Source organism: Bradyrhizobium sp. WSM1417 (genome assembly GCF_000515415.1).
GTDB lineage: Bacteria > Pseudomonadota > Alphaproteobacteria > Rhizobiales > Xanthobacteraceae > Bradyrhizobium.
Window position 1 is genome coordinate 3,896,826 of the sequence record NZ_KI911783.1, and the last position, 57,671, is coordinate 3,954,496.

Consider the following 57,671-nt stretch of genomic DNA (forward strand, 5'->3'; position numbering starts at 1 on the left):
CGCCGGCATCGGCGGCAGCGTCGGCATCGGCGCAACCGTCGGCGTCATCATCGTCGGCACCAACACCGCCGATCCGGATACGCAGGGCGAGCAGACCGGCCAGCTCAACCAGGGCAACAACGGCACCCTCGCGTCGGTGAACGCGGGCACCAATTCCTTGCACGGCAGCGACGCGGTCGCGAGCGGCACCTCGGGCAATCCGGGCAACGCCAACGCAACCTCGACCTACGACGTCAGCACCGTGCTGACCGGCGGCAATGACGGTGTCACCGCCCAGATCGCGGGCGGCAATGTCACCGGAACGCAGGTCAACGTCGCTGCGACCAGCGCCAACGCGACCAAGATGTTCCTGCTCGGCGCCGGCTTTGCCAAGAATGTCGGTATCGGTGCCGGCATCGGCTACACCAGTGTCAACAGCAGCGTGCTCGCCAATCTGAGCGCGATCGTCGCGGCGCCTTCCGTGACGGTTGCGGCGCGGGTCAAGGACGCCGACACCGGACCTTATTCGGGCAAGACCGTCGACAGCGAGGCGATCGCCGGCGGTGCAGCGCTCTATTTCGGCGCGGATGCGGCTGTGGCGGTCGGCAACGTCGCAAACACGGTCACGGCGCAGCTCGGCGGCTCCGTCACCGGCACGGGCGGCACCGGCGTCGCAGTCATGGCGATGGACAGCTCGACCCAGAGCGTGACCGCGGGCGGCGGCACCGGCGGCCTCGCGGCCATTGGGGTGTCGATCGCGACCACGGGACGGTCCAGTTCGGTCGCGGCAAAGGTGCTGTCGAACGCGACGGTGAACAGCTCGACCCTTGCGATTGGCGCAGGCGAGGCCGGCGCAATGTCGGCGTCCGCGACCGCGGTCGCGGGCGGCATCGTCGCCGGTGACGGGGCAGTCGCCACGGCAAAGGAAAACTCGACTGTTCTGGCCGAGATCGGTTCCAGCGCATCGATCACCACGTCCGCGACCGGCGCCGGCACGCTGGTGTCGGCGTCGATCACCCCGAACGTTTCGAGCAAGGCGATCGGTGTCGCGGTCGGCGGCGGCGCCATCGGCGTGTCCGTCGCGGAATCCATGGTGACGGCCACCGTCACCGCCGATGTCGGCGACAACACCACCTTCTCGGGCGGGGCGCTCGGCGTGACCGCCATGGCGCTGGTGCCGACGGGCGGCACGACGACTTACGCCTGGTCACTTGCGGGCGGCGGCGGCTCGTTGATCGGCGCCCAGGGCAGCTACGCCAGGGCCTCCGAGAACGCGACCGTCAGGGCCTATGGCGGGACCGGGATCCATCTTCCCAATGCCGACGTGGTCATTGCCGCAGAGAACGACAGCAGCCAGTACGCCGAGTCGACCGGTCTCTCGACCGGGTTCCTCGCCATTGGCGCGACCGTCGCACAGGTCTCCTCGAGCGCCCACACCTACGCCTATCTCGGGGCCGGCGCGGTCACCGCCGCGTCCAACACGGGCGTTCTCCAGATCACCGCCACGGGCACCGATACCAACGTCGCCAGCGCGATCGTCGGTGCGGGCGGCACTTATGCCGGCGCCGCAGCGGTCGCGACGACGGCCACCACTGCGGTCACCGACGCCATGCTCTATGGCGAGGCGACGGACAATACGCTTTATTTCGGCGGCCTCAACATCAAGGCCAAGCATACGACGAATTATGCCGGCAGCGGTGATGCCTACCAAGCCTCCGCGGCGGGCGCCTCCGGCGGCAGCGCGCAGAACGATATCACGTCGACGACCACGGCTGAAATCGGCACGCATCTGATCGTCAACTCGGCCGGCGGCGACATAGTTGTGATCGCCAACGACGTGGTCAACCAGGCTGGTGGTGGGGCGCGGTCTGGTTCCGGCGGCGTGTTTGCCGGCGCGGCCGCGCTCAGCAAGTCCAGGGTCACGCAGACCGTCACGACCAACATCGACGCCGGTACGATCCTGAGCCTCAATGCCGATCCGAGAACGACGACGGGCGCGATCAACATCGAGGCCTACAACACGTTGAGCACGACCGACACGGTCAATTTGAGCGCCGCGGGCCTGTTCGCCGGCGGCGGCGCCGAATCCGACATGACGGCAAACGCCACGCTCTCGGTCAACATCCAGGCCAGAGAGCTGTTCAGCGCCGGCAACATCTATATTGGCTCGGCGTCGCGGATGGCGGCGAACAATTACGCCAACGCCAGCCTTTATGGTGCGGTCGGCGGAGTCGGCGCCAGCACAAACGCATGGGTGCATGCAACACAGAACGTTAATGTCGGCAGCAACTCGACAGTGGAGGCCTGGGGCAAGATCAACATCGCCGCAGGCCTGGCGGGCGACGGCAGTATCTACAGCAGCGTGGCCGCGAACGCGACGACGGTGGTCTACAACAACACGGTCGTTCCCATCTCGGGCCTCTATCGCGGCACCGCCAACGCCGACGACGACACCAGCCTGACGCTTGCCATCGGTTCGAAGGTGCTCGGCGCCAACGACATTTCGCTCACCGCGACGCCGGGCCAGGTCACGGCCTCCGGTCTCGGCAGCAACTACAATCCCTACCTAGAGATCTTCAGCGCCAAGAACAGCGACAACCACAGCAACGACAACAGCGGCGGGACCGGCAATGTCGCGCTCAACGGCCTCGTGGTGGCCGGCATCCACAATGACGAGACGATCACGATCGCGCTTGGCGCGAGCACGCCGACCCTGTCCACGACGAGCCCCTACGATCCGCTCTCGCTCGAATACGTCTCCGGCGTCGATCATTTCAATCGGGTGATGAGCTGGAACCACCAGACGATCCAGTACACCATCGTTGGCGGCTTCAATCCTTACCAGACGATTGTCGCTCAACTCGCATCTCTGAGTGGCCTGACGTCGACGCAGGTCCAGACGGCGCTTTCCGCCGCGCAGCCCTCGATCACCTTTGGCGGCACCGATCCGACCGGCGACATCCAGCGCCAGATCAACACCCTGATTCAGCAGGCGCCGTTCGCCGCCAATGCATCCGGCAACGCCTTCGCCTTCGGCGATATACTGGTGTCGGCCGGCAACGTTTCGATCCTGGCGCAGAGCCTGTCCGGGGCAGGTGGTGCGGGTAACGTCGCGCCGTCGGTGATCGCGCGCTCGTCGCCCATGATCAAGATTGAAAATCAGGGCCTCGATTTCGTCGCACTGTCGAACCTCACGATCACCAATGTGACGGGCGGGTTGGTCACGCACCCGCAGGTCGACCCGGGGTCGTCGTCGAACGTGACCTTCACGTCGAACAACAGCGCGACGCCGATCATCGATATCTCGGCGGTCTATAACCGCAAGGATCCCAACACGGGTCTCGGTGTCGACCAGAACGGCAACACGTTGACGCGCACGCCCGACATCTACTTCGACGGCGTCGTCACCAACGAGAACGGCCTGCTCAAGATCACCAACAATCTCGGCAACGTCGTCGCATCTCAGACGTTCGATGCCGCGACAATCCAGATGGTGGTGCCGAACGGCTCCTTCACCTTCAACGGCGGCGTCGGCAGCATCTTCAACTCCAACCATGACGTGGCCTCGCAATGGGCCAATACCGAGTACAAGCCGGCCGACAACGACACGCTGACGGCGGTGATGGCGGCGGCGACCTATCTCGGTGCCTATGGCGCCTACGACAGCGGCGTGCATATCGCTTCCGGCGGCAATCACCCGTATTCCTATTATTGCTGCGCCTCCGGCAGTGCGGGCGTCGCCGGTACGGCGAGCAACAGCACCGTCTTCACGGCCCGGCTGCTGGATCTGTATTACGACGGCGTTTCGCTCTATTCGGCGATCTTCCTGCCGATGGGTTCGGGTGCGCCGGGCAACGGCAACCCAAATGCCGGCAGCACTCCCAGCGCATCCACACTCGCGACGATCGAGGGGCCGACCACGCAGACCATCAGCACCGCCCCATGGGAGCGACACACTTACGACGGCCAGGGCGTCTATAGCGGCTCCAGCCCGTTCAACTGCGCGGGTTGCTCCGCCTACTTCCAGGTCATCAACATCCAGCCCGATGTGATCACGCCGAAGACGGCGAACACGGCGACCAACCCGCCGGCGAATGCGCCCTTCATCATCGGCAAAGCGATCATCCTGTCGGCATCGGTTCTCAACATCAACGGCACCATCCAAAGCGGCTCGAGCAGCAACTATTCGGTCAATATTGGCACCGGCGCGCTGAATGCCATCAACGCGCTGAAGGCCGACAGCTCGGCCCTTGCCCAGGCCCAGACCAACGCGCAGCACGGCAGCTATGTGGATTTGACGCAGTATCTGTCGAAGGTGAGCGGCAGCGACGTCCAGGTCGGCGCGAGGTACAATGCGGCCACCGACCAGATCCTCCTGAATGGCGTGGTGCAGGGGTCCGGCGGCTACGTCTACCTGAACGGCAAGATCATCTCGACCTCGACCGACGGCACGCCGCAGGGCAACATTATCGTCAACGGGGGCGCCGGCACGATCACGGTGAACAACTCCACCGGACTGCAACTCGTCACCAACACCATCAATACCGGCGTCAGCGCAGCCAGCGTGATCGAGATCGTCGATCAGCTCAAGGCGCAGACGACGTGGTACGTCTACAATCCTGCCGCGCCGGGCGGCCAGCAGGTGTCGACGTATCGAACCAACAGCGTCAATGCGAGCCAATATGACGGCTCGATGCTTGCCGCAACCAGCGGCACGGCCGGCCTGCAATACGCGCCGCAGGCCAACATGTACTACCAGTGGGTCGACACCGCGACGCTGGATCGTTCGACGACGAGCACGCAGTTCGACTATGGCTGGCAATACACCTCGCGGGATCCCAACAGCCGTAGCTCTTTCGTCCGCACCACCAGCCTCGTCTCAGACGTACAGCAGGTCGCCAACGGCGCCACCACGGGGCAATTGCAGAGCACGAATTACCAGGAGGTCGTCACCGCGACCGGTTCGGCTCACGGCGGCGGCGGCAACACCCATTCCGACAAGTGCTGCGGCGCGGATGGACAGTACAATTGGTACCAGGAGATCTTCGATCACCTCACGCTGACGCTGACCAACACCGTCAAGGCATCGAACCCGATCAACATCCAGTTCAACGGCGGCGGCGCCAGCACGGTCGCGGTCACCTCGAACTCCGGCATCGTCATCAACGGCCCCATCAACAACCTTCAAGGTACGACCTCGGTCGTGGCCACCGGCGCCAGTTCGGCCATCACGGTCGGCGCGAACGCCAACAATCCGGTGATATCGGGCACCAGTGTGTCGCTGTCGGCGGCGGGCGGCATCGGCAGCATCGGTGCCGGTGGGGCGCCGGTCTCCGTGCAGGTCTATGGCGGCAGCCTAACGGCCGGTTCGATCGACCACGATATCGCGATCGCGGCCATCGGCTCGCTTTCGATCAACCAGGTGAAGGTGAATTCGGCGGGCAGCACGCCGCAGGGCAGCGTCTTCATCTCGGCGACCGGCGACATCAACTCGGCGTCCGCCTACAGCGTCGGCAACCCCGTCGTCGTCGGCAAGAACATCGAGATCAGGTCCACCGGCGGTGCGATTGGCGCGGTGACCGGCGTCAGCAACGGCGCGACCGTGCTTACCAGCATCAATCCGCTGGTGATCCAGGCGACCGGCACGACGCTGGTCGACGGCAGCGTGGACGGAGGCATACTCAACAGCTATTCGACGACCGGAACCTACATCGTGCAGTCCAAGGGCGATCTGCGGCTCGGCACGGTCGAGTCGAAGAGCGGCCCGGTGTTCCTCGAGGCCGCGGCCTCCGACGGGGCGCAAGCCAGGATATTGAACGGCCTGTCGTCCGGCGGCCTCACCGCCCAGCAGAGCGCGCATCTGGCGGATGTCTGGACCAGCCTGGACCTCCTCAGCGGCAACGGCGCGACCGCAGCCGTCAACAGTTACCAGACCATGGTCACCGCAGCCTATAACGACTACTTCCAGCTCAAGAACGTCGCCTTCGCGAACGGCAACACCTATAGCCCGACCTCGGTGGGCCTGACCGTGCTGCGGGCGCAGGTGGCCGCCAAGCTTGGGATCGATCCTTCCGCGGTCTCGACGACGGACATGCAGAATGAGGCCACGACGCGCTTGCTGAAGGACCAGTTCCTGCTCGGCATGATCGACACGGTCCAGGTCAAGGCCTCGCTGACGGCATTGCTCGGCACCGCGCCCGCGGACCCGCTGGCGACGCTGTTCGGCAGCACGCTCTCGTCGAACCTGTTCACCAGATTATTCGACGGCGTGCCAACTGGCCATCAGCTCATGCCGACCAATACGGCCCTGCAGACGGCGCTTGCGACCTACAGCTCGAATTATGCCTATACGCTCGCGCCGACCGAGAAGCTCTACGGGATGATCACAGCGGGCTCGCAATGGACCCAGAGCCAGCTCGCCTACACCGTCTCTTCCTCAGCCGTCGGAGCACCGCCACCGCCGATCAGCGAGGACGTCGCGGCCAACATCAAGGCCAGCCAGGTCATGCTGTACACGCCGAACGGTTCGGTCGGCCAGCTCGCGGCGCCTCAGACGTTCACGTTCACGAGTGTCAATGCCTCGTCGCTGACGTCCGCCCAGAAGGGACTGCTCGCCTCGGCCGGTCCCGGACAGCTCGTCGTCAACTCCTCGACCGACCCGACCACCGGCGTCGTGACCTACAACGTCACGCTGTCGCAACAGAGCCTCGTCATTCTGGACGCTCCGGCCGCGGTCACCGCCAAGGCGCTGTCGGAGGTCTATCTCGGCAGCAAGAACAGCCTCGTGCTCGGCGGCATTGCTGCCGCGACCTACGGTCCGATCGCGGCCGCGCAGGCCGACGGCATCCAGGTGACCGGCAGGGGCGACGTCAAGCTCGATGCGGTGAGCGGCATCTCAGCGGGCGTGAGCGGCGTTCCCGTGATCTCCGGCGACATTCCCAACCTCTCCCTGATCGCCGAGCACGGCAACATCGGCGGCGCTGGACCGGCCGGAGCCGACCCGGCGACTAACGCGAACGTGATCCAGATCGCCTTCGCCAGCCCGACCACCGATCATCTTGATCAGGTGTCGTCCGGACTGGGCGTCTATGTGAAGCAGACCACCGGCGACCTCGTCCTCGGCAACGTCTCTGCGCCCGGCGCCATCCAGTTGGCCGCAACAGGCAGCATCTATGCCGAGGCTGGAACCAACTTCGCTGATCGCACGGCGGTGCACATCGTCGGCACGGATCTCGATCTGCGCGCCGGCGGCGATATCAGCTTCAACGGGTCGGTGTTCCAGCCGCTGCAGGTGCAGCTCTCCGGCGCGCTCACAGGCTCCGCGGTCGGCGACCTCAGCATCCTGGTCGTGGCACACGATCTCGCGGTCGGTGCGACCGGTACCTACGGCACGCTGACTGCAGGCGGGACACTGACGCTGAACGTGCCGCACGGCGCGATCAGCATCAATGCCGATGTCACCAGCGTTGCCCTGATGCAGCTGCTTGCAAACGGTGCTGTGACTTTCGCCGATGGCACCAGCGCGGCGCCGGTGGTGGCCGGCAGCTCCTCGGGCGGGGTGACGCTGGCTTCCGCCTCACTGTCGATGGGCGCTTACTCGGCCATCAACGCGGCCGGCGTGATCTCCGTGACCACAACCGGCGACGCGTCCATCGGCCAGCTCAACTCGTCGCTGTCCTACGCCGCGGCCTCGAACGGGCCTTCGATCGTCGTCACCGCTGGTGGCGTTGCCTCGCTCGGAGCGATCGTCGACAATGGCGACGGTCAAACGAAGATCTTCGCGTCCAGCTCCGGCGCCGAAGTTTCGCTGAGCGCATCCAACGGCATCGGCAACGCGACGAGCCGGTTCATCCTCAGTGCCGCGCGGCTGTCCGCAAACACGAGTGCTGGCGGTATCTATCTGAAGTCTCTGACCGACACCGAGGCGAGCCTGTTGTCCGCAGTGAAGGGTAGCGTGGACATCCTCGGCAGCGGTGGCCTGACGCTCGACCAGGTGCTGGCGGGCACGGCCACGGGTGCGAGCGGTTCCTTCAGCGCCGTCGCGAACAATGGCAGCATCGTCATCGGCACGGCCGACAGCAGCGGGTCGCAGACGGTCCACGCCGGCCAGAACGTGACGTTCAAGTCGCTGGTTACGACCGGCAATGGTGGTGACGTCGGCAACATCAACGTCACGGCCGACAACGGCTTCATCCTGGCGCAGGCGGTGATGTCGGGCGGCGTGACGACGCTCGGCTCGGTTTCGGCTCATGGCGGGGCGACGCTGCGTGCCGCCTCGACTATCACCGGCAACACGCTCGCCGCCACCACCGGAGCGGGCCTGCTGACCGCCGGCGGGCCGATCAACTGGAACGTCCTCAACGTCGGCACGACGCTCGGCGCGACCGCGGGCCAGGGAAGCATCGGCTTCAAGACCGCGCAGAGCGGCGGCACACAGACCATCCACGCCCACGACAACGTTAGCTTCAACGCGCTCACGTCCACCGGTATCAACGGGGATGTCGGCAACATCACTGTCACGGCTGATAGCGGCTTCATCCTGGCGCAGGTGGTGATGTCGGGCGGCGTGACGACGCTGGGCTCGGTGTCGGCTAACGGCTCGGCGACGCTACGTGCCGCCACGACGATCACGGGCAACAGGTTCGCCACCACAACCGGCTCCGGCCAGCTGACCGCCGGCGGCCCGATCGACTGGAACGTCCTCAACGTCGCGACGACGCTGGGCGCGAGTGCGGGCCAGGGCAGCATCACCTTCCAGACCGCGCAGAGCGGCGGCACGCAGACCGTGCACGCCCATGACAATGTCACGTTCCACGCGCTGACGGCGACGGGCATGAACGGTGACGCCGGCAGCATCAACGTCGCCGCCGACAACGGCTTCATCCTGGCACAGACGGTGACTTCGGGTGGCGCGACGACGCTCGGCTCAGTCTCCGCCAACGGCTCCGCGCGGCTGATCGCTGCGGGGACCAACACCGGTCATAATCTCACGGCCACGACCGGCAACGCTGTGCTGCAGGGCACCGTCGTCAAGTGGGACAATCTCACAGCCGGCGGCTCGCTCGGCGTCACCGCGACTGCCGGAGGGATCACCCTCGGCACCGCCATCAGCGGTGGCACACAGACCCTGCATGCTGTCAACGACATCGTCTTCAGCCAGCTCACCACGACGGGTATCCCGGGTGATGCCGGCGATATCGACCTGCGCTCCGACGCCGGTTCGATCCGGGGCGGATCGATCTCCGCCAACGGCGATACGCACTTTGCTTCGGCGGGGGCGATCTCGCTCGACCGGATCAGGGGCAACACGGTCAAGCTGTCGTCGCCGGGTGACTTGACGATCGGCTTCGTCAGCGTGGTGAGGGAGCTCGACCTCGCCGCCGATACGATCAACGTCAACGGCGAGCAGATCCGCTCGACGCCGCAGATCCCGCTGATCATGAACGTGACGGGCTACAACGGCGGCACCGCGACCTCGGCGAAGGTCTCGATCGACCCTGATAGCATTATCATCAACCAGTTCAGGGTGGTGGATGCCAACTTCTGGACCGACGCGCGGGCCGTCGCGATCCTGAACGGCTATGTGCCGGGTCAGCTCATGCTGACCACGGCAACCCAGCAGGTGCTGCTCGACAACCGTACGCCGGCGCCGTCCAACTGGCCGTCGCTGCAGCTCTACCAGCCAGGTGGCGTGTTCACGATGAGCCAGGTCGGGAATGCCAATGTCAGCAACGCCTATGTGGTGTTCTACACCGGCGACGTCTCCGCGACCGTCACCAATTACGGGCCGACCCACACCTGCTGCAACGACTTCACCGGCGCCAGCATGATCCGCAACATCTCCGTCGACGGCGAGGGCACCGAGAACATCGAGACCTGGCTCGCGAAGAAGGACGGGGGGACGTTCTACCTGCTCGGTCTCTCCGGCAAGGCGCGGCTCGATGCGCTGCTGACACCGCTGCCGGTCGAAACCGTCGGCTCTGGTCCCGCGGTCAACATCGAGGGACTGAGCGACATGCGCAAGCTGCGCCGGCAGGGCCAGCGCGTGGGACGCGTCGGCTGGAAGGACGCGGCGATCGAGGCGGCGAAGCCGGCCATCGGCCGTCTCGCACAGGCATGGTAACGGGACCAGGGATGCGGATTTGGGGGGCAGCGCTAGGGGTTGGGTTGGCAGCGTCGTGCATCGCCTCCGCGCGGGCGCAGATTCCGTCGATCAATCCCGGCGTGATCCAGAACGACGTCGACCGGCAACGCCGGCAGCTCGAACAACAGAGCGCGCCGCCCAAGCTCAACGGGCCGGCGGTGATTGGCGGCGAGCGGGAGAAGTCCCAGCTCCTGAAGCCGGGCGGGCCGAAATTCCGCCTGCGCAAGGTCGAGTTCGACGCCTCCAAATTCATTACGCCGGCTGAGCTCGACGAGATCGCGAAGAAGTATGTCGGCAAGAACGTCGACATCGCCTCGCTGCTGCAGCTCGTCGCCGATATCAACGCCATCTATACCGAGCGCGGCATCGTCACGGGCATCGCGACGCTGCCCGAGCAGGATGCCAAGGGCGGCATCGTCCGCGTCAAGCTGACCGAAGGCCGGCTGCAGAAGACGACCATCGAGGGCAACAAGCAAACCCGCACCGAGTACATCCTTCAGCGCGTGAAGGAGCCCGAAGGCGAGGTCCTCGACGTTCCAAAACTCAATCGCGACGTGATCTGGTTCAACCGAACCAACGACGTGCAGATCAAGGCGCTGCTGCAGCCCGGCACGAGCTTCGGCCTGACCGATCTCCAGTTCGCCGTGATCGAGCCGCCGGTCGACACGTTGCAGCTCTTCACCGACAACCAGGGCGCGGAAAACACCGGGCGTTGGGAGGGTGGGGCCTTCTACAAGCGCCACGGCCTGTTCGGCGTCGACGACCGCTTGACCTTCTACGGCGTCCGTTCCGACGGCAACCTCAACGGCAATGTCGCCTACAGCATCCCGGTCAATCCCTGGGGCGGCCGCGCCGGTGTCAGCTATACCGAAGGCAAGATCAAGATCATCCAGGGACCGTTCGTCGCGCTCGACGTGACCGGACGCTCGAGCCAGGCCGCGGTCAATTTCAGCCAACCGGTCTGGGTGACGCAGAACTGGCTGGTGCTGCTCAACGCCGCGGAGACCGAGGGCAAGACGGTCAGCCGCTTCGCCACGGTCGCCGTGACCCAGGATCATTACGACAAAGCGACGGCCGGCCTCTCGGTGACCAATTCCGGCAACACCTATTCGATCACGGTCTCGCCGGCGGTGAACTACATCACGTGGCAAGCCCACGTGCTCGGCAATAATCGCACGTTCAACACCTATACCGGCTCGATGTTCGCCACCAGCGCCGCAGGGCCTGCAAATTTCAGCACCAATGTGCTGGCGAGCTGGCAGTACACGCAGGAAAAGCTGCTGCCGGGCGACCAGATCTTCTCGATCGGCGGTCCGACCACCGTGCGCGGTTATCCCTCCAACTCGGCGTCCGGCGACAGCGGCTATTATTTCAACGCCGAGCTGCACTACAATTGGTCGCAATGGCTCAGGGGTTTCGACACCTACATCTTCACCGACTGGGGTGCGGTGTATTCGACGTTTCCCGGGATCACCGAGCTGGGCTCGGTCGGCGTCGGCTTCTCCTGGACCTACGCCTCGTTCCTGACGTTCGAGGCGAATTACGCGACGCCGTTGAAGATGGCTGTCTCGACCCAGAACCATTACGAGGCCTATGGCCGTGTCATTTTCCGGCCGTTGTTGATGTTCCAGAAGCAGGAAAGCCCCACGCCTGTGGCGGCGGTTGCCGGCAGGAGCAAGTCGTAGCTGAAGCTCTCTCCGTCGTCTTTGCGAGGAGCTCTTGCGACGAAGCAATCCAGACTGCTTCGGCGGCAAGATTCTGGATTGCTTCGCTTCCGCCTTCGCTCTTCGAGCTACGGCGGACAAGCCGCTCGCAATGACAGGCGATGGACTGCAATGCGGGTCTGATTAACGCCGCAGCGTGAACTCATCCGCGCCGCGGCGCTGCTCCCATTTCGCCTGTTCCAGCTCGGGCCGGTCGCATTCGATCTCGGGATAGCCGATGCAGAGGTAGGCGATGAATTTCCAGGTGTCGGGCACGTCGAGACTGGCGTGGATGCGATCCGGATGGAGGATCGAGACCCAGCCAAGCCCGATGCCGTCGGCGCGCGCGGCCAGCCACATCGCGGTGATCGCCGCGACCACGGAATATTCCGTCGTCTCCGGCATTGTCGCGCGGCCGAGGCCGTGACCAACGTCGCTGGCCTTGTCCGCGAACACGGCGAGGTGGCTCGGGGCCTGTTCGAGACCCGACAGTTTCAGCGTGGCATAGCGCGCTGCGCGCTCACCGGCATAGGCATTCAGCGCGTCGGCGTTGCACGCTTTGAAGTCGTCGATCACGGCGCGACGCCGTGCGTCGTCGTCGACGATGACGAAGCGCCAGGGCTGGCTGAGGCCGACCGAAGGCGAGAGACAGGCCGTCTCGATCAGGCGATCGACGGCGCCGTCAGGCAACGGATCGGCGCGAAAGCGGCGCACGTCGCGGCGCCACACGAACAGCTCGCGCAAGTGCTGGCGGAAGGTGTCGTCGAACTCGACCATCGCGTCACCCTCCGATCTGGACAGCTGCGGCAACCAGCAGGATCAGAATCTCGCCAGTCTGCTCGAACGCGCCGAGGATGTCGCCGGTCTGCCCGCCAATCTGGCGGATGGCAAGTCGCGCCAGCATCAGGCCGGCGAGGGAGAGCAGGATCAGGCTCACCAGCGCCTTGCCTGGCCCAAGCGCGAGCGTGAGCGCGAGGATTCCAACAGCGAAGGCGATCGCGATGCTGCGGCCCGGCGGTGATCCCGCACTCGCCGACAGGCCGTCAGGTCGCGCAGGCGCGACCTGCGACATGAAGGCCGGCAAGCCCGCGCGGGCCGCAGTATGCGCAGCGCACAGTGCGAGCGCGACTGCCCACGGATTGGCGATCGCCGCGAGCGCGCTCCAGCGCAGGCCGAACGACAGGATCAGCGCGCAGACGCCATAGGTGCCGATCCGGCTGTCGCGCATGATCTCGAGCTTGCGTTCGCGCGTGCGGCCGCCGCCGAGCCCGTCGGCAGTATCGGTAAGGCCGTCCTCGTGCAGCGCGCCGGTGACGAGGGCGGTCGCGGACAGTGCGAGCAGGGCGGCAAGGTTCGGTGTCAGTCCGAACCGGCTGGAAATCGCATAAACCAAAGCGCCGGTAAGCCCGACCGCCAGCCCCGCAACGGGAAGCGCCCAGGCCGCGCGCGCGATGGCCCCGTCGCCGGCTGGCTTCGATGAGGCGACGGGAAGGATCGTCACGAACGATGCCGCGATCCTGAGATCGGCGATGACGTCTCGCAAGAATTGGTCGCGCGGCATCATTTCAGTTTCATCGGCAGGCCGGCGACGATGAATTCGACTTCGTCGGCGACTTCAGCGATGACCTGGTTCATGATCCCGGCAACGTCCCGAAAGCTGCGCGCCAGCGCATTGTCAGGCACTATGCCAAGGCCGACCTCGTTGGTCACGAAGACGACGGGACTCTTAAGGCGGGGCATGGCGCCGGCAAGCTCCTCGATCTCGCGTTCCCAGTCGCGCTCCGCATACATCAGGTTGGAGAGCCACAGCGTCAGGCAATCGACGAGCCGCGCGCCGCCGCCGTCGGTGGCGAGCAGCGCGGGCACGAGATCGAGCGGCACTTCGCGTTCGATCCAGTCGGTTCCGCGGCGCGCGCGATGTCTGGCGATACGCGCCTCCATTTCGGCATCGAGAGCCTCGGCCGTCGCGAGATAGACCGGCTGCCCGGGAAAGGCGCGCGTGCGCATTTCCGCGCGCTTGCTCTTGCCCGAACGTGCTCCGCCGGTGATCAAAATGACGGCCATGAAGTCTCCTGTCGGCCTGCACTAATCACCAAACGCGGCCAAAAACAAAGCCGAAATCCGCCAATGAGGGGCTTGCGCTCCGGCCACCCTTTGCGCAACAGGGGCAGGACAGGAGGCGGGCGTGGGTTTTGCGGGCGCGATGGCGGTGGCGATGGTGGTGGATGCCCTGTTGGGCTGGCCGCCGTGGTTGTTCGCGCGGATCGGCCATCCCGTCACCTGGTTGGGGCGGCTGATTTCTGCCATCGACACTGCCTGGAATCGACCGTCTGATCCGCCGGCATTTCGCCGTGCCGCTGGTCTCGCCGGAGCGCTCACGGTGATCGGGCTCTCGGTCGCGCTCGGCTGGGCGCTACAGTCCCTGCTTCCCTTGGGGTGGGTCCAGATCGTGCTGGTCGGTGTGCTGGCCTGGCCGCTGGTCGCCTTGCGCTCCTTGCACGACCACGTTGCTGCCGTCGCAAATCCGATGCGAGCGGGTGACATCGCCGCCGCCCGAGACGCGGTCTCGCGCATCGTCGGCCGCGATCCCGCCGCGCTCGATGAGGCCGGGATCGCGCGCGCGGCGATCGAGAGCCTCGCCGAGAATGCGTCCGACGGCATCGTCGCACCGGTGTTCTGGGGCGCGCTGTTCGGTCTGCCCGGCATTTTGGGCTACAAGGCGATCAACACGCTGGACTCCATGATCGGCCATCGCTCCGAACGCCACGAAGCCTTCGGCTGGGCCGCGGCGCGCATCGACGATGTCGCCAATTTCATTCCGGCGCGGCTGACCGGATTTCTGTTCGTGCTGCTGGCGCCCCAGCGATCAGAGGCGCTGTCGTGCATGACGCGGGACGCACGCCGACATCGATCGCCCAATGCCGGCTGGCCGGAAGCGGCTATGGCCGGCGCGCTTGGCGTGCGGCTCAGCGGTCCGCGGATCTATCACGGCAGCACCACCAACGAGCCCTGGCTGAATGAAGGGGCGCGCGATCCGCTTGCCGCCGACATCGATCGGGGATTGACGGTTTACCGCCGCGCCATGCTGCTGCTCGCCGCTGTCCTTGCGATCCTGGCCTTCGCGTGAAAGAACAGCGCATGCGCGAGCACGGTGGAAATCTCGATCAGGCCCAGCAGCGTTTCGGCGGTCGCGCGGAGGACTGGATCGATCTGTCGACCGGGATCAACCGCCTGCCTTATCCCGTGGGCGAGGTGAGCTCGCGCGCGTGGAGCGCGTTGCCGTCGCGCGCCGAGATCGAGGCTCTGCATCAGGCGGCGCGGCACGCTTACCGCACGAGCGCGGCGGTCGTTGCGCTTGGCGGCGCACAGGCCGCAATTCAATTGCTGCCGCAACTCGCACCACCCCGCCGCGCGCGCATCCTCGCGCCGACCTACAACGAATATGCCGCGGTCCTCTCGGCCGCGGGCTGGGAGGTCCAGGAGGTCGGGGAGCTCGACGCGCTGGTCGGCGCCGAGCTCGCCGTCGTCGTCAATCCCAACAATCCCGATGGCCGATGTCATACGCCAAAGGATTTGCTGGCGCTGCTGCCGCTCGTCGGCCGTCTCGTCGTCGACGAAAGTTTTGCCGATGTGGCCCCGCAGCTATCGCTTGCATCCGAGGATCGGCCGGGGCTGCTGATTTTGCGCTCCTTCGGAAAGTTCTACGGCCTTGCCGGCCTGCGGCTCGGCTTCGCGCTCGGCAATTCGTCCGACATCGCCAGGATCGCATCGATGTCGGGGCCTTGGCCGGTCTCGGGAGCGGCAATCGCGATCGGTTGCCGCGCTCTGCATGACGATGCCTGGGCCGAAGCAACGTCCGCACGGCTCGCGCGAGACTGCGGTCGCCTCGACGGCATGGTGCAGTCGCAAGGCTGGACGGTCATTGGCGGGACGCAGCTGTTTCGCCTCTACGCGACGCCTGACGCGCTCGCCGCACAGGAGAAGCTGGCGAGTCGCCACATCTGGTCGCGCGTGTTCGCGCGAGAGCCGACATGGCTGCGCCTCGGGCTTCCGGGCGGCGACTCCGAATGGACGCGCCTGACTGAGGTTCTAGCGCGCTAGCGCGAGCAGGCCTTCGACGTCGAGATGGGCTTCGATGTGATCGGCGAGCGCATCGAGCGCGCTCTCGACCCTGGCGGAATAGGGCTCGTCGCCGGCGGGAATGTCGAGCTTCGCCAAAAACGCCTTGCGGAAAACATCCGACGTGAACAGGCCGTGCAGATAACTGCCCTGCACGCGTCCGTCGCGCGAGATCGCGCCTTCCGGTTCGCCGTTCAGCCTTGCGAATGGCCGCGCGCGATCCGGACCATCGGTGCGGCCGATGTGGATTTCATAAGCCTCGATCGGCTGATCCGTCGCGGCATGCACGGCCGCGACACGCGTCAGCGTCTTCTGCGGGCTCATCACCGTCTCGACGTCCAGAAGTCCGAGACCCGGTGTGTCGCCGGCGGGGCCTTCGATCCCATCGGGATCCGTGACGCTGCGTCCGAGCATCTGATAGCCGCCGCAGAGGCCGAGCACATGGCCGCCTCTGCGGTGATGCGCCAGGAGATCGATGTCCCAGCCTTGCGCGCGCAGGAAGGCGAGATCGCCGCAAGTGGATTTCGAGCCGGGGATGATGACGAGCCTGACGTCGCCGGGAATGGCCTCGCCCGGCCGCACCATCACGAGATCGACGCCGGGCTCGAGCTTGAGCGGATCGAGATCATCGAAATTGGCAATCCGCGACAGCGCGAGACAGGCGATCTTGCATTGGCCCGGCTTGCGCGCATCGCTCAGGCCCAGCGCATCCTCAGCTGGCAACTCGCCGGCGCGCGCGAACCAGGGCAGCACGCCAAAGCCGCGCCATGCGGTCTTTTCTTCGATCAGTCTGTAGCCGTCGTCGAACAATGTCGGATCGCCGCGGAACTTGTTGATGACAAAACCCTGGATCATCGCGGCATCATCCGGGTCGATCACCGTCTTGATGCCGACGAGTTGCGCGATGACACCGCCGCGGTCGATGTCGCCGACCAGCACGACCGGCACATCGGCCTTGCGCGCAAAACCCATATTGGCGATGTCGGCCTTGCGCAGGTTCACCTCGGCCGGGCTGCCGGCGCCTTCCACCAGCACGAGATCGGCGCGCGCCTTCAGCCGCTCGAAGCTCTCCAGCACGGCGCCCATCAATGATGGCTTCATCGCCGCATATTCACGCGCACGCGCGGTCGCGATGCGTTTTCCCTGCACGATCACCTGCGCGCCGACATCGGTCTCGGGCTTGAGCAGCACCGGGTTCATGTCGGTGTGCGGCTCGACGCCGGCGGCGAGCGCCTGGAGCGCCTGGGCGCGGCCGATCTCGCCGCCGTCGACCGTGACGGCCGCATTGTTCGACATGTTCTGCGGCTTGAACGGGAGCACGCGCAGGCCGCGTCGCACAAAGGCGCGCGCGAGGCCGGCGACGATGAGCGATTTGCCCACGTCCGAGCCGGCGCCCTGGATCATCAATGCGCGCGCCATCGCGAGCTTCTTAGAACTCGACGCCGGCTTGCGCCTTGATGCCGGAGCGGAAGGGATGCTTGACCAGCGTCATCTCGGTGACGAGATCGGCGATCTCGATCAGCTCGTCCTTGGCGTTGCGTCCGGTGAGCACGACATGCGTCATCGGCGGCTTCTGCGTCGTGAGGAATTCGACAACCTCCGCGATGTCGAGATAGTCGTAGCGCAGCGCGATGTTGATCTCATCGAGCACGACCATGCGGAGATTCTGGTCGAGGATCAGCTCCTTGGCTTTCTCCCAGCCGGCGCGCGCGGCGGCGATGTCGCGGGCGCGGTCCTGCGTCTCCCAGGTAAAACCTTCGCCCATGGCGTGGAACTGGCAGAGGTCGCCGAAATGGCCGGTGAGCATGCGGCGCTCGCCGGTGTCCCAGGCGCCCTTGATGAACTGCACGACCGCGCAGGGGAAGCCATGGGCGACGCAGCGGACGATCATGCCGAAGGCGGAGGAGGACTTGCCCTTGCCGGCGCCGGTGTGGACGATGATGAGGCCCTTTTCGCCGCTCTTGGTCGCCATGATCTTGTCGCGGGCGACCTTCTTCTTCGCCATTTTCGAGGCGTGGCGGGCGTCGGTTTCGTCGGCCGTCTGGGTATCCGGTTCTGACGTCATCGGACGGGGTCCTTCGGCTTGACAAGAGGCGGTCGGGGGCAAATGGTGGCCCGGCGTTGGTTCCTGTCCTACGACAGGCGAAGAGGGAATGCGATAGGGCCCGAATCGGCAAGATTTGGTTCCAAAATGCAGCCGCCCCCGCGACCGTGACCGGAGAGATGCCCGAAGCCACTGATCCCCATGGGATCGGGAAGGCGGGGATCGAAGGGGAAACCCTGCTCCGGAAGCCGGGAGACCTGCCAGCGCGGACGATTTTGGACCGGCGGACGGGGTGTTCCGCGACGGGGAAACGGGCCTTCGCAAGAACGGTTCGTGGGCCTCTTCGCTTCCCGCTGTTTATTCTGGAAGAAGCGATGACCGTCACACTTCATGTCTGCATCACCTGCCGCGCCGGCGAGACGCTTGGCGAGGGCGAGACGACGCCCGGCAAGCGCCTGCATGGTGCGATCCTCGAGGCCGGCGTGCCCGACGGCGTCAGCGTGGTTCCCGTCGAATGCCTGTCTGCATGCAACCAGGGTTGCTCGGTCGCGCTCAGCGCGCCCGGCCGCTGGTCCTATGTCTATGGTCGCCTCTCGGATGCGCATGCGAGCGACGTGGTCGCGGGCGCCGCGGCCTATGCGGCCGCGCCCGATGGCCTCGTGCCCTGGCGCAGCCGCCCGGAGATCTTCCGCAAGCAATCGCTTGCCCGCATTCCCCCCATTCCCCCCATTCTCCCCTTGGCCGTCGTGCCGGAGCCCGCCGAATGAATTCGCTCGCAAAGGTCCCGGTCACGGTCGTCACGGGGTTTCTCGGCTCCGGCAAGACCACGCTGATCCAGCATCTGCTTGCCAACGCCAACGGCAAGAAGCTCGCGGTGCTCGTCAACGAGTTCGGCAGCGAGGGCGTCGATGGCGAGATTCTGAAATCCTGCGCCGATGCGAATTGCCCGGAAGAGAACATCATCGAGCTCGCCAATGGCTGCATCTGCTGCACCGTCGCTGACGATTTCATTCCGACCATGGAGAAGCTGCTGTCGCGGCCGGTGCGACCCGATCATATCCTGATCGAGACCTCGGGCCTGGCGCTGCCCAAGCCTTTGCTGAAGGCGTTCGACTGGCCGGAGATTCGTTCGCGCATCACGGTCGACGGCGTGATCGCGTTGGCCGACGCCGAAGCTGTCGCCGCCGGCCGTTTCGCGCCCGACCCTGACGCCGTCGAAGCGCAGCGCGCGGCGGACGGGAATCTCGATCACGAGACCCCGCTGTCGGAAGTGTTCGAGGACCAGATCGCCTGCGCCGACATCGTGCTGCTGACCAAGGCCGATCTTGCGGGTGCGGCAGGGCTCGAAGCAGCCAAAGCGGCGATCACCGCCGAGATGTCGCGCCGCGTGCCGATGCTGGCGATTACCGACGGCGCGATCGATGCGCGCCTCATCCTCGGTCTCGGAGCTGCCGCCGAGAACGATCTCGCCGCGCGTCCCTCGCATCACGACGGCGAGGAGGATCACGAGCACGACGATTTTGCGTCCGTCGTGATCGATCTTCCTGAAGTCACCGATATCGACGCGCTGGTTGCATCCGTTCAGCGTCTGGCGCGCGAGCAGAATGTGCTGCGCATCAAGGGTTACATCGCGATGGAAGGCAAGCCGATGCGTCTCTTGCTGCAAGCGGTCGGCGAGCGCGTGCGGCACCAGTTCGACAAGCCCTGGGGCGCGGGTGCGAGGCGATCAAAGCTGGTGGTGATCGGCGAGCACGGAAACATTGATGAAGCCGCGATTAAGGCGGGACTCGGTATCTGATGCACGTCGTCTTCCGCGAGAGCCGCGGTCTCGAGGAGACCGCGATACCAAGGGACATCGGCCAGGATCCGGCCGATCTCGTGGTGCTCTCGTATTCGGATTCCGATCTTGCCGCCTTCGCGGCCGGCTGGCGCCGTGGCCGCGACAGCCTGCCGTCGCTACGGCTCGTCAATCTCGCCGAACTCCGTCACCCGCTCTCGGTCGACACCTATATCGAACGCACTCTTGCGCACGCGCGCGGCATCTTGGTTCGCCTGATCGGTGGCGAGTCTTACTGGTCGTATGGACTTGCGGCCCTGCAACAGCTCGCCAAGGAGCGCGGCATCGTGCTGGCCGTGCTGCCGGCCGACGGCCGCGACGACACGCGGCTCGATGCGTATTCGACCCTGCCGGTCTCGACATTGCGTCGGCTCAAGGTGCTCTGCGACACCGGCGGCCCCGTCGCATCGCAAGCCGCAATCGCGCAGCTTGCATTGGCCTCGGGCCTCTATGCGGGACCTGTTATCGGGGAGATGACCGTCCCCGAGATGGGCTTTTACGATCGGGCGCGCGGTGTCATTGCCGCGCCGGCGTCGGGTGAGGGCAGGCCGCGCGCGCTCGTGGCCTTCTATCGCTCCTATCTCACCGCTGCCGACACTGGCCCGGTCGATGCCCTGATCGCCGCATTGCGCGAGAAGAGGTTCGACGCGCATGGTGTGTTCGTCACCTCGCTGAAAGCCGCGGGAGTTGCGGATTGGTTGCGCGAGTATCTGGCGCAAAATCCTCCGGCCGCGATCGTCAATGCGACGGCGTTCTCGGCGATGGGCGACGACGGCACGACGCCGTTCGACGCCGCATCCTGCCCGGTGTTCCAGGTCGCGCTCTCCACGGCACGCCGCGAGGACTGGGCGAGTTCGCTCCGCGGCCTCTCGCCCGGCGACCTCGCGATGCATGTGGTGCTGCCCGAGGTCGACGGCCGCCTGTTTGCGGGCGTGGTGAGCTTCAAATCGGCGGCGATGCGCGATCCCGATTTGCAATTTTCGCACCTGGCACACAGGCCCGACGAGGAGCGCGTGAACGCCGTGGCCGCGCGCGTTGCGGCCTGGCGTCGCCTTGCGGAGAAGCCGGCCGCCGAAAAGCGGATGGCGCTCGTGCTCTCCAACTATCCGGGCCGCCCGCATCAGATCGCGCATGCGGTCGGTCTCGATGCCCTGGCCTCGGTCGATGCCTTGGTGTCCGACCTCGCGGAGGCTGGCTTCGATGTCGATCCGGTCCATGCGCTCGGCGAAACGCTGCTCAAGCAGACCTTGAGCTGGAGCGTTGCCGACTACCGCGCTGCGCTCTCGCGGCTTCCGCAAGTCTTGCAGGATGATCTCGCGCAAGCCTGGGGCGCGCCGGAGACTGATCCGGGTTGTCGCGATGGCGCGTTCCATTTCGCCGCGATTCAATGCGGCCGGTCGATCATCGCGGTTCAGCCGGAGCGTGGCGATGCGACCGCGCGCGATGCCGAGTATCACGATCTCGCCCGCACGCCGCGCCATGCCTATGTCGCGTTCTATCTCTGGCTCCGAGGGCAGGGCTGTGATGCCGTCGTGCATATAGGCGCGCATGGCACGCTGGAATGGCTGCCCGGAAAATCCGTGGCGCTGTCGCAGGCGTGCTGGCCGGAAGCCCTCATCGGCGATCTGCCCGTCATTTATCCCTTCATCGTCAACGATCCCGGCGAGGCCGCGCAGGCCAAGCGGCGCCTGGGTGCCGTCACGATTGGCCATCTGCCGCCGCAACTCGCGGCATCAGCGGTGCCGGACGGGCTGCGCAGGCTTGAACAGCTCCTCGACGAGTACTCGACGGCCGATGGCCTCGATCCCGCCCGCCGCCAGCGCCTGATCGCCGCGATCCGTGACGAGGCGCGTGCGGCTGGCCTCGAAGACGATCTTGGTCTGGATGCAGCGGCCGCACCGGCCGAAGCGATCCCGCGGATCGACCGCTTCGTCTGCGATCTCAAGGAAAGCCAGTTCGGCGACGGCCTCCACGTGTTCGGCCGCGGCGCCTGCGGCGACGCGGAACGCGACGCCTTGCGGGCCGCGCTTGCAGGACAGCGCGTCGCGCCGGGGCCGTCAGGCTCACCCTATCGCGGCCGCCAGGACGTGCTGCCTACGGGACGCAATCTCTTTGCCGTCGATCCGCGTGCGGTGCCGACGCCGTCGGCGCATGCGCAAGGCATCAAGCTCGCGGAAGAGCTGCTGCGCCGCCATTTGCAGGATCACGGCGACTGGCCGAAAGGACTCGTGGTTGATCTCTGGGGCTCGGCGACGATGCGCACCGCAGGCGAGGAGTTTGCCATGGCGCTGCATCTGGCCGGCCTCGCACCGCGCTGGGATCATGCGTCCGGCCGTGTCACCGGCTACGACATCATCGCGCCTGCCGAGCTTGGCCGGCCCCGCATCGACGTCACGCTGCGGGTCTCGGGCCTGTTTCGCGACGTCTTCTCGGGCCTTGCGCAATTGTTCGAAGCGGCAGCCGAGGCGCTGTCGGCCCGCGAGGACGAGGGCGACGAAAATCCCTATCGCCATCGCACATCGCGCGTGTTCGCGCCGCGTCCCGGACAATACGGCGTGGGTCTCTCGGCAATCCCGGACGCCTTCACGCCCGAGACGCGCGACGCCGCCGGCGAAGCCTGGCTCTCGGCATCGTCATGGGCGTTCTCGGCCGACGGCGAGATCACGCTCGATCGTGCCGGTATCGAGAAGCGGCTCGCATCCGCCGATGCTTTCGTGCACGTGCAGGATTTGCCTGAAACCGATCTTCTGCTCGCGGCCGACTATGCCGCGCATGAGGCCGGCATTGCGGCTGCCGCAGCCCATCTCGGCGCGGCAGGACCATCGCTCTATCATCTCGATGCGACGCGCCCCGAGCAGCCGCACGCGCGTACGCTGACCGAGGAAATCTCCCGTGTCGTCCGCGCACGCGCGGCCAATCCGGCCTGGATCGCCGGCATGATGTGCCACGGTTTTCGCGGGGCGGCCGAGATCACCGCGACGCTCGAGCATATGGCCGCCTTCGCGCATCTGGCCGGCGCCGTGCCGCCGCATCTGTTCGACCTGTACTACGATGCGACGCTCGGCGATGACGACGTCCGCGCCTTCATGGCCCGCGAAAATCCGGCGGCGCTGGCGGCGATGGAGACGTGTTTCACGCGCCTGCATGAGGCCTCGCTCTGGCGTACGCGCCGCAATTCGATCGCGGCTGCGCTGCGGGAGGCGTCATGAGTGCTTCCGTGGTCAAGGGCTGGTGTCCCGGCGCGCTGCGCCCGATGCAATCGGGCGACGGGCTCGTGGTCCGCGTGCGTCCGTTCGGCGGACGGCTGGAAGCGACACAAATCTCCGGACTGGCTCATCTCGCCGAACGCCATGGCAACGGCCTGGTCGACGTGACCAGCCGAGCCAATCTCCAGATCAGGGGCGTCAACGAGACCAGCCACAGGCTGCTGCTCGACGGCCTTGCGCAACTGGCGCTGCTCGACCCGGATGCTGAGACCGAATCCCGTCGCAACATCCTCGTGACGCCGTTCTGGCGTAGCGGGGACGCGACCCAATCGCTCGCCGCCGAGCTCGAGGAAGCACTCGCCGATAGCAAGCTCGAACTTCCAACCAAGTTCGGCTTCGCGATCGATGACGGCACCTCACGCGTGCTTGCCGGCGATTCCGCGGACGTGCGGATCGAGCGCGATCGTTCCGGCGGACTGCTGGTGCGGGCTGATGGCGACAAACTCGGCCGCTCCGTCGCGCGCGGCGAGGCCGTGAGCACCGCACTCGCATTCGCCAACTGGTTCGTGACCTCAGGCGGCGCCAGAGGCGGACGAGGGCGGATGGCGGCGCATCTTGCTGCGGGTGCAATCTTGCCGGAGGCGTTGCGCGGCGAGGCCGAGCCGGCGCCGATCATGGCCGCGGCGCGTCCCGGCCTCTATGCGCAAGGTGCGATGGTTGGCGTCGCCTTCGGACAGATGGCGCATGCGACGCTCAACCAGTTCGCCGGTTGCGGACATGCGCTGCGCATGACGCCATGGCGGATGGTTTTGAGCGAGGGCAAGCGCGCGATGCCGAGCGCGACTGGTCTCATCACCGAGGCCTATGATCCCGCGCTGCGCGTCATCGCGTGCAGCGGTGCGCCACGCTGTCGCGAGGCGCATGCCGATACCCGCGGCCTTGCCGCGGCCCTGGCCCCGAACATCGGCGCGGCCGCACGGCTCCACGTCTCCGGCTGTGCCAAGGGCTGCGCCCATTCGGGTCCCGCCGCCATCACTCTGGTTGCGACCGGCGCCGGCTTCGATCTCGTGCGCGGTGGGTCGACGCGCGACGAGCCCATCCTGCGCGGGCTGAACCGCGACGACATCGTCAGGGAACCCTCCATCCTGATGGGAGGGCACTGATGCCGTACATTTACGAGACCGACGGCGCGGCGATCTACCGGCAGTCCTTTGCGACCATCCGGGCCGAAGCCGATCTTGCGCGCTTCACGCCGGACGAGGAGCAGGTGGTGGTGCGGATGATCCATGCCGCGGGCATGGTCGGCCTGGAGGCGCATATCCGCTTCACTTCAGGCATGGCGGTTGCTGCGCGCGCGGCCTTGCAGAAGGGCGCACCGATCCTGTGCGACGCGCGCATGGTCTCCGAAGGAATTACGCGGGCGCGGCTTCCCGCCGCCAACGCCGTCATCTGCACGCTGGGCGACGAGACCGTTCCCGCGCTCGCGCAGTCCATGCGCAACACCCGTTCGGCCGCGGCCCTGGAGCTATGGCGGCCGCATCTCGACGGCGCGATCGTGGCGATCGGCAACGCGCCGACCGCGTTGTTTCATCTCCTCAACATGCTGGAGGACCGGGACTGCCCGCGGCCCGCGGCCATCATCGGCTGTCCGGTCGGCTTCGTCGGCGCGGCCGAATCCAAAGCTGCGCTGATAGCCAATCCCCCGGTGCCGGCATTGACGGTCGAGGGCCGCCTCGGCGGTTCCGCGATCACGGTCGCCGCCGTGAACGCGCTGGCGAGCCGGAGCGAATAGCGATGGGACGCATCATTTGCTGCGGTCTCGGCCCTGGTGATCCCGATATGATGAGCGTGCGCGCCGATCGCACGGTGCGCGGCGCAAAGCATGTCGCCTATTTCCGCAAGAAGGGCCGGCCCGGCCAGGCGCGACGCATCGTCGAGGGCATGTTGGCGGGCGACGTCACCGAATATCCGATGGAATATCCTGTCACCACGGAGATCGCCTTCGACGCGCCTGAATACGTCCAGCTGCTTGCCGGCTTCTACGACGAATGGGCGGAGCGACTGGCGCGGCTGGCGCGCGCGGTCGACGTCGTCGTGCTCTGCGAGGGCGATCCTTACTTCTACGGCTCCTTCATGCATCTGCACACGCGCCTGCAAGGCCGCGTCGAGATCGAGGTGATCGCCGGCATTCCCGGCATGGTCGGCTGCTGGAATGGCGTGGGACAACCGATCGCGCTCGGTGACGACGTGACGACGGTGCTCATGGGCACGCTCGCCGAGGCCGAGCTCGAGCGCCGCATGCGCGATTCCGATGCGCTCGTGATCATGAAGACCGGGCGCAATCTCGCCAAGGTTCGCCGCGCGCTCGCTGCCGCCGGACGGCTGGACGACGCCTGGCTGGTCGAGCGCGGCACCATGCCGGGCGAGCGCGTGGTGCGGCTCGCGGAGATCGATGCCGCCGACTGCCCCTATTTCGCGATCGTGCTCGTGCACGGCAAGGGCCGGCATCCGGACGCCGCCGAATGACGGGCACGCTGACCATCGCGGGTCTCGGACCGGGCAGCGATGCGCTGGTGACGCCCGAGGTCTCCGCCGCGCTTGCCGCCGCGACGGACATTCTCGGCTACGCGCCCTATGTCGCGCGCGTGCCGCCGCGATCGGGACTCAAGCTGCATCCGTCCGATAATCGCGAAGAATTACACCGCGCAAGCGAGGCATTGCGGCTCGCCGCCGAAGGCGGGCAGGTCGTCATCGTGTCCTCGGGCGACCCCGGCGTCTTCGCGATGGCCTCCGCCGTGTTCGAGGTGCTTGAACAGGCGCCGCAATGGCGCGAGCTGCCGATCCGCGTACTGCCGGGCGTCACCGCGATGCTGGCGGCTGCCGCGCGCGCCGGCGCGCCGCTCGGCCATGATTTCTGTGCGATCAACCTCTCGGACAATCTCAAGCCGTGGGCGGTGATCGAGAAGCGTCTGCGGCTCGCCGCGGAAGCCGACTTTGCCATTGCGATGTACAACCCGCGCTCGGCGAGCCGGCCGGAAGGATTTGGCCGTGCGCTCGCGGTGTTGAACGAGGCCGGCTGTGGCGAGCGCCTCGTGATCTTCGCGCGCGCGATCAGCGCCGCCGATGAGAAGATCGAGACCGTCAGGCTGAACGAAGCGACACCTGAAATGGCCGACATGCGCACGCTGGTGATCGTCGGCAACTCGCAGACCCGCCGCGTCGGCCGCTGGGTCTATGCGCCGAGGCAGGTCCGATGACCGAGCCACTGCATGATCTCGGCCACGCTGTCGACCCGCAACCGTTCCGGCAGTTGCGGTCGCGCGATCATGATCACGGGCACGCCGAGCCTGCGGGCTGCGTCGATCTTGGCGCGCGCGCCGTTGCCGCCCGAATTGCGGGCGACGATCCGGGTGATGCCTCGCGCGCGCATCATCTCCAGCTCGCCCTCAAGCGTGAACGGCCCACGCGACACGATGACGTCCGCGCCGAAGGGCAGGGGCGCATCGGGCGGATCGACGAATCTCAGCGTGTAGGCGTGCTGCGGCTTGGTCGCGAACGGTGCGATGTGCTGGCGGCCGATGGCGAGGAACACATTTGCCGCCGCCTCGGGCAGTGCGGCGACCGCGGCGTCGACATCAGATATTTCGATCCAGTTATCGCCGGGCGCTTGAGTCCAGGGCGCGCGCTCGAGAGCGATCAGCGGCGTGCCGGTTTCCGCGCAAGCCGCGACCGCATTGCGGCTCATCTCGGCGGCAAAGGGATGGGTCGAGTCGATCACGTGCGTGATCTCTTCCCGACGAATGTAATCGGCAAGACCGCCGACGCCGCCAAAACCGCCGATACGCGTCGGCAACGGCTGATTGGCGGGCGCGCGGGTGCGGCCGCCATAGGAATACACGGCGCCGATGCCGGCGCGCGCGATCTCCGCCGCAAGCAGGCTCGCGTCGGCCGTTCCGCCCAGAATGAGGGCGCGCGTCATGGCTGATCCCTGGCTGACCATCATCGGTATCGGCGAAGATGGACTTGCCGGGCTGTCCGAGGCAAGCCGAAAGGCGCTCGATGATGCCGAAACTGTCTTCGGCGGTGAACGGCATCTTGCGCTTGCCGGCGTGACCGGGCGCGGCCGTCCATGGCGGGTGCCGTTCGACGCAGATGTCGTGCTGAGCTGCCGCGACCGTCCGACAGCGGTGCTCGCCTCCGGCGATCCGTTTTGGTACGGCGCCGGCGCGAGCCTCGCCGAGAAGCTGGACGCCGGCGAGTGGATCGCGCATTCCGCGCCGTCGACCTTCTCGCTCGCCGCCGCGCGACTGGGCTGGCGTCTCGAAGCGATTGCCTGTCTCGGTCTCCACGCTGCGCCATTTGAGCGTCTGGTGCCGCATCTGGCGCGAGGTGCACGCATCATTTGCCTCGTGCGCGATGGCAAGGCGGCAGGCGAACTTGCGAAATGGCTGACGGCGCGCGGATGGGGTGCCTCGACATTCTGGACACTCACCGCGCTTGGCGGGCCGCGCGAAATTATCAACGCGCATCGCGCCGACAGTTTTGCAGGCGATGTTGCCGGGAGCCTGGTCACGGTGGCCGTGGAGACGAGAGGAGCGCAGGGCCTTCCCCGCAGCTCGGGACTGTCGGACGATCTCTTCGTCCATGACGGCCAAATCACCAAGCGTCCGGTCCGTGCGCTCGCGCTCTCGGCGCTGGCGCCGCGTCCCGGTGAACGGCTGTGGGACATTGGCGCAGGCTCGGGTTCGATTTCAGTCGAGTGGACACTGTGCGGCGGGATGGCGATCGCCGTCGAGCCGCGCGAGGATCGCGCCGCGAACATCCGCGGCAACGCAGCGGCGTTCGGGTTGGCACATCGGATCACAGTCATCACAGGAAAGGCGCCTGAAGTCCTTGCTGACCTGGACGCACCTGACGCCGTGTTCATTGGCGGCGGTCTCGACATCGCGATGTTCGACGCGGTCTGGTCGCGGCTCGCGCCCGGTACGCGGCTGGTCGCGCATTCAGTAACGTTGGAAACGGAAGCGCTGCTGGGTGAGCTGCACCAGCGCCACGGCGGCGACTTGATGCGGGTCGAGATTGCGCATGCCACTCCGCTTGGCCGCTACCGGTCCTGGGCGGCGGTGCGGCCGGTGCTGCAATGGAGTGCGGTCCGATGAAGGTTGCCGGGCTCGGATTCAAGAAGGACGTTACGCTCGCGTCGTTGCGCGAGGCGCTTGAGGCGGCCGGCGGTCCCGATGGGCTCGCAGCGGTGGCAACGGTCAGCGACAAGGCCGACGCCGAGGCGCTGAAGCAGCTTGCGGGCGAATGCGGCGTGCCTATCAAGGGGATTGCCGCCGAAATGCTGGCCGGCATCGAGACGCCGACGCAGTCAAAGCTCATCGCGAAAAAGTTCGGGACGGGATCGGTCGCCGAAGCGGCGGCGCTTGCGGCAGCTGGACCTGGCGCGCGATTGATCGCGACGCGGGTGGTCTCGCAGGATCGCACCGCGACCGCGGCAATCGCGGAAGGGGACGGCGCATGACGGTGCATTTCATCGGCGCAGGGCCGGGCGCTCCTGACTTGCTGACGTTGCGCGGCCGCGACCTCATCGCCGCCTGTCCGGTCTGTCTCTATGCCGGCTCGCTTGTCCCTGAAGGCGTCTTGGCGCATTGCCCGCCCGGAGCGCGGATCGTCAACACCGCGCCACTGTCGCTCGACGAGATCGTCGCGGAGATCGCCGCCGCGCATGCGGATGGCAAGGACGTTGCGCGGCTACATTCCGGCGATCTCTCGATCTGGTCGGCGATGGGCGAACAGCTCCGCCGCCTGCGCGCGCTCGACATTCCCTACACGGTCACGCCCGGCGTTCCCGCTTTCTCGGCCGCCGCGGCTGCGCTGGAGGCCGAGCTGACGCTGCCCGGCCTTGCCCAGACGGTGGTGCTGACGCGCACGCCGGGCCGCGCCAGCGCGATGCCTGAAGGCGAGAAGCTCGCCGCCTTCGCCGCCACCGGCGCGGTGCTCGCGATCCATCTGTCGATCCATCTGCTCGACAAGGTCGTCGCCGAGCTGACGCCGCATTACGGCGCGGACTGCCCGGTCGCGATCGTCTGGCGTGCGAGCTGGCCTGAGCAGCGCATCGTCCGCGCCACGCTCGCAACACTCGACGCCGCTGTCGGAGCCGAGATGGAGCGCACCGCGCTCATCCTGGTCGGCAAGACTCTGGGCGCGGCGGATTTTTCCGAGAGCCGTCTCTATGCCGCCGACTACGACCGCCGCTATCGCCCCGTGGGCGCCGAGCCGCGCTTTCCGGAGGTGTCGTGATGGCGGCAGGGCTCGTCATCTCCGCGCCGGCCTCTAGCGTCGGCAAGACGACGCTGACGCTGGCGCTCGCCCGCGCCTGGTGCAATAGCGGATTGCGGGTGCAGTGCTTCAAGAGCGGCCCCGATTACATCGATCCCGCGTTTCATGCAGCCGCGACCGGACGCGCCTCGGTCAACGTCGACAGCTGGGCGATGAATCGCGGGACGATCTCGCATCTCGTCAGTCGCGGCACTGACGCCGATGTCGTGCTGGCCGAAGGCTCGATGGGTCTGTTCGACGGCGTCGCCGCGCGTGGCGTCTGCGGCACCGGGGCGACCGCCGACATCGCGGAGATGCTGGACTGGCCGGTGCTGCTGGTGATCGATCCCTCGGGCCAGGCCCAAACGGCGGCCGCGATTGCCGCGGGCCTTCGCGATTACCGTCCCGGTGTGCGCCTTGCGGGCGTCGTGCTCAATCGCGTTGCGAGCCCGCGCCACGAAGCCCTCGTGCGGCGCGCGCTGTTGGATGCCGGCATCGCCGTGTTCGGCGCGCTGCCGCGCCATGCCGAGATCAGCCTGCCGAAACGGCATCTCGGACTGGTCCAGGCCGAGGAGCAAGCGGAGATCGGCAAGCTGATCGACGAGGCCGCCCGCTTCGTCGCCGAGCATGTCGATCTCGACGCGGTGCTGCGTTCGGCTGCCACCTGGTCGCCGCAACCTGCCGCGAGCGGCGTCAACGTGACGCCACCCGGCCAGCGCATTGCGCTCGCCCGTGACGCCGCGTTCTCCTTCGTCTATCCGCATATGCTGGAAGCGTGGCGCGCGGCGGGTGCGGAGATCTCGACATTCTCGCCGCTCGCCGATGAAGGCCCTGATCCGGGCGCCGATGTGTGCTGGCTGCCTGGCGGCTATCCCGAGCTGCAGGCCGGCAAGATCGCGGCCAATGCGCGCTTCCGCAGCGGATTGCGCGCCTTCGCCGAAACGCGCCCGGTGCATGGCGAATGCGGAGGCTATATGGTGCTGGGCACCGCGTTGACCGACGCCGACGGCATCCGCCACGAGATGACGGGCCTGCTCGGCCTTGAGACGAGCTTTGCCAAACGCCGCATGCATCTGGGCTATCGTCTGGCCGAGCTCGCCGCGCCGATGCCGGGGCATCAGGCCGGTGCACGCCTGCGTGGCCACGAATTCCACTATTCGACGATTCTCGCGCAGCCCGACACGCCGCTGGCGGTCGTGCAGGACGCGACAGGCGTGATCATCGCCGAGACCGGCTCGCGGCGGGGACAAGCCACCGGCACGTTCTTCCATCTGATCGCGGAGGACCGGTGAGCGGTTTTGTCAGTTTCGTCTCCGCCGGCCCCGGCGATCCCGAGCTGCTCACGCTCAAGGGTGCCGCGCGGCTGCGCGAAGCTGATGTCGTGCTCTATGACGATCTTGCTTCGGGCGCGATCCTCGATCTGGCCCGGCCCGGCGCCAATCTCGTCGCGGTGGGAAAACGGGCAGGACGGGCCTCGACCAAGCAGCACCACGTCAACCGCCTGCTGGTCGACTACGCCGCAACAGGCGCGCGCGTGGTGCGATTGAAGTCGGGCGATGCCGGCATCTTTGGCCGGCTCGAGGAGGAGCTCGAGACGCTACGCGAAGCCGGCATCGGCTACGAGATCATTCCCGGTGTCACCTCGGCCTGTGTCGCCGCCGCGCAAGCCGGCATTCCGCTGACCCGGCGTCACACCTCCCGCCGCGTACAGTTCGTGACCGGGGCGGACGTCACCGGCGAGCTGCCGCCAGACCTCAACTGGGTGGCGCTGGCCGATCCGGAGGCGACGACCGTGGTCTATATGGGCCGTCGCACGTTTCCGGCGCTTGTCGTCAAATTGATCGAGCACGGCCTCGCCCCAACCACGCCGGCGTTGTTTGCCGAATCGCTCGGCCGTCCCGATGAGCGGCTGGTCCGCACCACCATTTCGGAACTTGCGGAGCAGCTTGCGCGGGGCGGGGCGGCCTCGACGGCGGCCGTCATCCTGTTCGGCGCGCTGGCGGGGGATTATCCGTCATGACGGCCACGGCCACCCTTCGCCCCTTGACGCCCGGCTGGCGAAAGGGGCACACAGGAGAGGCATGGTGCTCGACGCGGCGCAAAGCGCCGGAGCATAATCGGGAATGGGGATGGGCGGACCCAGTTGCGGCGCCCAAAACCCCAGCCGCCCCCGCGACTGTAAGCGGTGAGGGACTTCGATCAGCCACTGGGCCGCAAGGTTCGGGAAGGCCGGAGACTCCCAGTGAACCGCGAGCCAGGAGACCGGCCGTGCACGTTTTGAGGCCAAGGCCGTCGGGTGTGACGGCAAGAAGGATCTGAGCCATGCATATCGAACCCGGACTAGTCTCGGACGCCAAGCTCGTGCTGAGTTACGCAACCGGCATCGCCGTTGGCGGCGTTGCCTTGAAGCTCGCGGTCGAGACCGTGCGCGAGCAGGGCATCACGTCATTCGCGGCGCGCACGCTCGCCACCACGGGCCTCGTGTTCGTCTTCTTCGAGATCCTGCCGCACTTCCCGGTCGGCGTGTCCGAAGTGCACTTCATCCTCGGCTCGACCTTGTTCCTGCTGTTTGGAGCGGCGCCTGCGGCCTTCGGCCTTGCGTTCGGCCTGCTGTTCCAGGGCATCTTCTTCGAGCCGCCGGACCTGCCGCAATATGGCATGAACGTCACCACGCTGCTGGTGCCGCTGTTCGGGATCCAGGCGATCGCCACGCGGATCATTTCGCGCAACACGGCCTATGTCGATCTGAAGTATCGCCAGGCGCTGGCGCTTTCGACGACCTATCAGGCGGGTGTCATCGCCTGGGTGGCGTTCTGGGCGATTTATGGATCGGGCTTCGGCGCGACCAACCTCGCAAACATCGCGACCTTCGCGGCGTCCTATGCGTTGGTCATCGTGATCGAGCCGCTCGCCGATCTCGGCGTGCTGGCGCTGGCGAAGTCATTGCGCGGCGTCACCGCGTCCGGCCTCGTCACGCCGCGTTTGCACAACGCGGCCTAGAGACAAGCGAAAGGGCGGCCGCTGTGGCCGCCCTTCGCAGCCACGATGCTCACGCTCTCCCTGATAGGCATCGGTTGCGGCGATCCCGAGCAGCTCACGCGTGCCGCGATCACTGCCATCAACGCGGCCGATCTCGTCCTGATCCCGCGCAAGGGAACGGCCAAGTCCGACCTCGCCGATCTCAGGCGGACGATCTGCGCCGATGTGCTCGCCAGCGACACGACCCGCATTGCCGAGTTCGATCTGCCCGTCCGCGACGCCGCTGAAGCGGACTATCGCAAGGGCGTGGACGATTGGCATGATGCCGTCGCCGCTGCCTGGTCGCAGACGATCGCGGATCATCTCGAAGGCGAGGGCAAGGTCGCGCTGCTGATCTGGGGCGATCCCTCGCTTTATGATTCCTCGCTGCGCATCGCGCGGCGGCTCAATCCCTCGCCAAAGATCGAGGTCGTTCCCGGCATCACCTCGATCCAGGCGCTGTGTGCGGCGCATGCGCTGCCGCTCAACGACATCGGCGAGCCCTTCCTGGTCACGACCGGACGCCGCTTGCGCGATGGCGGTTGGCCGCAAGGCGTCGATACCGTGGTTGTGATGCTCGACGGCGGCACGGCGTTCCAGTCGCTCGATCCGGAAGGCCTGCACATCTGGTGGGGCGCCTATCTCGGCATGGCCGATCAGATCGTCATGTCCGGCGCGCTGGCCGAGATCGGCCCGCGTATCGTCGCGGTGCGCCAAGAGGCGCGCGAACGGCACGGCTGGATCATGGACAATTACATCCTCAAGCGCAGGCCGTGAGGCAAGCGAGGCAGCATGCTCCCCGAATGGGTCACCCAACAATGCCCCGAGATCTCCGCAGTCCACCGCGAGGCGGCGGTGGCGCGGCAGGCGCAACTGACGAAACCGACCGGCGCGCTCGGCCGGCTCGAGCAGCTCGCGATTGACCTTGCCGGCCTGCAAGCAACCGAGCAGCCGCGCGCGGCGCGGGTGCCGATCATCATCTTTGCCGGCGATCACGGCATCGTCGCGCAGGGCGTCTCGGCCTATCCGCAAGAAGTGACCATCGCGATGCTGGCGAATTTTGCCTCCGGCGGTGCCGCGATCTCGGTGCTCGCGCGTGAGTTGGGCTCTAACCTCGAAGTCATCGACGCCGGCACGCTGGCGCAGGAGGAGATGGCTGGGATCGTGACCGACAAGCCGCGCAGCAGCACACGTGATTTCAGCGTCGAGGCTGCGCTCACCCCCACAGAGCTGGCATTCGCCTTCGAAGCCGGCCGACGTGCGGTGACGCGCGCGCAGGCTGCGCAGCCCGATCTTCTGATCTTCGGCGAGATGGGCATCGGGAACACCACGACATCGGCGGCGATCGCGGCCGGCTTGCTCGGCGTGAGCGCCGCGGAGATCGCGGGCAGCGGCACCGGTATCGACGCGGCCGGCCGTGCGCATAAGGCGCGGGTGATCGACGCTGCGATCGCACGCCATGGCATTGCGGGCGCTTCGCCCGAAAAGATCCTGTGCGCCGTCGGCGGTCTCGAAATCGCGGCCATCTGCGGTGCAATTATCGCGGCTGCACAGCGCCGCATTCCCGTGTTGATCGACGGCTTCATCGTGTCGGTGGCGGCACTGGCGGCGGCGCGGCTCAACCCCTCGTGCCAGCCGTTCCTGCTGGCCTCGCATCAATCCGCCGAGCAGGGACATCGGCTGGTGCTGCGCGCGCTGAATGTGCAGCCGCTGATCAGCCTCGATCTCAGGCTCGGCGAAGGATCGGGCGCGGCCATCGCGCTGCCGCTGGTGCGGTCGGCTTGCGCGCTCCACAACGGCATGGCGACCTTTGCGCAGGCCAATGTGCCGGATCGTCCGGCCTGATTAAATCATCGGCTGATTGACGCAGACGACGCGCCAGCCGGTCGCGAGCCGGTCGATCCGGGTCAGCGACAGCGGATCGATCACAAAGCGGAGCGCCGCTTGTGGCGTCAGATCCAGCGCGATGCACAGCGCCGCCCGGATCGTGCCGGAATGCACGACGAGCGTTGCGGCCCCGGCGCCGATCTTTGACAGACCTAACCGGACCCGCCCGACCTGATCCTCAAAGCTTTCGCCGCCCGGCGGCCGTCCGCGCGCCGGATCGCTCCAGAACTGCGCATAGGCCTCGCCACCGGTCGCGGCGAGTTCGTCATGCCGACGGCCGGTCCAGTCGCCAAAGTTCTGCTCGCTGAATTCGTCCAGCTGCACCGGCTCGAGACCCAGCGCGCGGGCCGTCTCGACCGTGCGCCGCGACGGGCTCGCATAGCTCGCGGCGTCCCGCGGCAGGCGGTATCGCAGAGCCTCGAGCTGCGCGCGAGCGCCGAGATCGGCCGGCGCGTCGGCTGCATGGATCGTCCCCGTGACGCCATCGACGGGCGCGTGCCGTATCAGCCAGAGGAAGGTCTCGCCTTCCATGCTTATCTCCAAGGGAAATTGGTCGTTGTGGCAGTAACGCCGCAACTGGCACATTGACTCTGTCTGGATCGTAATCCTAGATGCTTGCGACGGTTTCCCCGATAGGGGATGAAAAGGGAATGCGGTGCGGGGACGTTGTCCCCAATGCCGTGGCTGCCCCCGCAACTGTAAGCGGCGAATCTTGCGTCACATGCCACTGGGTATCTCGGTCCCGGGAAGGCGACGCAAGGTACTGACCCGCGAGCCAGGAGACCTGCCGTCAGCCGTGGTCACACGCGAAGATGTCGGTCGGGGAGTACAGACATTCGGCTTCATCGGAAGGCTTACAAGCTGGACGATGGGACCCTGGTTCGCGGTGACGTGCCACTGACGTCACTCCGAGGTCCAAGACCGTGTATTCCCTTCGTATCGTACGATCACGCCGTTTCCTACTGGCATCCGCCGCTCTCACATCTTTCGTCGCCATCGACATGCCAGCGGCCTTGGCGCAGCAGGCCCGCGAGCCACTGCCGCCCGTCGAGGTGTCGGCGCCACAATCACGCAGGCAGGCCAGCCCGGCCGGACGGGACGCGCAGAGCCCACGCCGCGCAGCTGCGCGGCGGCCAGCGGCCGCATCGATAGCGCCCAAGCCTGTTGTGCCGATCGCGGCAGCACAGACGCCGCTCAACACCAATGCCGTCGCCGAAAGCGCCTCGCGCCTTGGCCTGGCTGTGCGCGAAACGCCGGCGACCGTGGAGGTGATCTCGGCCGCGACCATGCGCGAGCAGGGCTACCGCACCGTCTCCGACGTCGCGCAGGGAGCGGTTGGCGTCACAGCCGGCGACAATCCGGCCGAGCCTTCTGCTTTCTCGATGCGCGGCTTCACCAACAGCCAAATCAACACGCTCTACAACGGCATCAAGATCGGTCCGCAAAACATGACCTCGCGGATCACCGACACGGCCAACCTGGAGGCTGTCGAATTCCTGAAGGGGCCGGCCTCGTTGATGTCGGGCGAGGGCGCCGCCGGCGGTGCGATCAACTTCGTCACCAAGCAGCCGCACACCGGTCCGATCCGGAACGAGGCGGACTTCTCCTGGGATTCGCTGAACTCGTTCCGGGCGCATTACGGCTCGGGCGGCAGCACCAATGTGCAGGGGCTGGACTACCGCTTCGACGTCAGTCGTTCCTCGCTCAACGGCTTTGCCGACGACACCAACACCAGGACGCTCGACGTCTCGGGCCAGCTCAACTATCGCATCTCCGACAGCCTCAAGGTCTGGGGCGCGATCGAATACCGCGAGGATCGCTCGAAAGCCTATTGGGGTGCGCCACTGGTGCCGATTGCTTTCAGTGGTTCGCACGCGACGACGGGGATTGTTTCCGGCACTTATTTCAACAAGACCGATCTTGGGGCCGTCACGATCGACGACCGCACCTTCAACACCAACTACAACGTCCTCGACAACAGGAACGTGGCGAAGGAAGTGTGGCTGCGTGGCGGTTTCGAGCTGAAGCTGGCGCCCGACCTGACGCTGAAGAGCCAGGCCTATGGTTATGGCGCAGAGCGCACGTGGTTCAACAACGAGGTCGAGGCGTTCAATTCCGGCACCAACCTGGTCGACCGTGAGCGCTTCTATGTCGCGCACAGCCAACGCTTGGTCGGCAACATCACCGACCTGATCTGGGATGCGAATATCGCCGGCTTTGACAACCGTTTGGTCACGACGTTGTCCTCAAGCTACCTTGATTTCGTGAGGCCGGGCGCCGCAAATTTCCCCGGCGATTCCGTCTCGCTGGTCAATCCCGATCGCGGCTATTACGGCTTGCTCACGACTAAGCAGCAGACCGCGCGGATCGACAACGAAGCTCTGTCGTTCGAGGACCGGTTGAAGATGACACGGACCTTTGCGCTAGTCGGCGGCCTCCGCGTCGAGCATATCGGGCTCGACCGCAATTCGACCGACAAGACCGGGCTTGTGAACGCGGCTTTTCCGTTCTCGCAATCCTGGGTCCCGACGACGGGGCGTATCGGCTACACTTGGGAAGCCGTTCCGGGCCTGACTTTCTTCAGCCAGTACGCCACCGGCGCCGACATCGCAGCCAACAACATCTTCCTGCTCAATCCGACCGATCCGCTCAACCTGACCACCGCACGCACCTACGAGACCGGCGTCAAGCACCTGTTCTGGGACAACCGGGCGGAGTGGTCGTTCTCGGCCTACGACATCCTGCGCAAGAACGTCTATGCCGCGGCCGGCGGCATGCAACTCAACCTCGCCGGACGGCAGGAGTCGAAGGGCGTCGAGCTGGCCGCCTCGGTCCGCCCGATCGATCCTCTGCGCATCTGGGGCAACATCGGCTATGTCGATGCGCGCTACGCCGACTACGATTTTGTCGGCGGCTCGTTCTCCGGCAACACGCCGCCGAACGTGCCGCGCGTCGTCGCCAATGCCGGCGCGTCGTACCGTTTCTTCACGCCCTGGGCGGTAGAGCTCGGCATCACCGGCCGCCATGTCGGCGACCGCTACAACACCGATGCCAACGTGGTGACGCTGAAGGCCTACACTGTCGCGGACGTCTATGCCTTCGTCGACATCCCCAGGTCCGTGTTCAACGCAGTCGACCAGGCCCGCCTGACCTTCCGGGTGCGCAACATCGCCGACAAGCGTTACGCGATCTGGGGCGATCCGTTCTATCCCGACCAGATCCTGCTCGGCGCGCCGCGCAGCTATGAACTCTCGGCCGCATTCAAATGGTAGGACGCTGATCGATGATGCGCGCGATCGTCCTGCTGCATCGATGGCTCGGGATCGCGTTCTGCCTGCTGTTCGCGATGTGGTTCGCGACGGGAATCGTGATGCACTTCGTTCCGTTTCCGTCCTTGACGGAAGCGGAACGCTTTGCCGGACTCGTGCCGCTGGCTAGCGCTGAGACCAGGATTGCGGTCGCCGATGCCGTGGCCGCAAGCGGCATCGCGGATGCGACGCGCGTTCGCCTGATCCAGCGCAGCGACGGACCGGTCTATGTCGTCGCGGGGCTGTCGCGCGCGGGCGCAGTCCGCGCCTCCGATGGGGCCGACGCGTCGGTCAAATCATTCGACGTCGCGCTGGCCATCGCGCGAGATCACGCCCGCAGCCGTGGGCTCGATGCTGCGCGGGCCACGATCGTTGCGCGCGCGGACTATGACCAATGGAGCGTGCCGAACGGCTTTGACCGCCACCGGCCCTTGTTTCGGGCTGCCATCGGCGGCGCCGCCGGAACGGAGCTTTATGTTTCCTCGCTCACCGGCGAGATCGTCCTGGACACGACGCGCAGCGAGCGCGGATGGAATCTCGTCGGAAGCGTGCTGCACTGGATCTATCCAACGGTCCTGCGAAGCAATTGGTCGCTGTGGGATCGCGTGGTCTGGACCTTGTCGCTGCTGGCCCTGATCGCGGCTTTGCTCGGCACTGTGCTCGGGCTTGCGCGGATCAAACCTCGAGGCGGTCTGATCGGCTCGCCCTATCGTGGCTGGCATGCGCTGCATCATCTCATCGGCCTCGCGGCGACGGTGTTCGTGCTGAGCTGGATTTTCAGTGGCTGGCTCTCCATGGATCACGGGCGGCTGTTCTCGCGTGGGCAATTGACCTCGGCTGAATCCAGCGTGATGAACGCTTCACCGAACTGGGCGGCGGCGGCATCGCTCGATCGGCAGCCTGTAGCGCCGTCGGCCCGTGAGACCGAATGGTTTGCGTTCAACGGCACTCTCTATCGGCGGGATCGGACGGGCCTTGCCGCTCAGACATTGATCAAGGCATGGGATGCGCCCCGCGATCGACCAACGGGATCTCTGGATGTGCACGAGGTCCAGGGGCTGACCGCGCGCCTCGCGGCCGGCTGCGGCGTACCGTCGGTACTTGCCGCCAACGATAATTATCCCGCGCAGTCCACCGTCCGGGGTGCTCCGGTCTTCCGTTCGTACTGCGGCGACCTCTGGTTCGACATCGACGGCGCCGACGGCAATTTGCTGCAAAGGCTGGATTCGTCGCGGCGGGTCTATCGCTGGTTCTACGGCGCACTGCACACGCTGGATTTTCCGGTCCTGGTCGCGCATCCGTTGCTGCGTGACGGCTTGGTCGTCGGGCTCTGCGCCCTCGGCTTTCTGTTCTCCATCACGGGCATTGTCATCGGCTGGCGCCGCCTGCGTCCCTCGTTTGCAGCCTGAGAGCCGGAACATCGCGATACGTTGAGCGGGCAAAACCACCGCTTACTGATCGTACAATAAAGAGAGGCTGAGCCGACTGTCATGCATAGCTCATAAGCAATCGCATGGCCCATAGCGCCCGTCGATCGCCTGCAAATTAGACAGTCCGTGCGCGGCGCGCGGATTGCGGTGCAGCGGATGTGGCGTTTCGTCCGGGAAAACGCGTGGTGCGCTGCACTTGTCTCGCGTGGAACGATCCACACCGACCTGCTCTCCATGCGGGCAGCGCTGCACTAAAATGTGCCTCGGCGCGCCGGACCGGTTGCGTGCTGGTCCTGTGCGTTGCGACAACTGCGGTCCTATCCCGAGCCCATCGCTCTGTCGCACGCTCGCAAGCGGTGGCATGACAGGGGGATGATGATGAGCGCTCTCGGCTTGCGATTGAACCTTGCGATGGACGGGAAGGACCCCGCGTCCGGTTCGAACGTCGTCCATAGCTGACGCCACATGAGCACCGACGAAAATCACTGGGAAGTCGGCACCGATATCGGCGGCACCTTCACCGACATCATCGCGATCCGGCACTCCCCCGCGGAGGTACGGATCGCGAAAGTGCCATCGCGCCCGCTGGCTCCGGTTCAGGCGATGCTGGAGGCGATCGAGGCGCTGGGCCTGCGCAAGAGCGAGGTCAAGCGCTTCGTCCACGGCACCACGCGCGTGACCAACGCCATCGTCGAAGGACGGCTGCCGAAGGTGGCGCTGGTCGCGACCGAGGGGTTTGCCGACGTGCTGGAGATCGCGCGCTATCGCCGCCGCGATCTCTATCGTCTCGACGTCCCGCCGAAATCGCCGCCACTGGTGCCGCCGGAACGATGTTTTGGGCTTGCCGAGCGCCTCGATCACGAGGGGCAGGTACTGAAGGCGCTGGATGACGCGGAGATCGAGCGCCTGGTGGCATGGCTGAAAACGACCGGCGTTCAGAGCGTCGCGGTCGCGCTGCTTCATGCCTACGCTAATCCGGTGCACGAGAAGATGCTCGGCGAGCGGCTCAAGGGCGTCGTTGCCCACGTCTCGCTGTCGCACGAGGTCAATCCCGAGGCGCGCGAATACGAGCGGACTTCGGCGACTGTTTTCAACGCGGCCGCCATGCCGATCGCGGTGGAATATCTCAGCGAGCTGGAGCAGCGGTTGCCGATCGGCCCCTGCCTGCAGGTGTTTCATTCGGCCGGCGCCATGGTGCCGATCTCGGCCGTGAAGCGGCGGCCGCTGGTGATGGCGATGTCAGGCCCCGCGGCCGGCGTCTCGGCATCGGTCAGCATCGCGCGCCAGCTCGGCACATCGCGCATGCTGACGTTCGACATGGGCGGCACCACGACCGACGTCTGCCTGATCGTCGACGGCCAGGCCGAGATGACCGACGGCCGCATGCTCGGTGACAAGCCGCTGCGTCAGCCGATGCTTGCGGTTCATTCCATCGGGGCGGGCGGCGGATCGATCGTGCGCCATGGTCCCGGCGGCCTGACCGTCGGACCGGAAAGCGCCGGCTCCGAGCCGGGACCGGCCTGCTACGGCCGCGGCGGCACCGAGCCGACCATCACCGACGCCAACGCCGTGCTCGGCTATCTCAATCCCGAAACAAAACTTGGCGACCGGATCGGAATCGACATCCAGACAGCCAGTGATGTCATCGCGCCGATCGCGCGCGCTCTGGGGCTGAGCCTGACCGAAACCGCGCTCGGCATCATCAAGGTCGCGAATGCGACAATGGCGCGCGCGCTCCGCCGCGTCACCGTGGAGCGCGGCATCGACGGGCGCGACTGCACGCTGCTCGCCTTCGGCGGTGGCGGCCCGATGCATGCCGCGGGCCTTGCCGATCTCTACGGGATCGCCGAGGTCGTCGTTCCCGGCGCGTCGAGCGCGTTTTCGGCGCTGGGTTGTCTCACTGCCGATTTCAGCTTCCTCCAGCAGCAAACCCTGCGCGCGGCGCTTGATGGCATCGACCTCGCCCGTGTGTCGGAGCGGATCGGGGTGCTGATTGACGATGCTTCGGCGCCGCTGATCGCCAACGGTGTTGCCACAGCCGAGATTCAGGTCGAGCTGGTCGCCTTGATGCGCTACGCGGCGCAGAACGACGCTATTCCGGTGCCGTTCGCGCGACCGCTCGACGTTGTCAGGCTGAAGAAGGATTTTCTGGCCCGGCACCACGAGCTGTTCGGCTATGCGACGAGCGAGAGCTGCGTCATCGAATCCGTCCGGGTGCAGGCACGCCGTCCGTCGACGACCGTCGTGAGCCGGCCGGCCACCGCGGTCAGGATGGTCTCCACCGGCGAGCGCATCTGCTCGTTCGACGGCTTTCACGACATCACGACAAGCATTATCGACCGCGCTTCGCTGACCGAGATCGTCAGCGGCCCGGCCATCATCGAAGATGCGTGGTCGACTGTGGTGGTCCCGCCCGGCTGGCAGGCGAGGCCGGATGTTTCAGGCAATTTGTTCCTGACGCGGGGGACGGCATGAAGCTCGATCCGTTCGTCGTCGAGGTCATCAGGCACGGGCTCTCGGCCGCGGCCGAGGAGATGAGCCTGGTGATGACGCGCTCGGCGCGGTCGCCGCTGCTGCGCGAGGCCGGCGACCTGTCGTCGGCGATCACGGATGGCCGCGGCGATCTGGTCGGGCAGGGCCGCGACATCCCGATCCATCTCGGCGCGATGGCCTATACGGTCATCGAATTGCTGAAAGTGGTGCCGCGCGACAGCCTGAACGACGGCGACGCTCTGATCTACAATGTCGGCCCGCTCGGCGGCAATCATCTCAACGATGTCAAGGTCGTGCGCCCCGTCTTCGTCGACGGCGAGATCGTCGCGTTCGCGGTCAGCCTCGCGCATTGGCCTGATATCGGCGGCACTTGGCCCGGCAGCTATTTTGCGAAAGCCATCGACACCTTCCAGGAAGCGATGCGCATTCCGCCGGTTCTGATCGCCACGGCAGCCGGCGTCAATACGCCGATCGTGCAGCTGCTCAAGGCCAATGTTCGGGATCCCGAATCCTGCGAGGGCGATCTTCTCGCCCAGATCGCCGCAACGAAGGCCGGTGAGAAGCGCATCGTCGAGCTCTGCCGCGAGCACGGCAAGGGGGTCTTCACGGCGGCGCAGTCGCGCCTGCACGATCTCTCCGAAATCGAGATGCGTGAGGCGTTGCACGATCTGCCTGATGGCATCTACGAGGGCGAGGATTATCTGGACGACGGCGGCGTCGATGACGCGCCCGCGCGCATTCATGTCAAGATCACCATTGCCGGCGACGAAGCGACCTTCGATCTTTCAGCAAGCTGCGACCGCGTCTCGAATTTCTGCAACACCACGCCGTTCATGGCGCGCTCTGCGGTAGCCTATGCCGCGCGCATCATGAGCGGGCGCGACATGAACCAGAACGCGGGCGCGTTGCGGCCGCTGACCATCATCACGCGCCCGGGCTCGATCCTGGAGTCTGGGTGGAATGCTTCGGTTGCGGCCGGCAACCATGAGACCTCGATGCGCATCGTCGATGCGATCTTCCGCGCCATGCAGGATACCATTCCCGAACGTCTGTCGGCCGGCGGGGCGACCACGGCGGGCGTCCTGTTCTTCGCCGAGCCGCGACAGAACGGTTCATGGAAGATGCTCTACGAGGTGCACGGCGGTGGCGAGGGCGCGCGGCGCGATCGGGACGGCATCTCGGCCACGCGGGTGCATCTGTCCAACACCTCGAACACACCGGTCGAGGTGATCGAGGCGAATTACGCGATCCAAGTCGAGCAGCAGGCTATTCGCTGGCATTCCGGCGGCGCGGGCGCGCATCGCGGCGGGGACGGAGTCGTGCGCACCTATCGTATCCTGGCGCCGTCGATGCACCTGACCACCTGCATCGAGCGCATGGTGATCGCGCCGTTCGGCATGCAGGGCGGCGAACCCGGCAAGACCTGCCGCATCTCGCTGATCCGGCAGGGCGCGAACGTCGCGATCGACGGCAAGTCGAACCTGGTGCTGCAGCAAGGCGATCTCGTCACGGTCGAGACCTGTGGCGGCGGTGGCTACGGCGCCGAGGCTGCGAAATGAAGGGATTGCAATGAGCAGATTGTTGCGAACAGGGCTGAATGCCGGCGACAGCGCGCCCATGGCCGTGGTCGGCGGCGAGGGCGTCTATTTTCATCTGTCAGATGGTCGCAAGCTCATCGACGGCAGCAACACCGGCGGCGGCCTCGGACATCGTCATCCCGCGATGGTGGAGGCGATCCGCCGCGCCGCGGATACGCCCGTTGTGAACGAGGGCTGGACCTGGGTCGGCCGCGAGCAGGCTGCTGACGATTTGATGGCCACCGCGTTCAGAGGCGAAGAGGATTGGGTCGGTGCGGTGCGCTTCTGCATCAGCGGCAGCGAGGCCAACGACATGGCGCTGTCGCTGTGTCAGGCGCTGACGCAGCGGTCCGCGCTGGCGACGCGCGAACGCGCCTATCACGGCATTACGGGCCTGTCGCGCAGTATGACGGTGCAGCCGCAATGGCATGGCGGCCTTGCGGTGCATTCAGGCGGCTCGAAGCTGCCGGCGCCGATGGCGCCGGTGCGGATATTGCCGGCGCCGCAGGGCGCGATCTACGGCGCGCCGGCCAACAATGTTGCTCCCGGCGAATATCTGGCCGATGCCACGCGCCTGCTTTCGGATACGGCAGCTACGATCATCGACTACACGCAAGGCGGCGTCTACTACGATGGCGCCTATCAGGACGAGGTGGCTCGGTGCGCGCGGCAGGCTGGCTCATACTGGATCGCCGATGAAGTGGTGACCGGAGCGGGCCGCGCCGGGCGCTGGTTCGCGTTTCAGGGTGCCGAAAGCCGCCCTGACATCGTGACACTCGGAAAATCGCTCGGCGGCGGCGCGGCGGCGGTTGCCGCGGTCGTGGTGTCGAAGGACATCGTCGAACGGCTCAAGGGCACGAGCTGGCAGAATTACGGCACGCTGCGCGGGCATCCCATCAGCATGGCTGCCGTCAGCGCCTATCTGAAGGTCGTCAACGATGACAAGATTTTGGAGCACGTGAGGGGCCTCGAAAAGCTGTTCACCCGCCGCCTTCTCGCCATCGCGCAGAAACATCCAAGCGTGCGGCGCGTGGCGGGGCAGGGGTTGCACTGGACCGTGGAGCTGCACGGGCCGGACTGGCGCTCCTGGCACGCCGACACCACCGAGGTGCCGATTGCCTCGCGCGTCGCGGAGCGGGCGCTGGAGGCAGGCGCCGTGATCGGCACCAGCGGCGAGCAGACCTCGCTGTTCCTCGCACCGCCACTGGTGATCTCCGAGCATGAGGCCGGGCAGCTTCTGGACGCGCTGGACCATGGCCTGGATGTTGCCGATGCGGAACAGAGATGAGCGTGCAGCGCACACGATGCCGATGTGCAGGCGCCGGCTGGCAAGTCCGCGCGATGCTGCGTTATGCTGCGCGCGCCGGCACGTGCATGAAACTGTAGCTTGGGCCAAGACATCACCAGGAAATCGCTAATGCGTATCGTCAATGTTGCCGCCGCCCAGATGGGCCCGATCCAGAAAGCCGACAGCCGCGAAGCCGTGGTCAAGCGCATGATTGCGCTGATGGACGAGGCCAAAGGCAAGGGCGCCGACCTGATCGTCTATCCGGAACTGGCGCTCACAACCTTCTTTCCGCGCTGGTACGTGGAGGACCGGGCCGAGTTCGACAATTGGTTCGAGCGCGAGATGCCGAACGCGGCGACGAAACCGTTGTTCGAGCGCGCGGCGCAGCACCAGATGGCGATGAATTTCGGCTATGCCGAGCTGACGCCGGACGGGCATCATTTCAACACCGCGATCCTGACCGACAAATCCTGCAAGATCGTCGGCAAATATCGCAAGATCCATCTGCCGGGCCATGTGGAATACGACACCAAGCGTTCGCACCAGCATCTGGAGAAGCGCTATTTCGAGCCGGGAGATCTCGGCTTCAAGGTCTGGCGCGAGCTCGGCGGCATCATCGGCATGGCCATCTGCAACGACCGGCGCTGGCCCGAGACCTATCGCGTCATGGGTTTGCAAGGCGTCGAGATGGTGCTGATCGGCTACAACACGCCGTCCGTGAATGCGGAGAGGAGCGATGAGGGCGTCGAGAAACGCCTGTTCCACAACCGCCTCTCGGCGCAGGCCGGCGCCTATCAGAACGCGACCTGGGTGGTCGCGGTGGCCAAGGCCGGTAACGAGGACGGCCACCCGCTGTTCGGCGGTAGCCTGATCGTCGATCCCAATGGCGAAATCGTCGCCGAAGCGAAGACGGAAGAAGACGAACTGCTGGTCCACCCTTGCGACCTCGATGCCACCACCTTCGGCAAGACGACGATCTTTAATTTCGCGCAGCATCGCCGTATCGAGCATTACGGTCTGATCACGAGCCAGACCGGCGCTGTGCCGCCGCCAGAGAAGTGATGTCGATGGCGGACAAGGGCACATCAGGTATTCCCCTGCGCGAGCTCGATCCGCGCGACCGCTACAAGCTGCTTTGCGGCGTGGTGGTGCCACGGCCGATTGCGCTGGTGACGACGCTCGATGCCAACGGGGCGGTCAACGCCGCGCCGTTCAGCTTCTTCAACGTGTTCTCGGAGAGTCCGGCGCTGATCGTACTCGGTCTTCAGCACAAGCCGGATCACAGCCCGAAGGACACCACCCGCAACATCCATCGCGACGGCGAGTTCGTCGTTCACATGGTGGATGAGGCGCTCTCCGCGGCGATGAATGACTGCGCGGTCGATTTTCCGTCCGGTGACAGCGAGGTCGCTGCGGCAGGGCTCGCGACCCTTCCCTCAATCGACGTGAAGGTGCCGCGCCTCGCCGCGGCACCCTTTGCGCTCGAATGCCGGCGCCATGTCGCGCTGACCTTCTCGCCCGATCGCGAACTGCTGGTCGGCGAGGTGCTCCGGATTCACGCCCGCGAGGGCCTCGTCGACGAGGCCAACATGTATGTCGACCTCGACGCCTACCGGCCGATCGGCCGCATGTTCGGCAATCTCTACACGACGCAGCGGGATACGTTCGCGCTTGTCCGCGAGAGCCACGCGCAATGGCTCGCGCGGCAGGACGCCAAAGAGCTGAAGGACGCCTAGTGAGTCGAGAACTGCACCGCACCCAGCGCCATGGTGACAGCCGCCTGTGTCGGGTCGATCACGGCAAGGCCGAGCGCGTCTTCGAGGGGACGGCGATGGCGCGCCATCCCGGCGCAGCCCATCACGATGGCGCGGGCGCCGTCCTCGTCGCGCAGCGCGCGGCCGACCTCGATCATCTTCGCCAGCGTGCCTTCGCCCGAGGCGGTTTCCGCGACGCTTATGTTGAGCGGCCGCTCGCCGGCGAGGCGTTCGGTCAGTCCCATCTGCCTGAGATAGCGCATGTGACGCGGGATCGAACGCTGGGCGATCGCGATGACGCCAAAGGTTTCGGCGCGGGCCAGCGCGGTCAGCACGCCGCACTCGGCGATGCCGAACACGGGGCGGTCGGTGCCTTCACGACAAACCTGAAGCCCGGGATCGCTGTAGCAGGCGATGACAAAGGCAGCCGAGCTGTTGTCGCCCTCGACCAGCCGACGCAGCGGCATGGTGACGCCGTCGACATCGGCCTGGCTTTCAATGCCGAACGGTCCCTCGGCCAGCGTCTGGCAGACCAGTTCGGGGCCGCCCTCGAAACCGAGCGGCTTCAGCGCGTCCTCCAGCCCCTGCGTGACCGCAGGGTTGGAATTTGGGTTGATGACGAGAATGCGCGGTCGGGACATGCTGGTCTTCCTGCAAAATTTCGATCACTTGGCTTGAGCCTATCATGGAGTGCCTCATGACTGAACCCGCTTACGACCTGATCATTCGCGGTGGGCGCGTCGCGACGACGACCGACATCTTTGAAGCCGATGTCGCCATCTCCGGCGAGACCATCGCCGCGATCGGGCGTGGGCTTCCGCCGGCGAAGCGCGAGATCGACGCGCGCGGGAAGCTCGTTCTGCCCGGCGGCGTCGACAGCCACGCCCATATCGAGCAATTGTCCGCTGCCGGCATCATGAACGCCGACACGTTCGAGAGCGCCACCGTCTCGGCTGCTTTCGGCGGCACCACCACGGTAATCCCGTTTGCCGCCCAGCATGTCGGCATGAAGCTGCCGCAGGTGGTGGAGGATTATCACGCGCTGGCGAAGAAGGGCGCGGTGATCGACTACGCCTTTCACATGATCATTGCGGATGCGACCAAGGAGACCGTCGAGGAGCACATTCCGGCGCTGGTGAAGCAGGGCCATGCCTCGATCAAGATCTTCATGACCTATGACCGGCTCAAGGTCGACGACGAGCCGCTGCTCGACATCCTTCTTGCCGCGCGCCAGTCCGGCGCGATGTTGTGCGCCCATGCCGAAAACCACGGCATCATCGCCTGGATGGTGAAGCGCCTGCTCGCGCGCGGCTACACCATGCCGAAATATCACGCCGTCAGCCACGCCCGGGTGTCGGAGGCGGAAGCCTTTACCCGGCTGATCGGCATGGCGGCGCTGATCGACCAGCCGATCATGATCTTTCACGTCTCGACCGCCGAGGGTGCCAAGGTCATCCGCGACGCGCGCGGGCAGGGGTTGAAGGTGTTTGCGGAGACGTGTCCGCAATATCTGTTCCTGACCGCTGCCGATCTCGACAAGTCGGGGGCCGAAGGCGCCAAGTGGATGTGCAGCCCGCCACCGCGCACGCATGCCGACCAGGAGGCGCTGTGGCAGGCACTGTCGCTCGGCGATCTCCAGACCATCTCGTCGGATCACGCGCCGTATCGTTACGACGAAACCGGCAAGCTGCGCGCCGGTCCCAATCCCAATTTCAAGCAGGTGGCGAATGGCCTGCCGGGACTGGAGCTGCGCTTGCCGCTGCTGTTCGACGCGATGGTGTCGAAGGGGCGCCTGGGTCTGGAAAAGTTCGTCGAGCTGACTGCGACCGCGCCGGCAAAAATCTACAATCTGCATCCGCGCAAGGGCTCGATCGCGGTCGGCGCCGACGCCGATATCGCGATATGGGATCCCGATCGCGAGACCGTGATCGCCGACGAGATGATGCACGACCTTACCGGCTACACGCCGTTTGCCGGTCGCAAGCTGAAGGGCTGGCCGGTGTCGGTGTTGTCGCGTGGCCGCGTGATCATCGACGGCAACAGGTGCCTCGCGAACCGCGGCAGCGGCCAGTTCCTCGCGCGCAGCGGTGGCGAGGCGGCCAAGCCGACGGAGCGGCTCGTCGCCGACATGGACCCGGAGCGGAATTTCGGAGCAAACCTGCTGTGACTGCGGATCGCGCGCGATGAAGATCGTCATCTTCGGCGGCACCGGCTTTGTCGGCCTCAATGTTGCGGAGGCGCTGCTCGCGCGCGGGCATGACGTGACGCTGTATGACCGTGCAGAGTTGCCGCCAACCGCGCGGCGGTCTCTTGCCGACTACGGCGCCCGACTCAAAGCCGTGCAGGGCGATATCACCGACGCAGATGCCATCGATGCCCTCATCGCCGAAGGCGTTGATGCGATCGTGCTTGGAGCTGCGATCACCGCCGGTGACGAATTGGAGAGAGCATCGACCGCGCGCGTTCTCGAGATCAACGTGATGGCCCAGATCCCGATCCTGCTCTCCGCGATCCGTCATGGCGTGCGCCGCGTCGTCAATCTGTCGTCGGCGTCGGCCTATGGCGCCGCGGGCGGGCGGGTCGAGACTCTGGACGAGGACACGCCTTGCGATCCGGTCTCGTTCTACGCCATCAGCAAGTTCACCTCGGAGCGATCGGTTGCGCGTCACGCCGAGCTCTTCGGCGGCGATTTCCTGAGCGTGCGGCTGAGCGCCCTGTTCGGACCGTGGGAGCGACCGAGCTCCGTACGCGACACGCCAAGCCTTCAGTTCCAGATTTTGGCCGCGTTCGCGCGCGGCGAGCCGGCGATCATGCCTGAAGCGGGCATGCGGGACTGGATCTACGCGCCGGATGCGGCCGAGGCCGTCGCACTGCTGATCGAAGCCGAGCGGCCGCGCGACCGGCTCTACAACATCTCCCGCGGAGAACTTTGGCCTGCGCTGCAATGGGGAGAGGCCTTTGCGGCGTTGCATCCCGGCCTGGAGTGCCGGGTCGCGGCGCCCGGCGAGAAAACCGTCATTAAGCTGCATGGGCCCTATCGCGCGCCGCTGTCGGTGAACCGGATGGCGGATGAATTCGGCTGGCACGCGCAGTTCGGCTGCGCCGAGTCGGCGGCCGCGATGAGTGCCTGGTTGATGCAGCACAAGGAGTGGATCTGAGATGCGACTGCAGGGGCGCACGGCCATCATCACGGGCGCAGGCTCCGGCATCGGCCGCGCCAGTGCAAAGCTGTTTGTAGAGGAGGGCGCGCATCTCGCTCTGGTCGATCGCGACGTTGCTGGCCTTCAGGAGACCCTGAGCCTCGTAGGCGAGGCGACGACGCATGTCGGCGATGTCGGCGACGCCGGTTTCGCCCAGACCGTTGTTGCCGACGTCGTGGCACGGCACGGCCGGCTCGACATCCTAATGACCACCGCGGGCTTTTCCTGCGGCGGCACGGTGCTGACCACCGATCCGGCAGACTGGGATGCGGTGTTCCGCACCAATGTCGGCGGCACCTGGCTGTGGGCGCGGGCGGCCGTGCCGCAGATGCAGCGGCAGAAGAGCGGTTCGATCATCACGCTGGCGTCGCAGCTTGCGATTGCCGGCGGCAAGGGCAACAGCGCCTATATCGCCGCCAAGGGCGCGATCGTCAGCCTGACCCGGACCATGGCCGTGGACTTCGCGACCGACGGCATTCGCGTCAACGCGATTGCGCCCGGTGCGATCGACACGCCGATGCTTCGTCGCAGCTTTGCTCGACACGCCAATGCGGACGAGGTGCGCGAAACCTCCCGCAACCGCCATGCCATGAAACGGTTCGGCCAGGCCGAGGAGATCGCGCAGGCGGCGCTCCACCTCGCAAGCGATGCGTCCTCGTTTACGACCGGCACGGTAATGGTGGTCGACGGCGGCTGGCTCGCGGCATGAGCAATACGCTGACAGAGCTCGAAATGAACGTGCGCGCCGATCTCGCCAAGATCGCGCATCCCGGCGCTGCCTGGCTCGAACCGAAGACGGGACCGGACGGCGAGCCGACGCTGGACGTGCTCGTGATCGGCGCCGGCCAATCCGGCATCGCCCTCGGCTTCGGCCTGATGCGCTCCCGCGTCAGCAACATCCTGCTGCTGGACAAGGCCGAGGAGGGGATGGAAGGCCCATGGCTCACCTATGCCCGCATGCCGACGCTGCGCAGCCCGAAGGACTATACGGGACCTGACCTCGACATTCCGAGCTTGACCTATCAATCCTGGCACGAAGCCCGCTTCGGCAAGGAGAGCTGGCAGACACTCGACATGATTCCGCGCGGACACTGGGCCGAGTATCTGCTTTGGTTGCGGCGCACGATCGGCCTGCCCGTGCGCAACGGCTGCGAGCTCTTGGAAATCCGGCCCGCGGCAGATGGTTTGCTGGCCGCACGCGTGAAACGTGGCGATGGCGTCGAGACGCTCCATGCGCGCAAGATCGTGCTGGCGACGGGGCAGGAGGGAATGGGCGGCTGGATAATCCCCGAGCCGTTGCGCGACCTGCCGGCCGGCTTGGTCGCGACCGTCGCCGATGATATCGATTTCGAACGCTTGCGCGGCAAGCGCGTCGCCGTGATCGGCGCCGGCGCATCTGCCTTCGACAATGCGGCAACCGCACTGGAGGCTGGCGCGGCGGAGGTGCATCTGCTGTGTCGTCGGGCGCAGATCCAGCTGATCCAGCCCTATCGCTGGCTGACGTTTCGCGGCTTCCTCCGCCATCTCAGCGATCTCGACGACGCCTGGCGCTGGCGCTTCATGCGCACCATCCTCGAGATGCGCGAAGGCTTTCCGCAGCCGACCTATGATCGCTGCGCGCGCCATGCCAATTTCACATTGCACGAGGGCGCGCCGCTTGAGGCTGCGCGCGAGACCGGCAAGGGCATCGAATTGCAGACGCCGCGCGGCGTTATCGCAGCGGATTTCGTCATCTGCGGCACCGGCATCGACATGAACTTTGCCGGGCGCGGCGAACTCGCCACATTCGCCGGCAATATCGCAACCTGGGCCGACCGCTACCAGCCCCCGGAGGGCGAGCGCAACGCGCGGCTCGGCCGCTTTCCCTATCTCGCCGGCGACTACGCCTTCACCGAGCGTGTCGCGGGCGAGACGCCGTGGATCGCAGACATCCATCTCTTCGCGATCGCCTCCACCATGAGTTTTGGTCCGTCGGGATCGTCGATCAACGCGATGACGACCGCGGTGCCGAAGCTGGTCAATGGCCTGACGCGCGGCCTGTTCCGCGCCGATGTCGAACGGCACTGGGCCTCGCTCAGCGCCTATGACGTGCCGCAGGCCCTGGTCACGCGGCCAGCGCGAAACATGGAGGAATCGCGATGATTGTCCATGCGCCGCCGCGACAAAGCGTCCACAAGAGCGCATCATGAGACTGGCGCGCAACTTGCTTCTTTCTTAACCTGTCCTGTCGGCGTTCTTGTCGAAGATTTTTGGGGAAAACCAATGCGTTTTGTGTCTTTCAGGTCGGCATCCTCCGTGCTCGCCACCACCGCGTTGTTGCTCGTCGCCACGGCGCCGTCGCAAGCGCAGACCAGGGCCGAGACGTTGCGCTATGTCACCGGTGCTTCCGTCAACACGCTCGATCCCAACATCCCGGGCTCGACGCGCGAATCCTTCGCGCTGAGCATGAGCACCTACGACCGCCTTGTCGCGTTCGGCCGCAAACAGCTCAACGGAAAATGGGTGTTCGATCTCGACAAGATCACCGGCGAACTCGCCGAATCCTACGACGTCAGCCCGGACGGACTGAAGCTGACGTTCCGTCTGCGCAAGGATGCCAAGTTCCAGGACGGCTCGCCCGTGACCGCCGAGGACGTGAAATGGTCGCTCGATCGCTGCGTCACCGCGCCGATCCTCGGGAAGGCACAATTGCTGACGGGCTCGCTGACGTCGGCCGACCAGTTCAAGGTGATCGATCCCCTCACGATCGAAGTGACGCTGCCGAAGCCCGACAAGCTCGCGCTGCCGAATCTCGCGACGGTCTACCCGCTGATCATCAACTCGAAAGTCGCCAAGGAGCATGCGACCCCGGAAGATCCCTGGGCCACCGCCTGGCTGAAGGAGCACACCGCCGGCAGCGGTGCCTATGTCATCGAGAGCTTCAAGCCCGGCGAGCAGGTGATCATCAAGCGCAACGAGGATTGGAACCGCGGCTCGCCCGACAAGCCGGCGTTCTTCAAGCGCGTGATCGTGCAGTCCGTGCCGGAGCCCGCGACCCGCGCCAATCTGGTCGAGCGCGGCGACGCCGATCTCGTCGTCGATCTCCAGGCCAGCGACGTGCAGTCGCTCGAAGCCAAGGGCAAGCTCAAGGTGGTCTCGACGCCGCAATACAATTCGATCACCTTCGTGTCGATGAACAACCAGATCCCGCCGTTCGACAACGTCAACGTCCGCCGCGCCATCGCCTTCGCGCTGCCCTATGAGGACATGTTCAAGGCTGCTCTGTTCGGCCGCGGCGCGCCGCTGTTCGGCGCGACTTGGCCGGATGGCAAGCCGCTGAACGGCATCTATCCGTTCCAGGCACCGGTGAAGACCGATCTCGACAAGGCCCGTGAATATTTGAAAGCCGCCGGGCTCCCGGAGGGTTTTTCGACCACCTTCAGCTTCAACGTCGGCCAGGCCTCGACCGCGGAGCCGATGGCTGCTCTCGTGAAGGAATCGCTTGCCAAGATCGGGATCAAGGTCGACATCCAGAAGCTGCCGGACGCGCAGATGTCGACGCAGATCAACGAGAAGAAGCTGCCCTTGTTCACGGAAGGCATCGTCGCCTGGCTGCCCTCGACCGATTACTTCTACCGCAACTTCTACACCGGCAATCAGCGCTGGAATTACAGCTCGATCAACCATCCGGAGCTGGCGACGATCGCGCAGGAAGCGCGCTTCGAGCCCGACAAGGCCAAGTACGAGGAGGATGGCCGCAAGCTCAACGCGATCCATTTCAGCGAGATGCCGCAGATTCCGCTGTGGCAGCCCAACCAGGACGCCGTGATGGCCTCGTCGATCGAGGGCTACACCTACGAATTCCATCGTCAGGTCGACTATCGCGACGTCAGCCGCAAGTGATCTTGACATGCAAGGGCTCTGAAAGGTGATGACCGGACTTGGTGCGACGGTGGTGCGGGCGGGGAGGCGGCTTCTGTCGTCGCTGCCGGCGTTGTTCGGCGTGCTGGTCTTCACCTTTCTGCTGATGCGGGTCCTCCCTGGAGATCCCGCGGTGTTCTTCGCCTCGGGGCCCAATGCCGGCAAGGAGGAGATCGAGCAGATCCGCAAGCAGATGGGGCTCGACAAGTCCGTGCCGGAGCAGCTCGTGTTCTATCTCTCCGATATCGGCCGCGGCAATCTCGGCCGCTCCATGATGACGGGACAGCCGGTCCTGAAGGACCTTCGCGAACGGCTGCCGGCGTCGCTCGAACTGACGTTCACGGCGCTGCTGATCGCATTGATCGCGGCGGTGCCGCTCGGCGTGGTCGCAGCCTTGAAGCCGGGATCGCTGGTCGATCACGGCGTGCGGCTGTTCTGTGCGCTCGGCGTCTGCGTGCCGACCTTCGTCTCGGGCCTGCTGCTGATCTACGCGTTCTACTATCTGCTCGGTCTTGCGCCTGATCCGACCGGGCGGATCGACGTCTTCACCTCGCTGCCGCCGCAGCGCACCGGATTCCTGTCGATCGATTTCCTGCTCGCGGGAGACATCGAGGGCTGGTGGGCGGCTTGCAAGCAGCTGATCCTGCCGGCGCTGAGCATGGCCCTGTTCGTGATCGCGCCGCTGGCGCGGATCACGCGTGCTTCGATGCTGGTGTCGCTCGGCAGCGATTTCGTGCGTACCGCGCGCTCGGTCGGATTGTCCTGGCGGAAGGTCGTGGTCACCTATGCGCTGCGCAATGCGATCCTTCCCGTCATCACCATTGCCGGCATCGTGTTCTCGACCATGCTTGGCGCGAATGTCCTGGTGGAGAAGGTGTTCTCCTGGCCGGGTGTTGCCTCCTACGCGCTCGATGCGCTGCTGTCGTCCGACTATGCGCCGGTGCAGGGTTTCGTGCTGCTGATGGCTGGCATCTTCGTGCTGGTCAATCTGGTCGTCGATATCTGCTACGGCATCGCCGATCCCAGGGTGTCGATCGGATGACGAGCGCAACCCTCCGCCATTCGGTCTGGATTTTGCGTGGCAACCCGCTGACCGGTGTCGCCGCGGCGGGCGTCCTTCTGTTTGTCCTTGTCGCGATCTTCGGACCCTGGCTCGTGCCCTATGATCCCATCGTCTCCAATGTCTCGGAGGCCCTGCAGCCGCCGAGCGCGGCGCACCTCGCCGGCACCGACCAGCTCGGGCGCGACGTGTTCAGCCGCCTCGTCGTTGCGGCCCGGCTCGACCTCACCATCGCGGTCTCGGCGGTCGGCATCTCGTTCGTGATCGGCGCCGTCGTCGGCTCGTTCTGCGGCTATGCCGGCGGCAGGCTCGACCGCTCGGTCGGCCGCTTCGTCGACGTCATGATGGCCTTTCCGCTGTTTGTGCTGGCGATGGCGATGGTTGCGGCGCTCGGCAACCGGATCGAAAACATCGTGATCGCGACCGCGATCATCAATCTTCCGTTCTACATCCGCTTCGCGCGCGCGGAGGTCAACGTCCGGCGCAATGTCGGCTGGGTGGAGGCGGCGCGTTCCTGCGGCGAGAGCCATTTCTCGGTGGTGCTGCGCTTCCTGCTGCCGAACATCCTGCCGGCGATGGCGGTGCAGATCTCGCTTAACCTCGGCTGGGCGATCCTGAACGCCGCCGGCCTGTCCTTCATCGGCCTTGGCGTCAAGCCGCCGACACCGGAATGGGGCATCATGGTCGCGGAGGGTGCTCGCTTCATCTCGACCGGGCGGTGGTGGCTGGTCGCCTTTCCGGGCCTCGCGCTGATGATGGCCGTGCTGTGCTTCAACCTCCTCGGCGACGGGATGCGGGACATTCTCGACCCGCGCATGCGCACATGAGCGAGGAATTGCTCAGGATCGACGATCTCCACGTCGCATTCTCGACGCGACGGGGGATGGTCGAGGCCGTGCGCGGGGTCACGCTCACGGTCGAAGCCGGCGAGATGCTTGGCCTCGTCGGCGAGAGCGGCTCGGGCAAGTCGGTGACCGGTTTTGCGACGACGCGGCTGCTCGATGCGGCCGGGCGCGTCACTGGCGGAAAAATCCTGTTTCGCGGACAAGACGTCACAAAACTCAGGGGTGACGATCTCCGTCAGCTCCAGGGCGCCGCGATGTCGATGATCTTCCAGAACCCGCGGGCGGCGCTCAATCCGATCCGCGCGATCGGCTTGCAGATCGCCGACGCGATCCTCACGCACAAGCGGATATCGAAGGATGCTGCGCGTGCCGAGGCGCTGGAGCTGTTGCGCGCCGTCCAGATCCGCGACCCCGAGGCGCGGATGAACGCCTATCCGCACGAACTCTCCGGCGGCATGTGCCAGCGCGTCATGATCGCGATCGCGATCTCCTGCAATCCCGCGCTGTTGATCGCCGACGAGCCGACGACCGGGCTCGACGTCACCACGCAGAAAGTGGTGATGGACCTCCTGGCGGAGATTGCCGCCGCACGTGGCATGGCGACGATCCTGATCACGCACGATCTCGGCCTCGCGGCGCGATATTGCCGTCGCATCGCGGTGATGGAGCGCGGCCGCATCATCGAAGAGGCAAGTCCCAGGACGCTGTTCGGCGCGCCGCAGCATGCCTACACCAGGCGTCTGGTGGCGGCGTCGCCGACCGCGACCTCCCAAATCGAGGACCTCGTGACGGAAGAGGAGCGGGAAGGCTACGCGGCCGTCGTCAGCAGGCCCCGGCAGGAGCCCGTTCACGGGACTCCGCCGCTGCTGGAAGTGCGCAAGCTCGCAAAACGCTTCGACGAGGGCGCTGCGGCGGTGGCGGACTTCTCCATGACGATGGCCGGCGGCGAGAGCGTCGGCCTCGTCGGCGAATCCGGCTCCGGCAAGAGCACGACGTCGCGGATGATCTGCCGCCTGATCGATCCGAGCGAGGGCGAGATCGTGTTCGACGGGCAGTCGATCGGCCACGTGGCGTCGCGCGATTTTCACCGCTCGCGCTTCCGCAAAGACATCCAGATGGTGTTCCAGGACCCGAACGAGAGCCTCAACCCGCGCTTCACCGCTTTCGATTGCATCGCCCATCCCCTGATGCGGCTCGACGGCATGCGTAGAGGCGATGCGCTGCGCAAGCGGGTGGAAGATTGCGCGGAGCGTGTGGGGCTGCCGCTGGATCTGTTGCCGCGCTTTCCGCATCAGCTCTCCGGCGGCCAGAAGGCCCGCGTCGGCATCGCCCGCGCCATCGCCTGCCGGCCGCGGCTCCTGGTACTGGACGAGCCGACCGCTGCGCTCGACGTCTCCGTGCAGGCGGTGGTGCTGCAACTGCTCGACCGCCTGCGGCGCGAGAACGACATCGCGCTGCTGTTCGTCAGCCACGATCTCAACGTGGTGCGCATGCTTTGCGACCGCACCATCGTGCTGCGCAATGGCGGCATCGTGGAGCAGGGCGAGAGCCGGGCGCTGTTCGACAATCCCAAGACCGACTACACGCGCAAGCTGGTCGAGGCGATCCCGCATATCGAGACCGGGCCGGTGCTGGCGGCTGCGCTTTGAGGTCTCGACCGGCCCAAATGGTGCGGATATCGCCGCTGGCGAAGGTCCGGTTAGTGGCATACCATTTGCACGCCAATGAGCTCTGGTTTCACCTGTTCTTGGCCAACGATGGCCGGCATCACGGCACTATTGGGAGGATTTCATGGATCGCAGGACCGTATTGAAGGGACTGGCCGGCGCGGGCGGTCTGGCATTGAGCGGCCTCTCGGCCCCGGCGATCGCACAAGGCGCCTCCGCGCGCACCCTGCGCTTCGTGCCGCAAGCAAACCTCGCCAATTTCGACCCGATCTGGGGCACGCAATATGTCGTGCGCAATGCCGCCGCGCTGGTCTGGGATACGCTCTACGGCGTCGATTCCGCGCTGCAGCCGCAGCGGCAGATGGTCGAGTCCGAGGAAGTGACCGACGATGGCACCACCTGGTCGTTCAAATTGCGGCCGGGACTCAAATTCCATGATGGCGAGCCGGTGCTGAGCAAGGACGTCGTTGCGAGCCTGACGCGCTGGGCGGCGCGCGATCCGATGGGGCTGATGCTCAAGGCGCTGCAGCAGGAGCTCACCGCTGTCGACGACCGCACCTTCAAATGGGTGCTGAAGCAGCCGTTCCCGAAGATGCTCTATGCGCTTGGCAAGAACAATTCGCCTTGCGCCTTCATCATGCCGGAGCGCATTGCGCAGACCGACCCGTTCAAGCAGATCGGCGATTATGTCGGCTCGGGGCCGATGAAGTTCGCCAAGGGTGAGTGGGTCCCCGGTGCGAAAGCCGTGTTCGAAAAATTCGCCGACTATGTGCCGCGGCAGGAGAAGGCGTCGTGGCTCGCCGGCGGCAAGCAGATGCTGCTCGACCGCGTCGAATGGATCGTGATGCCGGATCCGGCGACCGCCGCGGCCGCGTTGCAAAACGGCGAGAT

Annotated in this window: 43 protein-coding genes and 3 riboswitches (2 of these 46 cut by a window edge); of the genes, 35 read left to right on the top strand and 8 right to left on the bottom strand. The window is 66.0% G+C overall.

All coding sequences use genetic code 11. The features are described 5' to 3' along the window. Together BRA1417_RS0118610 and BRA1417_RS0118615 are read left to right on the top strand one after the other, a co-directional pair. Window positions 1-10,102, top strand: partial view of a leukotoxin LktA family filamentous adhesin gene (locus BRA1417_RS0118610; protein WP_027517073.1) — the 3' portion only. The gene continues 6,752 nt to the left of window position 1, outside the view; the window shows 10,102 of its 16,854 coding nt (coding positions 6,753-16,854); its start codon lies off the left edge, out of view; the stop codon is at window positions 10,100-10,102. 11 nt (window positions 10,103-10,113) lie between these two features. Beyond that, window positions 10,114-11,808 carry a ShlB/FhaC/HecB family hemolysin secretion/activation protein gene (locus BRA1417_RS0118615; RefSeq protein ID WP_027517074.1) on the top strand — a complete coding sequence of 565 codons (1,695 nt, stop codon included), beginning with the start codon at window positions 10,114-10,116 and terminating at the stop codon, window positions 11,806-11,808. A 162-nt stretch (window positions 11,809-11,970) separates the two neighbouring features. On the opposite strand, the gene bluB is transcribed toward BRA1417_RS0118615, so the two are convergent. Genes bluB through cobU form a run of 3 tightly spaced genes read right to left on the bottom strand, consistent with a single transcriptional unit; the run spans window position 11,971 to window position 13,890 of the window. After that, entirely contained in the window at window positions 11,971-12,603 is a 633-nt protein-coding gene (gene bluB, locus BRA1417_RS0118620) for a 5,6-dimethylbenzimidazole synthase (RefSeq protein ID WP_027517075.1), read from the bottom strand. A 4-nt stretch (window positions 12,604-12,607) separates the two neighbouring features. Beyond that, window positions 12,608-13,390, bottom strand: a complete 783-nt coding sequence (gene cobS / locus BRA1417_RS0118625; RefSeq protein ID WP_027517076.1) for an adenosylcobinamide-GDP ribazoletransferase — start codon at window positions 13,388-13,390, stop codon at window positions 12,608-12,610. Beyond that, window positions 13,387-13,890, bottom strand: coding sequence for a bifunctional adenosylcobinamide kinase/adenosylcobinamide-phosphate guanylyltransferase (gene cobU, locus BRA1417_RS0118630; protein WP_027517077.1), 504 nt, complete (start codon window positions 13,888-13,890; stop codon window positions 13,387-13,389). The genes cobS and cobU overlap by 4 nt, the downstream gene beginning before the upstream one ends. Window positions 13,891-14,011: 121 nt before the next feature. Here cobU and cbiB point away from each other — a divergent pair, with 121 nt between their 5' ends. Both cbiB and cobD read left to right on the top strand, forming a co-directional pair. Then, window positions 14,012-14,953, top strand: coding sequence for an adenosylcobinamide-phosphate synthase CbiB (gene cbiB, locus BRA1417_RS0118635; RefSeq protein ID WP_027517078.1), 942 nt, complete (start codon window positions 14,012-14,014; stop codon window positions 14,951-14,953). 11 nt (window positions 14,954-14,964) lie between these two features. Further along, window positions 14,965-15,927, top strand: a complete 963-nt coding sequence (cobD, locus tag BRA1417_RS0118640; protein ID WP_027517079.1) for a threonine-phosphate decarboxylase CobD — start codon at window positions 14,965-14,967, stop codon at window positions 15,925-15,927. Here the strand turns inward: cobD and BRA1417_RS0118645 are convergent. Beyond that, complete coding sequence (locus tag BRA1417_RS0118645) at window positions 15,916-17,364, bottom strand: cobyric acid synthase (RefSeq protein WP_027517080.1); 1,449 nt, start codon at window positions 17,362-17,364, stop codon at window positions 15,916-15,918. The genes cobD and BRA1417_RS0118645 overlap by 12 nt on opposite strands. Window positions 17,365-17,374: 10 nt before the next feature. Next, entirely contained in the window at window positions 17,375-18,010 is a 636-nt protein-coding gene (gene cobO, locus BRA1417_RS0118650; RefSeq protein WP_027517081.1) for a cob(I)yrinic acid a,c-diamide adenosyltransferase, read from the bottom strand. A 40-nt stretch (window positions 18,011-18,050) separates the two neighbouring features. After that, a riboswitch (cobalamin riboswitch) is annotated at window positions 18,051-18,269 on the top strand. A gap of 94 nt (window positions 18,270-18,363) precedes the next feature. On the opposite strand from cobO, the gene BRA1417_RS0118655 reads away from it, so the two are divergent. From BRA1417_RS0118655 to cobJ, 7 genes are read left to right on the top strand one after another with little or no spacing between them, the layout of a single operon-like run. Beyond that, window positions 18,364-18,756, top strand: a complete 393-nt coding sequence (locus BRA1417_RS0118655) for a DUF1636 domain-containing protein (protein ID WP_027517082.1) — start codon at window positions 18,364-18,366, stop codon at window positions 18,754-18,756. Beyond that, window positions 18,753-19,787, top strand: coding sequence for a cobalamin biosynthesis protein CobW (cobW, locus tag BRA1417_RS0118660; protein ID WP_027517083.1), 1,035 nt, complete (start codon window positions 18,753-18,755; stop codon window positions 19,785-19,787). The genes BRA1417_RS0118655 and cobW overlap by 4 nt, the downstream gene beginning before the upstream one ends. Further along, on the top strand, window positions 19,787-23,035 hold the full coding sequence (gene cobN, locus BRA1417_RS0118665) for a cobaltochelatase subunit CobN (RefSeq protein ID WP_027517084.1): 3,249 nt from the start codon (window positions 19,787-19,789) through the stop codon (window positions 23,033-23,035). Before cobW ends, cobN begins: the two co-directional genes overlap by 1 nt. Continuing rightward, complete coding sequence (gene cobG / locus BRA1417_RS0118670) at window positions 23,032-24,195, top strand: precorrin-3B synthase (RefSeq protein WP_027517085.1); 1,164 nt, start codon at window positions 23,032-23,034, stop codon at window positions 24,193-24,195. Before cobN ends, cobG begins: the two co-directional genes overlap by 4 nt. After that, the gene (locus tag BRA1417_RS0118675; RefSeq protein WP_027517086.1) at window positions 24,195-24,824 is read left to right on the top strand and encodes a precorrin-8X methylmutase; all 630 of its coding nucleotides are present in this window, start codon (window positions 24,195-24,197) and stop codon (window positions 24,822-24,824) included. Before cobG ends, BRA1417_RS0118675 begins: the two co-directional genes overlap by 1 nt. A gap of 2 nt (window positions 24,825-24,826) precedes the next feature. Then, window positions 24,827-25,558: a precorrin-2 C(20)-methyltransferase gene (locus tag BRA1417_RS0118680; RefSeq protein WP_027517087.1), complete on the top strand. Its 732-nt coding sequence runs from the start codon at window positions 24,827-24,829 to the stop codon at window positions 25,556-25,558. Beyond that, the gene (gene cobJ / locus BRA1417_RS0118685; RefSeq protein WP_027517088.1) at window positions 25,555-26,289 is read left to right on the top strand and encodes a precorrin-3B C(17)-methyltransferase; all 735 of its coding nucleotides are present in this window, start codon (window positions 25,555-25,557) and stop codon (window positions 26,287-26,289) included. Before BRA1417_RS0118680 ends, cobJ begins: the two co-directional genes overlap by 4 nt. Here cobJ and BRA1417_RS0118690 read toward each other — a convergent pair. After that, the gene (locus BRA1417_RS0118690; protein WP_027517089.1) at window positions 26,265-27,011 is read right to left on the bottom strand and encodes a cobalt-precorrin-6A reductase; all 747 of its coding nucleotides are present in this window, start codon (window positions 27,009-27,011) and stop codon (window positions 26,265-26,267) included. The two genes, cobJ and BRA1417_RS0118690, sit on opposite strands and share 25 nt — an antisense overlap. On the opposite strand from BRA1417_RS0118690, the gene BRA1417_RS0118695 reads away from it, so the two are divergent. The 8 genes from BRA1417_RS0118695 to cobT all read left to right on the top strand — a co-directional run bounded on the left by BRA1417_RS0118695 (window position 27,010) and on the right by cobT (window position 34,216). Continuing rightward, window positions 27,010-28,191: a bifunctional cobalt-precorrin-7 (C(5))-methyltransferase/cobalt-precorrin-6B (C(15))-methyltransferase gene (locus BRA1417_RS0118695; protein ID WP_027517090.1), complete on the top strand. Its 1,182-nt coding sequence runs from the start codon at window positions 27,010-27,012 to the stop codon at window positions 28,189-28,191. The genes BRA1417_RS0118690 and BRA1417_RS0118695 overlap by 2 nt on opposite strands. Then, the gene (locus BRA1417_RS0118700) at window positions 28,188-28,556 is read left to right on the top strand and encodes a cobalamin biosynthesis protein (protein WP_027517091.1); all 369 of its coding nucleotides are present in this window, start codon (window positions 28,188-28,190) and stop codon (window positions 28,554-28,556) included. The genes BRA1417_RS0118695 and BRA1417_RS0118700 overlap by 4 nt, the downstream gene beginning before the upstream one ends. Continuing rightward, on the top strand, window positions 28,553-29,335 hold the full coding sequence (cobM, locus tag BRA1417_RS0118705) for a precorrin-4 C(11)-methyltransferase (RefSeq protein WP_027517092.1): 783 nt from the start codon (window positions 28,553-28,555) through the stop codon (window positions 29,333-29,335). The genes BRA1417_RS0118700 and cobM overlap by 4 nt, the downstream gene beginning before the upstream one ends. Then, the gene (locus BRA1417_RS0118710) at window positions 29,335-30,645 is read left to right on the top strand and encodes a cobyrinate a,c-diamide synthase (protein ID WP_027517093.1); all 1,311 of its coding nucleotides are present in this window, start codon (window positions 29,335-29,337) and stop codon (window positions 30,643-30,645) included. The genes cobM and BRA1417_RS0118710 overlap by 1 nt, the downstream gene beginning before the upstream one ends. Then, window positions 30,642-31,373: a uroporphyrinogen-III C-methyltransferase gene (gene cobA, locus BRA1417_RS0118715; protein WP_027517094.1), complete on the top strand. Its 732-nt coding sequence runs from the start codon at window positions 30,642-30,644 to the stop codon at window positions 31,371-31,373. Before BRA1417_RS0118710 ends, cobA begins: the two co-directional genes overlap by 4 nt. A 45-nt stretch (window positions 31,374-31,418) precedes the next feature. Then, a riboswitch (cobalamin riboswitch) is annotated at window positions 31,419-31,639 on the top strand. Between the two features lie 36 nt (window positions 31,640-31,675). Further along, window positions 31,676-32,353, top strand: a complete 678-nt coding sequence (locus BRA1417_RS0118720; protein WP_027517095.1) for an energy-coupling factor ABC transporter permease — start codon at window positions 31,676-31,678, stop codon at window positions 32,351-32,353. A gap of 45 nt (window positions 32,354-32,398) precedes the next feature. Next, window positions 32,399-33,148, top strand: a complete 750-nt coding sequence (gene cobF, locus BRA1417_RS0118725; protein WP_027517096.1) for a precorrin-6A synthase (deacetylating) — start codon at window positions 32,399-32,401, stop codon at window positions 33,146-33,148. Between the two features lie 15 nt (window positions 33,149-33,163). Then, window positions 33,164-34,216, top strand: a complete 1,053-nt coding sequence (gene cobT / locus BRA1417_RS0118730; RefSeq protein WP_027517097.1) for a nicotinate-nucleotide--dimethylbenzimidazole phosphoribosyltransferase — start codon at window positions 33,164-33,166, stop codon at window positions 34,214-34,216. Here cobT and BRA1417_RS0118735 read toward each other — a convergent pair whose 3' ends face one another. Then, entirely contained in the window at window positions 34,217-34,789 is a 573-nt protein-coding gene (locus BRA1417_RS0118735) for a histidine phosphatase family protein (protein ID WP_027517098.1), read from the bottom strand. 73 nt (window positions 34,790-34,862) lie between these two features. Continuing rightward, a riboswitch (cobalamin riboswitch) is annotated at window positions 34,863-35,065 on the top strand. A gap of 116 nt (window positions 35,066-35,181) precedes the next feature. On the opposite strand from BRA1417_RS0118735, the gene BRA1417_RS44840 reads away from it, so the two are divergent. The 7 genes from BRA1417_RS44840 (at window position 35,182) to BRA1417_RS0118770 (ending at window position 46,090) form a co-directional block, all read left to right on the top strand. Next, window positions 35,182-37,530, top strand: a complete 2,349-nt coding sequence (locus BRA1417_RS44840; RefSeq protein ID WP_027517099.1) for a TonB-dependent siderophore receptor — start codon at window positions 35,182-35,184, stop codon at window positions 37,528-37,530. Between the two features lie 11 nt (window positions 37,531-37,541). After that, on the top strand, window positions 37,542-38,975 hold the full coding sequence (locus BRA1417_RS0118745; protein WP_027517100.1) for a PepSY domain-containing protein: 1,434 nt from the start codon (window positions 37,542-37,544) through the stop codon (window positions 38,973-38,975). A 486-nt stretch (window positions 38,976-39,461) separates the two neighbouring features. Continuing rightward, a complete protein-coding gene (locus BRA1417_RS0118750) occupies window positions 39,462-41,471 on the top strand; it encodes a hydantoinase/oxoprolinase family protein (protein ID WP_027517101.1) in 2,010 nt (669 codons plus the stop codon). Further along, window positions 41,468-43,048, top strand: coding sequence for a hydantoinase B/oxoprolinase family protein (locus tag BRA1417_RS0118755; RefSeq protein WP_027517102.1), 1,581 nt, complete (start codon window positions 41,468-41,470; stop codon window positions 43,046-43,048). Before BRA1417_RS0118750 ends, BRA1417_RS0118755 begins: the two co-directional genes overlap by 4 nt. 10 nt (window positions 43,049-43,058) lie before the next feature. After that, window positions 43,059-44,354 (top strand): aminotransferase class III-fold pyridoxal phosphate-dependent enzyme, encoded by a 1,296-nt coding sequence (locus tag BRA1417_RS0118760; protein ID WP_027517103.1) that lies wholly within the window; start codon window positions 43,059-43,061, stop codon window positions 44,352-44,354. Window positions 44,355-44,483: 129 nt separating this feature from the next. Beyond that, a complete protein-coding gene (locus tag BRA1417_RS0118765; RefSeq protein WP_027517104.1) occupies window positions 44,484-45,416 on the top strand; it encodes an N-carbamoyl-D-amino-acid hydrolase in 933 nt (310 codons plus the stop codon). Between the two features lie 5 nt (window positions 45,417-45,421). Continuing rightward, on the top strand, window positions 45,422-46,090 hold the full coding sequence (locus BRA1417_RS0118770) for a flavin reductase family protein (protein ID WP_027517105.1): 669 nt from the start codon (window positions 45,422-45,424) through the stop codon (window positions 46,088-46,090). Here the strand turns inward: BRA1417_RS0118770 and BRA1417_RS0118775 are convergent. Next, a complete protein-coding gene (locus tag BRA1417_RS0118775) occupies window positions 46,087-46,749 on the bottom strand; it encodes an aspartate/glutamate racemase family protein (RefSeq protein WP_027517106.1) in 663 nt (220 codons plus the stop codon). The genes BRA1417_RS0118770 and BRA1417_RS0118775 overlap by 4 nt on opposite strands. A 56-nt stretch (window positions 46,750-46,805) precedes the next feature. Here BRA1417_RS0118775 and hydA point away from each other — a divergent pair, with 56 nt between their 5' ends. The 9 genes from hydA to BRA1417_RS0118820 form a co-directional block, all read left to right on the top strand. Next, complete coding sequence (gene hydA / locus BRA1417_RS0118780; protein WP_027517107.1) at window positions 46,806-48,275, top strand: dihydropyrimidinase; 1,470 nt, start codon at window positions 46,806-46,808, stop codon at window positions 48,273-48,275. Between the two features lie 16 nt (window positions 48,276-48,291). Beyond that, on the top strand, window positions 48,292-49,266 hold the full coding sequence (locus BRA1417_RS0118785) for an NAD(P)-dependent oxidoreductase (protein WP_027517108.1): 975 nt from the start codon (window positions 48,292-48,294) through the stop codon (window positions 49,264-49,266). Window position 49,267: 1 nt separating this feature from the next. After that, window positions 49,268-50,017 carry an SDR family oxidoreductase gene (locus BRA1417_RS0118790; RefSeq protein ID WP_027517109.1) on the top strand — a complete coding sequence of 250 codons (750 nt, stop codon included), beginning with the start codon at window positions 49,268-49,270 and terminating at the stop codon, window positions 50,015-50,017. Next, window positions 50,014-51,450 (top strand): NAD(P)-binding domain-containing protein, encoded by a 1,437-nt coding sequence (locus BRA1417_RS0118795; RefSeq protein WP_027517110.1) that lies wholly within the window; start codon window positions 50,014-50,016, stop codon window positions 51,448-51,450. The genes BRA1417_RS0118790 and BRA1417_RS0118795 overlap by 4 nt, the downstream gene beginning before the upstream one ends. A 120-nt stretch (window positions 51,451-51,570) precedes the next feature. Then, entirely contained in the window at window positions 51,571-53,190 is a 1,620-nt protein-coding gene (locus BRA1417_RS0118800; protein WP_027517111.1) for an ABC transporter substrate-binding protein, read from the top strand. A gap of 25 nt (window positions 53,191-53,215) precedes the next feature. Then, window positions 53,216-54,250, top strand: coding sequence for an ABC transporter permease (locus BRA1417_RS0118805; protein WP_027517112.1), 1,035 nt, complete (start codon window positions 53,216-53,218; stop codon window positions 54,248-54,250). After that, window positions 54,247-55,095 (top strand): ABC transporter permease, encoded by an 849-nt coding sequence (locus tag BRA1417_RS0118810; RefSeq protein WP_027517113.1) that lies wholly within the window; start codon window positions 54,247-54,249, stop codon window positions 55,093-55,095. Before BRA1417_RS0118805 ends, BRA1417_RS0118810 begins: the two co-directional genes overlap by 4 nt. Further along, window positions 55,092-56,762, top strand: a complete 1,671-nt coding sequence (gene nikE / locus BRA1417_RS0118815; protein ID WP_027517114.1) for an ABC transporter ATP-binding protein — start codon at window positions 55,092-55,094, stop codon at window positions 56,760-56,762. The genes BRA1417_RS0118810 and nikE overlap by 4 nt, the downstream gene beginning before the upstream one ends. A gap of 142 nt (window positions 56,763-56,904) precedes the next feature. Beyond that, window positions 56,905-57,671, top strand: partial view of an ABC transporter substrate-binding protein gene (locus BRA1417_RS0118820; RefSeq protein ID WP_027517115.1) — the 5' end (the start) only. The gene runs 835 nt beyond the window's last position; the window shows 767 of its 1,602 coding nt (coding positions 1-767); the start codon lies at window positions 56,905-56,907; its stop codon lies off the right edge, out of view.

Coding starts and splice junctions, on each gene's coding strand:
- BRA1417_RS0118615 (WP_027517074.1), top strand. CDS start 10,114: ATGCGGATTTGGGGGGCAGCGCTAGGGGTTGGGTTGGCAGCGTCGTGC.
- bluB (WP_027517075.1), bottom strand. CDS start 12,603: ATGGTCGAGTTCGACGACACCTTCCGCCAGCACTTGCGCGAGCTGTTC.
- cobS (WP_027517076.1), bottom strand. CDS start 13,390: ATGATGCCGCGCGACCAATTCTTGCGAGACGTCATCGCCGATCTCAGG.
- cobU (WP_027517077.1), bottom strand. CDS start 13,890: ATGGCCGTCATTTTGATCACCGGCGGAGCACGTTCGGGCAAGAGCAAG.
- cobD (WP_027517079.1), top strand. CDS start 14,965: ATGCGCGAGCACGGTGGAAATCTCGATCAGGCCCAGCAGCGTTTCGGC.
- BRA1417_RS0118645 (WP_027517080.1), bottom strand. CDS start 17,364: ATGGCGCGCGCATTGATGATCCAGGGCGCCGGCTCGGACGTGGGCAAA.
- cobO (WP_027517081.1), bottom strand. CDS start 18,010: ATGACGTCAGAACCGGATACCCAGACGGCCGACGAAACCGACGCCCGC.
- BRA1417_RS0118655 (WP_027517082.1), top strand. CDS start 18,364: ATGACCGTCACACTTCATGTCTGCATCACCTGCCGCGCCGGCGAGACG.
- cobW (WP_027517083.1), top strand. CDS start 18,753: ATGAATTCGCTCGCAAAGGTCCCGGTCACGGTCGTCACGGGGTTTCTC.
- cobN (WP_027517084.1), top strand. CDS start 19,787: ATGCACGTCGTCTTCCGCGAGAGCCGCGGTCTCGAGGAGACCGCGATA.
- cobG (WP_027517085.1), top strand. CDS start 23,032: ATGAGTGCTTCCGTGGTCAAGGGCTGGTGTCCCGGCGCGCTGCGCCCG.
- BRA1417_RS0118675 (WP_027517086.1), top strand. CDS start 24,195: ATGCCGTACATTTACGAGACCGACGGCGCGGCGATCTACCGGCAGTCC.
- BRA1417_RS0118680 (WP_027517087.1), top strand. CDS start 24,827: ATGGGACGCATCATTTGCTGCGGTCTCGGCCCTGGTGATCCCGATATG.
- cobJ (WP_027517088.1), top strand. CDS start 25,555: ATGACGGGCACGCTGACCATCGCGGGTCTCGGACCGGGCAGCGATGCG.
- BRA1417_RS0118695 (WP_027517090.1), top strand. CDS start 27,010: ATGGCTGATCCCTGGCTGACCATCATCGGTATCGGCGAAGATGGACTT.
- BRA1417_RS0118690 (WP_027517089.1), bottom strand. CDS start 27,011: ATGACGCGCGCCCTCATTCTGGGCGGAACGGCCGACGCGAGCCTGCTT.
- BRA1417_RS0118700 (WP_027517091.1), top strand. CDS start 28,188: ATGAAGGTTGCCGGGCTCGGATTCAAGAAGGACGTTACGCTCGCGTCG.
- cobM (WP_027517092.1), top strand. CDS start 28,553: ATGACGGTGCATTTCATCGGCGCAGGGCCGGGCGCTCCTGACTTGCTG.
- BRA1417_RS0118710 (WP_027517093.1), top strand. CDS start 29,335: ATGGCGGCAGGGCTCGTCATCTCCGCGCCGGCCTCTAGCGTCGGCAAG.
- BRA1417_RS0118720 (WP_027517095.1), top strand. CDS start 31,676: ATGCATATCGAACCCGGACTAGTCTCGGACGCCAAGCTCGTGCTGAGT.
- cobF (WP_027517096.1), top strand. CDS start 32,399: ATGCTCACGCTCTCCCTGATAGGCATCGGTTGCGGCGATCCCGAGCAG.
- cobT (WP_027517097.1), top strand. CDS start 33,164: ATGCTCCCCGAATGGGTCACCCAACAATGCCCCGAGATCTCCGCAGTC.
- BRA1417_RS0118735 (WP_027517098.1), bottom strand. CDS start 34,789: ATGGAAGGCGAGACCTTCCTCTGGCTGATACGGCACGCGCCCGTCGAT.
- BRA1417_RS0118745 (WP_027517100.1), top strand. CDS start 37,542: ATGATGCGCGCGATCGTCCTGCTGCATCGATGGCTCGGGATCGCGTTC.
- BRA1417_RS0118750 (WP_027517101.1), top strand. CDS start 39,462: ATGAGCACCGACGAAAATCACTGGGAAGTCGGCACCGATATCGGCGGC.
- BRA1417_RS0118755 (WP_027517102.1), top strand. CDS start 41,468: ATGAAGCTCGATCCGTTCGTCGTCGAGGTCATCAGGCACGGGCTCTCG.
- BRA1417_RS0118760 (WP_027517103.1), top strand. CDS start 43,059: ATGAGCAGATTGTTGCGAACAGGGCTGAATGCCGGCGACAGCGCGCCC.
- BRA1417_RS0118765 (WP_027517104.1), top strand. CDS start 44,484: ATGCGTATCGTCAATGTTGCCGCCGCCCAGATGGGCCCGATCCAGAAA.
- BRA1417_RS0118770 (WP_027517105.1), top strand. CDS start 45,422: ATGGCGGACAAGGGCACATCAGGTATTCCCCTGCGCGAGCTCGATCCG.
- BRA1417_RS0118775 (WP_027517106.1), bottom strand. CDS start 46,749: ATGTCCCGACCGCGCATTCTCGTCATCAACCCAAATTCCAACCCTGCG.
- hydA (WP_027517107.1), top strand. CDS start 46,806: ATGACTGAACCCGCTTACGACCTGATCATTCGCGGTGGGCGCGTCGCG.
- BRA1417_RS0118785 (WP_027517108.1), top strand. CDS start 48,292: ATGAAGATCGTCATCTTCGGCGGCACCGGCTTTGTCGGCCTCAATGTT.
- BRA1417_RS0118790 (WP_027517109.1), top strand. CDS start 49,268: ATGCGACTGCAGGGGCGCACGGCCATCATCACGGGCGCAGGCTCCGGC.
- BRA1417_RS0118795 (WP_027517110.1), top strand. CDS start 50,014: ATGAGCAATACGCTGACAGAGCTCGAAATGAACGTGCGCGCCGATCTC.
- BRA1417_RS0118800 (WP_027517111.1), top strand. CDS start 51,571: ATGCGTTTTGTGTCTTTCAGGTCGGCATCCTCCGTGCTCGCCACCACC.
- BRA1417_RS0118810 (WP_027517113.1), top strand. CDS start 54,247: ATGACGAGCGCAACCCTCCGCCATTCGGTCTGGATTTTGCGTGGCAAC.
- nikE (WP_027517114.1), top strand. CDS start 55,092: ATGAGCGAGGAATTGCTCAGGATCGACGATCTCCACGTCGCATTCTCG.